This is a genomic window from Sediminimonas qiaohouensis DSM 21189 (assembly GCF_000423645.1).
GTDB classification, from domain to species: Bacteria; Pseudomonadota; Alphaproteobacteria; order Rhodobacterales; family Rhodobacteraceae; genus Sediminimonas; species Sediminimonas qiaohouensis.
Genome location: NZ_AUIJ01000002.1, coordinates 278,495 through 335,355 on the forward strand (window position 1 = coordinate 278,495; position 56,861 = coordinate 335,355).

At 65.1% G+C, this 56,861-nt stretch carries 56 protein-coding genes (2 of these 56 running past the window's edge); 26 read left to right on the forward strand and 30 right to left on the reverse strand.

Translation table 11 applies throughout. The annotated features are described in order from the left end of the window. The 6 genes from G568_RS0103785 to prfA form a co-directional block, all read right to left on the reverse strand. Positions 1–226 carry the beginning of a hypothetical protein gene (locus G568_RS0103785; protein ID WP_026756779.1) on the reverse strand. Its footprint begins 305 nt before the window's first position, so 226 of the gene's 531 nt are visible here — the first part of the coding sequence; its start codon is at positions 224–226; its stop codon lies beyond the left edge, outside the window. A gap of 684 nt (positions 227–910) precedes the next feature. Beyond that, entirely contained in the window at positions 911–2,176 is a 1,266-nt protein-coding gene (gene clpX / locus G568_RS0103790; protein WP_026756780.1) for an ATP-dependent Clp protease ATP-binding subunit ClpX, read from the reverse strand. Between the two features lie 139 nt (positions 2,177–2,315). Continuing rightward, the gene (locus tag G568_RS0103795; RefSeq protein ID WP_026756781.1) at positions 2,316–2,963 is read right to left on the reverse strand and encodes an ATP-dependent Clp protease proteolytic subunit; all 648 of its coding nucleotides are present in this window, start codon (positions 2,961–2,963) and stop codon (positions 2,316–2,318) included. A gap of 308 nt (positions 2,964–3,271) precedes the next feature. Next, positions 3,272–3,895 (reverse strand): DUF4167 domain-containing protein, encoded by a 624-nt coding sequence (locus tag G568_RS18195; RefSeq protein WP_051202701.1) that lies wholly within the window; start codon positions 3,893–3,895, stop codon positions 3,272–3,274. Positions 3,896–4,080: 185 nt separating this feature from the next. Continuing rightward, the gene (prmC, locus tag G568_RS18200) at positions 4,081–4,986 is read right to left on the reverse strand and encodes a peptide chain release factor N(5)-glutamine methyltransferase (RefSeq protein ID WP_084627331.1); all 906 of its coding nucleotides are present in this window, start codon (positions 4,984–4,986) and stop codon (positions 4,081–4,083) included. Continuing rightward, the gene (prfA, locus tag G568_RS0103810) at positions 4,979–6,031 is read right to left on the reverse strand and encodes a peptide chain release factor 1 (protein WP_026756782.1); all 1,053 of its coding nucleotides are present in this window, start codon (positions 6,029–6,031) and stop codon (positions 4,979–4,981) included. Before prfA ends, prmC begins: the two co-directional genes overlap by 8 nt. Before the next feature lie 62 nt (positions 6,032–6,093). Between prfA and G568_RS0103815 the strand changes: the two genes are divergently transcribed. Next, the gene (locus G568_RS0103815) at positions 6,094–6,411 is read left to right on the forward strand and encodes a hypothetical protein (protein ID WP_026756783.1); all 318 of its coding nucleotides are present in this window, start codon (positions 6,094–6,096) and stop codon (positions 6,409–6,411) included. Here the strand turns inward: G568_RS0103815 and G568_RS0103820 are convergent. From G568_RS0103820 to G568_RS0103830, 3 genes are read right to left on the reverse strand one after another with little or no spacing between them, the layout of a single operon-like run. Then, positions 6,346–6,765 carry a DUF1499 domain-containing protein gene (locus G568_RS0103820; RefSeq protein WP_026756784.1) on the reverse strand — a complete coding sequence of 140 codons (420 nt, stop codon included), beginning with the start codon at positions 6,763–6,765 and terminating at the stop codon, positions 6,346–6,348. The genes G568_RS0103815 and G568_RS0103820 overlap by 66 nt on opposite strands. 29 nt (positions 6,766–6,794) lie before the next feature. Beyond that, positions 6,795–7,757: an agmatinase gene (speB, locus tag G568_RS0103825; protein ID WP_026756785.1), complete on the reverse strand. Its 963-nt coding sequence runs from the start codon at positions 7,755–7,757 to the stop codon at positions 6,795–6,797. A 36-nt stretch (positions 7,758–7,793) separates the two neighbouring features. Continuing rightward, positions 7,794–8,960, reverse strand: coding sequence for a M20 aminoacylase family protein (locus tag G568_RS0103830; RefSeq protein WP_026756786.1), 1,167 nt, complete (start codon positions 8,958–8,960; stop codon positions 7,794–7,796). A gap of 62 nt (positions 8,961–9,022) precedes the next feature. On the opposite strand from G568_RS0103830, the gene mazG reads away from it, so the two are divergent. The 3 genes from mazG (at position 9,023) to G568_RS0103845 (ending at position 12,676) form a co-directional block, all read left to right on the forward strand. Continuing rightward, a complete protein-coding gene (gene mazG / locus G568_RS0103835; RefSeq protein WP_037373586.1) occupies positions 9,023–9,865 on the forward strand; it encodes a nucleoside triphosphate pyrophosphohydrolase in 843 nt (280 codons plus the stop codon). Positions 9,866–9,967: 102 nt separating this feature from the next. Further along, positions 9,968–10,969 (forward strand): Fe(3+) ABC transporter substrate-binding protein, encoded by a 1,002-nt coding sequence (locus G568_RS0103840; protein WP_026756788.1) that lies wholly within the window; start codon positions 9,968–9,970, stop codon positions 10,967–10,969. A 285-nt stretch (positions 10,970–11,254) separates the two neighbouring features. After that, a complete protein-coding gene (locus G568_RS0103845; RefSeq protein ID WP_026756789.1) occupies positions 11,255–12,676 on the forward strand; it encodes a protein adenylyltransferase SelO in 1,422 nt (473 codons plus the stop codon). Between the two features lie 388 nt (positions 12,677–13,064). Here G568_RS0103845 and der read toward each other — a convergent pair whose 3' ends face one another. The 3 genes from der to G568_RS0103860 form a co-directional block, all read right to left on the reverse strand. Then, positions 13,065–14,546 carry a ribosome biogenesis GTPase Der gene (gene der / locus G568_RS0103850; RefSeq protein ID WP_026756790.1) on the reverse strand — a complete coding sequence of 494 codons (1,482 nt, stop codon included), beginning with the start codon at positions 14,544–14,546 and terminating at the stop codon, positions 13,065–13,067. A gap of 50 nt (positions 14,547–14,596) precedes the next feature. Then, complete coding sequence (locus tag G568_RS0103855) at positions 14,597–15,913, reverse strand: PQQ-like beta-propeller repeat protein (protein ID WP_342664601.1); 1,317 nt, start codon at positions 15,911–15,913, stop codon at positions 14,597–14,599. 64 nt (positions 15,914–15,977) lie between these two features. Beyond that, on the reverse strand, positions 15,978–16,667 hold the full coding sequence (locus G568_RS0103860; RefSeq protein ID WP_026756792.1) for a hypothetical protein: 690 nt from the start codon (positions 16,665–16,667) through the stop codon (positions 15,978–15,980). Positions 16,668–16,906: 239 nt separating this feature from the next. On the opposite strand from G568_RS0103860, the gene G568_RS0103865 reads away from it, so the two are divergent. From G568_RS0103865 to G568_RS0103885, 5 genes are all read left to right on the forward strand, one after another. Beyond that, entirely contained in the window at positions 16,907–18,226 is a 1,320-nt protein-coding gene (locus tag G568_RS0103865) for an efflux RND transporter periplasmic adaptor subunit (RefSeq protein WP_026756793.1), read from the forward strand. Continuing rightward, positions 18,223–21,954 (forward strand): efflux RND transporter permease subunit, encoded by a 3,732-nt coding sequence (locus G568_RS0103870; protein WP_026756794.1) that lies wholly within the window; start codon positions 18,223–18,225, stop codon positions 21,952–21,954. Before G568_RS0103865 ends, G568_RS0103870 begins: the two co-directional genes overlap by 4 nt. Before the next feature lie 98 nt (positions 21,955–22,052). Beyond that, positions 22,053–22,943, forward strand: a complete 891-nt coding sequence (locus G568_RS0103875; RefSeq protein ID WP_026756795.1) for a DMT family transporter — start codon at positions 22,053–22,055, stop codon at positions 22,941–22,943. 92 nt (positions 22,944–23,035) lie between these two features. Further along, positions 23,036–24,316 carry a phosphopyruvate hydratase gene (gene eno / locus G568_RS0103880; RefSeq protein ID WP_026756796.1) on the forward strand — a complete coding sequence of 427 codons (1,281 nt, stop codon included), beginning with the start codon at positions 23,036–23,038 and terminating at the stop codon, positions 24,314–24,316. 1 nt (position 24,317) lies between these two features. Further along, positions 24,318–24,740 (forward strand): cupin domain-containing protein, encoded by a 423-nt coding sequence (locus tag G568_RS0103885; protein ID WP_026756797.1) that lies wholly within the window; start codon positions 24,318–24,320, stop codon positions 24,738–24,740. Between the two features lie 157 nt (positions 24,741–24,897). On the opposite strand, the gene G568_RS0103890 is transcribed toward G568_RS0103885, so the two are convergent. The 5 genes from G568_RS0103890 to G568_RS0103910 all read right to left on the reverse strand — a co-directional run bounded on the left by G568_RS0103890 (position 24,898) and on the right by G568_RS0103910 (position 28,670). Beyond that, entirely contained in the window at positions 24,898–25,152 is a 255-nt protein-coding gene (locus G568_RS0103890) for a hypothetical protein (protein WP_037373587.1), read from the reverse strand. Further along, a complete protein-coding gene (locus tag G568_RS0103895) occupies positions 25,149–26,669 on the reverse strand; it encodes a citrate lyase subunit alpha (protein ID WP_037373588.1) in 1,521 nt (506 codons plus the stop codon). Before G568_RS0103895 ends, G568_RS0103890 begins: the two co-directional genes overlap by 4 nt. Further along, positions 26,666–27,376, reverse strand: a complete 711-nt coding sequence (locus G568_RS0103900) for an alpha/beta fold hydrolase (protein ID WP_026756800.1) — start codon at positions 27,374–27,376, stop codon at positions 26,666–26,668. Before G568_RS0103900 ends, G568_RS0103895 begins: the two co-directional genes overlap by 4 nt. 84 nt (positions 27,377–27,460) lie before the next feature. Continuing rightward, entirely contained in the window at positions 27,461–27,886 is a 426-nt protein-coding gene (locus G568_RS0103905) for a VOC family protein (RefSeq protein ID WP_026756801.1), read from the reverse strand. A gap of 19 nt (positions 27,887–27,905) precedes the next feature. After that, positions 27,906–28,670 carry an alpha/beta hydrolase gene (locus tag G568_RS0103910; RefSeq protein ID WP_026756802.1) on the reverse strand — a complete coding sequence of 255 codons (765 nt, stop codon included), beginning with the start codon at positions 28,668–28,670 and terminating at the stop codon, positions 27,906–27,908. 199 nt (positions 28,671–28,869) lie between these two features. Here G568_RS0103910 and thrS point away from each other — a divergent pair, with 199 nt between their 5' ends. The 5 genes from thrS (at position 28,870) to G568_RS0103935 (ending at position 33,735) form a co-directional block, all read left to right on the forward strand. Then, positions 28,870–30,849, forward strand: coding sequence for a threonine--tRNA ligase (gene thrS / locus G568_RS0103915; protein WP_026756803.1), 1,980 nt, complete (start codon positions 28,870–28,872; stop codon positions 30,847–30,849). Positions 30,850–31,067: 218 nt separating this feature from the next. Beyond that, on the forward strand, positions 31,068–31,373 hold the full coding sequence (locus G568_RS0103920) for a BufA1 family periplasmic bufferin-type metallophore (protein ID WP_026756804.1): 306 nt from the start codon (positions 31,068–31,070) through the stop codon (positions 31,371–31,373). A gap of 88 nt (positions 31,374–31,461) precedes the next feature. Further along, positions 31,462–32,352, forward strand: coding sequence for an MNIO family bufferin maturase (gene bufB, locus G568_RS18205; protein ID WP_051202703.1), 891 nt, complete (start codon positions 31,462–31,464; stop codon positions 32,350–32,352). Further along, on the forward strand, positions 32,349–33,137 hold the full coding sequence (locus G568_RS0103930) for an HvfC/BufC N-terminal domain-containing protein (protein ID WP_037373589.1): 789 nt from the start codon (positions 32,349–32,351) through the stop codon (positions 33,135–33,137). The genes bufB and G568_RS0103930 overlap by 4 nt, the downstream gene beginning before the upstream one ends. Then, positions 33,112–33,735, forward strand: coding sequence for a DoxX family protein (locus G568_RS0103935; RefSeq protein ID WP_026756806.1), 624 nt, complete (start codon positions 33,112–33,114; stop codon positions 33,733–33,735). Before G568_RS0103930 ends, G568_RS0103935 begins: the two co-directional genes overlap by 26 nt. Here the strand turns inward: G568_RS0103935 and G568_RS0103940 are convergent. Further along, entirely contained in the window at positions 33,647–34,015 is a 369-nt protein-coding gene (locus G568_RS0103940) for a hypothetical protein (RefSeq protein WP_026756807.1), read from the reverse strand. The two genes, G568_RS0103935 and G568_RS0103940, sit on opposite strands and share 89 nt — an antisense overlap. Positions 34,016–34,056: 41 nt before the next feature. After that, positions 34,057–34,374 carry an ArsC/Spx/MgsR family protein gene (locus G568_RS0103945; RefSeq protein WP_026756808.1) on the reverse strand — a complete coding sequence of 106 codons (318 nt, stop codon included), beginning with the start codon at positions 34,372–34,374 and terminating at the stop codon, positions 34,057–34,059. Positions 34,375–34,582: 208 nt separating this feature from the next. Here G568_RS0103945 and G568_RS0103950 point away from each other — a divergent pair, with 208 nt between their 5' ends. Then, positions 34,583–34,789 carry a cold-shock protein gene (locus G568_RS0103950; RefSeq protein ID WP_026756809.1) on the forward strand — a complete coding sequence of 69 codons (207 nt, stop codon included), beginning with the start codon at positions 34,583–34,585 and terminating at the stop codon, positions 34,787–34,789. A gap of 30 nt (positions 34,790–34,819) precedes the next feature. Here the strand turns inward: G568_RS0103950 and G568_RS0103955 are convergent, their stop codons facing one another. The 3 genes from G568_RS0103955 to G568_RS0103965 all read right to left on the reverse strand — a co-directional run bounded on the left by G568_RS0103955 (position 34,820) and on the right by G568_RS0103965 (position 36,448). Then, on the reverse strand, positions 34,820–35,218 hold the full coding sequence (locus tag G568_RS0103955) for a DUF2177 family protein (RefSeq protein WP_026756810.1): 399 nt from the start codon (positions 35,216–35,218) through the stop codon (positions 34,820–34,822). Positions 35,219–35,280: 62 nt separating this feature from the next. After that, positions 35,281–35,598, reverse strand: coding sequence for a hypothetical protein (locus tag G568_RS0103960; protein ID WP_026756811.1), 318 nt, complete (start codon positions 35,596–35,598; stop codon positions 35,281–35,283). A gap of 76 nt (positions 35,599–35,674) precedes the next feature. Next, positions 35,675–36,448 carry a 3-hydroxybutyrate dehydrogenase gene (locus G568_RS0103965; RefSeq protein WP_026756812.1) on the reverse strand — a complete coding sequence of 258 codons (774 nt, stop codon included), beginning with the start codon at positions 36,446–36,448 and terminating at the stop codon, positions 35,675–35,677. Positions 36,449–36,751: 303 nt separating this feature from the next. Between G568_RS0103965 and G568_RS0103970 the strand changes: the two genes are divergently transcribed. After that, positions 36,752–38,575: an extracellular solute-binding protein gene (locus G568_RS0103970; RefSeq protein WP_026756813.1), complete on the forward strand. Its 1,824-nt coding sequence runs from the start codon at positions 36,752–36,754 to the stop codon at positions 38,573–38,575. Then, a complete protein-coding gene (locus G568_RS0103975; RefSeq protein WP_051202705.1) occupies positions 38,572–38,715 on the forward strand; it encodes an entericidin EcnA/B family protein in 144 nt (47 codons plus the stop codon). The genes G568_RS0103970 and G568_RS0103975 overlap by 4 nt, the downstream gene beginning before the upstream one ends. 40 nt (positions 38,716–38,755) lie before the next feature. Here the strand turns inward: G568_RS0103975 and G568_RS0103980 are convergent, their stop codons facing one another. After that, on the reverse strand, positions 38,756–39,379 hold the full coding sequence (locus tag G568_RS0103980; protein WP_026756815.1) for a helix-turn-helix domain-containing protein: 624 nt from the start codon (positions 39,377–39,379) through the stop codon (positions 38,756–38,758). A 64-nt stretch (positions 39,380–39,443) separates the two neighbouring features. Between G568_RS0103980 and G568_RS0103985 the strand changes: the two genes are divergently transcribed. From G568_RS0103985 to G568_RS0104015, 7 genes are all read left to right on the forward strand, one after another. Continuing rightward, positions 39,444–40,976, forward strand: a complete 1,533-nt coding sequence (locus G568_RS0103985; protein WP_026756816.1) for a class I adenylate-forming enzyme family protein — start codon at positions 39,444–39,446, stop codon at positions 40,974–40,976. Beyond that, on the forward strand, positions 40,976–41,611 hold the full coding sequence (locus G568_RS0103990; RefSeq protein ID WP_026756817.1) for a DsbA family oxidoreductase: 636 nt from the start codon (positions 40,976–40,978) through the stop codon (positions 41,609–41,611). The genes G568_RS0103985 and G568_RS0103990 overlap by 1 nt, the downstream gene beginning before the upstream one ends. A gap of 24 nt (positions 41,612–41,635) precedes the next feature. Further along, positions 41,636–42,007: a potassium channel family protein gene (locus tag G568_RS19650; protein ID WP_051202707.1), complete on the forward strand. Its 372-nt coding sequence runs from the start codon at positions 41,636–41,638 to the stop codon at positions 42,005–42,007. Continuing rightward, complete coding sequence (locus G568_RS0104000; RefSeq protein WP_051202709.1) at positions 42,004–43,230, forward strand: multidrug effflux MFS transporter; 1,227 nt, start codon at positions 42,004–42,006, stop codon at positions 43,228–43,230. Before G568_RS19650 ends, G568_RS0104000 begins: the two co-directional genes overlap by 4 nt. A 142-nt stretch (positions 43,231–43,372) precedes the next feature. After that, positions 43,373–44,587, forward strand: a complete 1,215-nt coding sequence (locus tag G568_RS0104005) for an NADP-dependent isocitrate dehydrogenase (protein WP_026756819.1) — start codon at positions 43,373–43,375, stop codon at positions 44,585–44,587. A gap of 128 nt (positions 44,588–44,715) precedes the next feature. Next, positions 44,716–45,339 carry a YitT family protein gene (locus G568_RS0104010; protein ID WP_051202711.1) on the forward strand — a complete coding sequence of 208 codons (624 nt, stop codon included), beginning with the start codon at positions 44,716–44,718 and terminating at the stop codon, positions 45,337–45,339. Between the two features lie 13 nt (positions 45,340–45,352). Continuing rightward, positions 45,353–45,682, forward strand: coding sequence for a DMT family transporter (locus G568_RS0104015; protein ID WP_026756821.1), 330 nt, complete (start codon positions 45,353–45,355; stop codon positions 45,680–45,682). Between the two features lie 73 nt (positions 45,683–45,755). Here the strand turns inward: G568_RS0104015 and G568_RS0104020 are convergent, their stop codons facing one another. Continuing rightward, entirely contained in the window at positions 45,756–46,661 is a 906-nt protein-coding gene (locus G568_RS0104020; protein WP_281168975.1) for an NAD(P)-dependent oxidoreductase, read from the reverse strand. A gap of 47 nt (positions 46,662–46,708) precedes the next feature. Here G568_RS0104020 and G568_RS0104025 point away from each other — a divergent pair, with 47 nt between their 5' ends. Both G568_RS0104025 and G568_RS0104030 read left to right on the forward strand, forming a co-directional pair. Beyond that, on the forward strand, positions 46,709–49,195 hold the full coding sequence (locus G568_RS0104025) for a penicillin acylase family protein (RefSeq protein WP_026756823.1): 2,487 nt from the start codon (positions 46,709–46,711) through the stop codon (positions 49,193–49,195). 162 nt (positions 49,196–49,357) lie between these two features. Beyond that, the gene (locus G568_RS0104030) at positions 49,358–50,614 is read left to right on the forward strand and encodes an MFS transporter (RefSeq protein ID WP_026756824.1); all 1,257 of its coding nucleotides are present in this window, start codon (positions 49,358–49,360) and stop codon (positions 50,612–50,614) included. A gap of 20 nt (positions 50,615–50,634) precedes the next feature. Here the strand turns inward: G568_RS0104030 and hflX are convergent, their stop codons facing one another. From hflX to G568_RS18215, 6 genes are all read right to left on the reverse strand, one after another. After that, positions 50,635–51,909: a GTPase HflX gene (hflX, locus tag G568_RS0104035; RefSeq protein WP_026756825.1), complete on the reverse strand. Its 1,275-nt coding sequence runs from the start codon at positions 51,907–51,909 to the stop codon at positions 50,635–50,637. Next, complete coding sequence (gene hfq, locus G568_RS0104040) at positions 51,909–52,148, reverse strand: RNA chaperone Hfq (RefSeq protein WP_026756826.1); 240 nt, start codon at positions 52,146–52,148, stop codon at positions 51,909–51,911. The genes hflX and hfq overlap by 1 nt, the downstream gene beginning before the upstream one ends. A gap of 147 nt (positions 52,149–52,295) precedes the next feature. After that, positions 52,296–53,795, reverse strand: a complete 1,500-nt coding sequence (locus tag G568_RS0104045; protein WP_342664604.1) for a TrkH family potassium uptake protein — start codon at positions 53,793–53,795, stop codon at positions 52,296–52,298. Positions 53,796–53,812: 17 nt separating this feature from the next. Next, complete coding sequence (gene trkA, locus G568_RS0104050) at positions 53,813–55,189, reverse strand: Trk system potassium transporter TrkA (protein ID WP_026756828.1); 1,377 nt, start codon at positions 55,187–55,189, stop codon at positions 53,813–53,815. Between the two features lie 79 nt (positions 55,190–55,268). Beyond that, positions 55,269–56,699 (reverse strand): nitrogen assimilation response regulator NtrX, encoded by a 1,431-nt coding sequence (ntrX, locus tag G568_RS0104055; RefSeq protein ID WP_026756829.1) that lies wholly within the window; start codon positions 56,697–56,699, stop codon positions 55,269–55,271. Then, positions 56,692–56,861 carry the 3' portion of a sensor histidine kinase NtrY-like gene (locus tag G568_RS18215; protein ID WP_084627333.1) on the reverse strand. Its footprint extends 2,056 nt past the window's final position, so only the last 170 of its 2,226 coding nucleotides appear in the window; its start codon lies beyond the right edge, outside the window — the gene reads right to left on this strand; it ends in the stop codon at positions 56,692–56,694. Before G568_RS18215 ends, ntrX begins: the two co-directional genes overlap by 8 nt.

Genomic DNA, 56,861 nt, shown 5'->3' on the forward strand with positions numbered 1-56,861 from the left:
TCGTTCCCGCCCGAACCTGGGCACGGGTCCGCACCCGTTCGGAAAGCTGCGCTTCGGTACGGTGGTCAGTCAGTTCGACATTTGCATCCGCGTTGGTTTCCGCAGCTACGTTCGCGCCAACCATCGCCCTGTGGGACGTGCCTTCGGCAACAACAGGCAACGCCGTCGCCAGCCCCGCAACCGCGGTCAATGACATGGTAAGTGTTTTGAATGTAAAGGTTTTCATGGCGAACCTCCTCCAATTCCGATCTGTGTGTGTCGCACGGCCGATCGCCGTGTATCCAATCACCTAGACGCGGATATGGGAGCCAGATACTGGACAAATGTCCGGTTGGCGCCCGCATAAGCCAAAGTCATACGCCAATGATGCCGCACACGAGGCATTTCCTCACGGCTGATCAAAGGGAATTGGCCCCCTGGGCAACCCCATGCCGCGCGCACCGGTCCCCAACCAACGCAAAAAGGCGGGCGCAACGACCGCTCCAAGCTCATTGCTCCGGTTCCGTATTGGCAGCGTATGGCCTGTTGCTGCCGTTGAGGCCTGGCCCAATGCGCGGAATAGAGACGCGCTTGCGCGCCGCCGCGCAGCGCCCGACCCTCCTCTCGGGCGGGCGCTTTGGCGGGCGTATCAAATGATTGATAACGCAGAGGCATTTGGCCGGGATAAAGCGCGATCCACAAGCGTTGCTGTGCCCACCCGGCGGTCAAGCACTGCGCGGCTTCTCAATTGATCGCCCTATGTCCGCTCAGGGCCAGCTTACCCACTTCCCGAACAGCCCCGAAAGCCTCCTTCGTCCGTTGACCCAATATCCGCGACGCACAGCCATCCCGGCCTGAATATGCGCCACGAAACGCGAAAAGGCGGGCCCGACAGCCCGCCTTTTCCAAACTCTCGCACTTTCCGGGTGGATTACCCCGCAGTGGCGCTTTCTTTCTTGTCCTCGGCATAAATCATCAACGGTGCCGCGCCGTGGGTCACTGATTCCTCGTTCACGACCACTTCCTCGACACCCTCTGCGCCGGGCAGTTCGAACATCGTGTCCAGCAGGATATCCTCCAGGATCGATCGAAGCCCCCGCGCGCCGGTCTTGCGCTCGATGGCGCGCTTGGCGATCGCCTTGAGCGCGTCATCGGTAAAAGTCAGCTCTGCCTCTTCCAGCTCGAACAAGCGTTGATACTGTTTGACCAGCGCGTTCTTGGGCTGCGTCAGGATGGTCACCAGCGCATCCTCATCCAGGTCCTCCAGCGTGGCTATAACCGGCAAGCGGCCCACGAATTCCGGAATCAGGCCGAACTTCAACAGGTCTTCGGGCTCAAGGGTCTTGAGCTTTTCACCAACGCGCCCGTCATCGGGGTCTTTCACATCGGCCCCGAATCCCATCGCGCTGCCCTTGCCGCGCTGCGCGATGATCCGCTCCAGCCCGGCAAATGCGCCGCCCACGATGAACAGGATGTTGGTCGTATCCACCTGCAGGAACTCCTGCTGCGGATGCTTGCGCCCGCCCTGCGGCGGCACGCTGGCCACGGTGCCTTCCATCATCTTCAGCAGCGCCTGCTGCACGCCCTCGCCCGACACGTCCCGCGTGATCGAGGGGTTTTCCGACTTGCGCGTGATCTTGTCGATTTCGTCGATATAGACGATGCCGCGCTGCGCCCGCTCGACGTTGTATTCGCTCGATTGCAGCAGCTTGAGGATGATGTTCTCCACATCCTCGCCAACATACCCCGCCTCGGTCAGCGTGGTGGCGTCCGCCATGGTGAACGGCACATCCAGGATCCGCGCCAGCGTCTGCGCCAACAGGGTCTTGCCGCAGCCCGTCGGCCCGATCAGCAGGATGTTGGACTTCGACAGCTCGATATCGCTGCTCTTGGCCGAATGATTAAGCCGCTTGTAGTGGTTGTGCACCGCCACCGACAGCACCCGCTTGGCCATCGCCTGGCCGATCACGTAATCGTCCAGCACCTCGCAGATATCACCGGGCGTCGGCACGCCCTCGGACGATTTCAGCCCCGCCGATTTCGTCTCCTCGCGGATGATGTCCATGCACAGCTCGACGCATTCATCACAGATGAAAACCGTCGGGCCGGCAATCAGCTTGCGCACCTCGTGCTGGCTTTTGCCACAAAAGCTGCAGTAGAGGGTATTCTTGCTGTCGCCGCTTGAATTCGTTGCCATATCGTCCCTTTCAGGCCTCGCTCATCGGCTGCTTCCGCCGCTGTGACGGTGCGCAGGGTGTCTTGTAACAGCTTAGGTCAGCACCAAGCCAGTCACAACGTCAAATTCATCACCTGATGACAGTCCGCGGCGGCTTGCCTCAGGTGTCCTTGCCGCTCTCGTCGCCGTCACCGGGCGTGATACGGCTCTCGACGATCTCGTCGATCAAGCCCCAGTCGCGCGCCTCCTCGGGTGACATGAAGTGATCGCGCTCCAGGGCCGCCTCGACCTTGCTTAGCTTCTGGCCCGTATGACGTACGTAGATCTCGTTCAAGCGCTTTTTCAGCTTCATCGTCTCTTCGGCATGGATCATGATATCCGTCGCCTGGCCCTGGTAGCCGCCCGACGGCTGGTGCACCATGATCCGGCTGTTGGGCAAGGAAAATCGCATCCCCTTTGCCCCCGCCGTCAACAGCAACGAGCCCATCGACGCCGCCTGCCCGATCACCAGCGTGCTGACCTTGGGCTTGATGTACTGCATCGTATCATAAATCGACAGCCCACTGGTAACGACACCGCCGGGGCTGTTGATATACATGCTGATTTCCTTCGACGGGTTCTCCGCCTCCAGGTGCAAAAGCTGCGCCACGATCAGGCTCGACATGCCGTCATGCACCGGCCCGTTCACGAAGATGATCCGCTCCTTCAGCAGCCGCGAAAAAATGTCGTAGGCCCGCTCGCCCCGGCTGGTCTGTTCGACCACCATGGGAACCAGCGTATTCATGTAGGTTTCAAAAGGGTCTGTCATATCTGCCTGCCTGCAAGTGTTGGATCATCATTGATGGGAAGATGCTAAAGGAGTCTTAGTGTCGCGCCCACCGGGCTGCAAGGGGCGGTGCGCCATTTCTACGCTCCGCGCAAGACCCTGCCCCACGATCGCGCCTCTCCGCCTCGGCTCGCAACGCATTGCCCCTCCAGTGCCGGCGCTCCCGCACGGTTTGGCTGTCGCAGACCGCCTGTGCATCTTCTGGCCCCAAAATATCCCGGGGGAATCGCCGCCAGGCGATGGGGGCAGCGCCCCCACACGCGCGAAATCACATGATAGACGTGTGCGGACTACTCCGCGGCAGCGGGCTCATCAGGCGATTGGCCGTTGCCCTGCACCGACTCGCTGCCACCATCTTTGCCGCCATCGGCCTTTCTCTCGGCCTTGGGTTTGCGCGGTGCGCCGGATCGACCGCGCGCGTTGCGCGGCTTGCGCGGCTTGCTTTCCGGCGTCTCCACAAGGTTGCTGTCCTCGGCCGGGGCCTCGGCATTCCCTGCACCGGCGCTCTCGGCGCCGTCGTCCTGGCGCTGCTCCTTGGCTTTGCCTTGCTGCTGATCGCCGCCTGCATTGCCCTCGCGCTCCTGGCGTTGTGCGCGTTCGCGGTCCCGCTCGGCCTGGCGCTCGCGATTCTCGCGCTCTTGCTGTTCGCGGCGCTGATCCATCTCGCGCTGCGCCTCGCTCAGCATGCGCAGATAGTGTTCCGCGTGCTGTTGGAAGTTCTCGGCCGCCACCCGGTCGTTGCCCAACTGCGCATCACGCGCCAGCTGGTTGTACTTGTCGATGATCTGCTGCGGGGTGCCCCGCACCTTGCCTTCTGGGCCCGAACTGTCGAATACCCGGTTGACGATATTCCCGACAGAGCGCCCGGAATTGCGGTTCGACTTGGACCGCGACCTTGATTTGCTTGATCTCATGTTTTCAGTGTCCAGCCTTGGCACATTCTCGTTGCTCCCCGCGGTGCGCCTCGTGCGCTGTGTAACATGTGCGGTCACAACATTTTCTGGCTTGGCGTCAGGCGGGATCGCCGCGAGGCATCCACCGCTCTGACGTCCCTGAAATGTCATGCCAACTGCTCAGTGACAAGGGGGAAGCAGACATTTTATGCACTTTTTCGCGGATTTACCGCGGTTTCCGTTGCATTTTCGCCGCGCATTCCCCGCACCACGCGGTCGCGCCCGTCCAGATCGGGCAGAACCGAGATGTCGATAAGACCCGCTTCGCGCAGCAGATTTGACACTGCGCCCCCCTGCGTCGGCCCGATCTCCAGCAAGACGCACCCGCCCGGCGCCAGATGCGCACGCAGGCCCGCCGCGATGGCGCGATACGCCCCCAACCCGTCCCCTTCATCGGTCAGCGCCATGCGCGGCTCGTGCCGCAACTCCGGCGCCAACCCCTCCATTTCCTCTGCCGCGATATAGGGCGGGTTCGACACGATCAGGTCGAACTGCCCGCCAACACCGGCGAACCAGTCGCCTTGCAAGAACGCGCACCGCTCCTCCACCCCGAGGCGGCGCGCGTTTTCCCGCGCCACGTTCAACGCCTGCGGCGACAACTCGGTGCCAACGCCCCGTGCCGCCGGCCGCTCCGCCAGCAACGTGATCAGGATCGCCCCGGACCCAACCCCTATATCCAGAACCGTGTCGAAAGGCCGCTCCAGGGCGGCCTCAATCAGCGTCTCCGTCTCGGGGCGCGGATCCAGCACATCGGGGCCAACTTTGAACCGCCGCCCATAAAACAGACGCTGGCCCGTCAAATGCGAAACCGGCTCACGCCCGGCACGGCGGCGCACAAGGCCCCGGAACCGATCGTGCTGTTTGGCAGTCATAGCGTAATGCGCCATCAGGATCAGGCGCGATGGATCAACGCCCAAAACATGCGCCATCAGGTGCCCCGCATCGCGCGCGGCCCCTTCGATCCCATGCTTGTCCAGATAGTGGATCGCCTCGCGCAGGGCGCCGCCAACCTCAAGGCTCGGATCATCGGCGGGGCGGCTGCCCTCAGACATCGTTCATCTCGGCCATCAGGGCCGCCTGGTGATCGCTGATCAGGGCGTCGATGATCTCGTCCAGATCGCCCATCATCACCTGGTCCAGCTTGTAAAGCGTCAGGTTGATCCGGTGATCGGTCACCCGTCCCTGCGGAAAGTTGTAGGTGCGGATGCGTTCGCTACGATCGCCGCTGCCGACCTGTGCCCGCCGGTCCGCGGCCCGCGCGCCCTCGACGCGCTGGCGCTCAAGATCGAACAGGCGCGCGCGCAGCACATTCATCGCTATATCGCGGTTGCGGTGCTGCGACTTTTGCGAACTGGTCACGACGATATCCGTCGGCAAATGGGTGATGCGCACCGCCGAATCGGTGGTGTTCACGTGCTGTCCACCCGCGCCGCTTGACCGCATCGTGTCGATCCGCAGATCGTTCGGGTCGATCTCGACATCCACCTCCTCGGCCTCTGGCAGCACCGCCACCGTCGCGGCCGAGGTATGGATGCGCCCGCCCGATTCGGTGCTGGGCACGCGCTGCACCCTGTGCACGCCGCTTTCGAACTTGAGGCGCGCGAACACGCCCGCGCCCTTCACATGCGCCACCACCTCGCGGATACCGCCCAGCTCGGTCTCCTGCATCTCGACGATGTCCATGCTCCAGCCGCGCGCCTCGGCATAGCGTTGGTACATCCGCAGCAGATCGGCGGCGAACAGCGCCGCCTCGTCGCCGCCGGTGCCGGGGCGGATCTCGATCATGGCGGGCCTGGCGTCAGCCGCGTCCTTGGGCAGCAGCGCCTTTTGCAACTCTGCCTCGATGGCCTCAAGCCGCTCTTCCAGCTTCGGCAATTCCTCCTGCGCGAGCGCGCGCATCTCCTCGTCGTCCATCATCGCCCGCGTCTCTTCGATCTCGGACATGAGGGCATTATGCGCGGCCACCTGCTGCGCCACCGGGCGCAACTCGGCATACTCGCGGCCAAGGGCGGCTATATCGCCGCCCCCCTCGGCCAGCCGGGCCTCGAGATATTCGAAACGTTGGGTAATCCGGTCCAGCCGGTCGCGCGAGATCATGGCCCTGCTGTCCCCCATTCGCCCCCTTTGGTCAAGAGGGCAGCCCATGCTATCATCGGCGCATGCGACATAAACCGGCCCTCCTGCTTGCGCCATTGTGCCTTGCCATACCCCTGCCGGGCACATCCGCCGCGCTCGCCGATACCACTATCGGCGGCAAGACGGTGGATTGTTATTGCACCGACAAGAGCGGCGCGCGCGTCGAGCTGGGGCAAAGCATCTGCTTGCAAGTGGACGGGCGCATGTTCACCGCACAGTGCCAAATGTCGCTCAACGTGCCGATGTGGCGCGAGGTGGCGTCGGGCTGCCTCAGCTCACGCATCGCGCCCCAACTGGTCGAGCCACCGGCTGACGCGGGCCTTGTTGACCCCCATATCTGAACGCCCGAACCGAAGTCGCGCATGAATGATCAAGGTATCACCGCGTAGCACAACGGTCGTGTAATCGGGAAACCCCCAAAAGGCCGAGCGCGTGACATAACTCAGCATGCCCTCGTCCAGCGACCCGGCCAGATGCACGGTGCGCGGCGTGGCGCGAATGATCGCATCCAGCCGCGCCAGATCCTCCGCCGTGCCCGGCACCGCGCGGATCACCCCGGCGGCATAGTCGTGGTCCTGCCGCACAAGCGGCGCAACATGCCATCGTGCCGGGTCCGTGGGCGCCAGCCGCACCCAAAGGGCGATCCCAATGCCCACCACCACTGCGGCGATAAGGACCGCGGCAAACCATTTCATGACACGTCTCCTTGCTTGGGGGCACGGCGCTATGCACGCCGCGTCCAGCCCCACAATGCGATCAACTCCATCGCAACATGCGCCCCCGCCACCGCCGTGGCGCCGGTCGTGTCGAACGGGGGCGAAACCTCCATTATATCACCGCCCACAAGGTTGATCCCCGCCAGATCGCGCAGGATCGCCGCCGCCTGCCAGCTTGCCAACCCGCCCCACACGGGCGTTCCGGTGCCGGGCGCAAACGCGGGGTCCAGCGCATCAATATCGAAACTGATATAGACCGGGTTGTCGCCCACCAATTCCTTGGCGCGGGCCACCACCGCCGCGGCGCCTTGCTCGTGCACGCTGCGCGCGTCGATATAGGACATGCCAAGATAGTCGTCGCACTCCGTCCTGATCCCGATCTGGACCGAGCGCGCCGGGTCCACCACCCCGGTTTTCACCGCCTTGTACATCATCGTGCCGTGGTCGATGCGATCCATGTCATCGTCGGCCCACAGGTCGGAATGCGCGTCGAACTGGATCACCGACATCGGCCCGTATTTCTCGGCATGCGCCTGAAGCGCGGGCAAGGTGCAATAGTGATCGCCCCCCAGCATGATCGCCCCCGCCCCGGCCGACAGGATACCGCCGATATGCCCACGCAGGGCGGCGGGAAACTCGGACACCTTGGCATAGTCGAACGCCATATCGCCATAATCGGCGATCGCGATCTGCCCCAGCGGATCATACCCCCACCCATAGGGCGGATCATATGGCTGCAGGCAGCTCGCCTCGCGGATCGCGCGCGGGCCCAGTCGTGCGCCGGGCCGGTTAGTCACCGCCTGATCGAACGGCACCCCCGTCACGGCAAGATCGACGCCCCCCAGGTCCTTGGTATAGCGCCGGCGCAGGAACGATGTCGCCCCGCCAAAGGTGTTCTCATGCGTCAGCCCGCGCAGATCGGCGCGGGTAAAGGCCTGATCGACCTGGGTCTTGGCATCTTCCAGTGCCATGAGTGCTCTCCTTCCCCGTGATATTTCCGCCGCCGCTCAGGCGGCCGGCGCGCTTTGCTCGATGATCCGCGCAAAGAACGACGCCCCGACAGGCGCCACCGCATCGTTGAAATCAAACGCCGGATGATGCAGCCCGCCAGCCGCCTCGCCCTGCCCGAGAAACAGGTAGGCCCCGGGCCTCGCCTGCAACATGTAGGAGAAATCCTCGGCGCCCATCTCGCGCGTCATCTCGGCGTTGACATGGGCCGCGCCGGACACCTCCGCCGCCACCCCGGCGGCAAAGGCCGTCTGCTCCGCATGGTTGATCGTGGCCGGATACAGCATGTCATAATCCAGCTCCGCCGAAACGCCATAGCTGGCCGCCTGCCCCGCGACAATCTCGGCCATGCGGGTGCGGACCATGTCCTGCACCCCGGACGAGAAACTGCGTACCGTGCCGCCGACATAGGCAGTGTCAGGCACAATATTGTCGGCGCTGCCGGTATGGATCTGCGTGACCGAGATCACCAGGTCATCCAGCGCATAATGATTGCGGCTGGTGATCGTCTGGAGCGCCTGCGCGATGCCCACGGCCGCCATCACCGGATCGCGCGCGTCATGCGGCATCGCGCCGTGTCCGCCCAGCCCCTTGATATCGATGTGGAAACTGTCCACCGCCGCCATGATCGGCCCCGGCGTCGTCTGGAAATTCCCCGCCTCAAGCCCCGGCAAGGTATGCAGCGCATAGATCGCGTCAATGCCGAAACGGTCCATGATCCCCTCGTCGACCATGACGCCGCCACCGCCGCCGTTTTCCTCGGCCGGTTGAAACACAAACACCGCGCGCCCCGCGAAATTCCGTGTCTCGGCAAGGTACCGCGCCGCGCCCAGCAGCATCGTCGTGTGCCCGTCATGGCCGCAGGCATGCATCGCGCCCGCCCGCTTGGACGCCCACTCCGCGCCCGTGGCCTCATTGATCGGCAGCGCGTCCATATCGGCGCGCAGCGCGGTCACCGGACCCTCGCCCTTGCCCTCGATCACCGCGACGATGCCGGTCTTGGCGATGCCCTCGTGGATCTCGTCCACCCCGAATTCGCGCAGGCGCTCGGCCACGAACTGCGCCGTATCGAACAGGTCGAACGCCAGTTCGGGATTTTGGTGCAAGTGCCGCCGCCAGGCGGTCATGTCATCGGCAAACCCGGCGATGCGGTTGATCACGGCCATGGGTGGACTCCTTGAAAGGCTCAGGTCAGGTTGCACTCAACACCAGGAACGGAGCAGTCGCAATGCCCAACACCGCCCCCACCGCCACGCCCACCGATACACCCCAAGGCGCGCTTCCCCGCCTGCTGTGGATCATGCGCAAACTGCGCGATCCCGACACCGGCTGCCCGTGGGACATCGAGCAGGATTTCACCACCATCGCCCCCTACACGATCGAAGAAGCCTACGAGGTGGCCGACGCGATCGAACACGCCGATTGGCCCGAACTGGAGGGCGAATTGGGCGATCTGCTGCTGCAGGTCGTGTTTCACGGACAAATCGCCGCCGAGGCGGGCCTGTTTGATTTCGACAGCATCGCACAGCGGATCGGCGACAAGATGATCGCGCGCCATCCACACGTGTTCGGAGACGATAGCCGCGAGAAATCCGCCACCCAGCAGACCCGCGATTGGGAGGCGATCAAGGCCACCGAGCGCGCCGGCAAGGATCAGGGCGGCGCGCTGGACGGTGTGGCGCTTGGCCTGCCGGCGCTGACCCGCGCGCTCAAACTGCAAAAACGCGCCGCGCGCGTCGGCTTCGACTGGCCTCAGACCGGCGAGGTGCTGGATAAGATCGTCGAAGAAGCGGGCGAGCTGGCAGAGGCGCGCGATGACATGACCCAGACCGAGATAAACGAGGAATTCGGCGATCTGCTCTTTGTGATGGTCAATCTCGGGCGCCACATGGGCGTCGATGCCGAGGCCGCCCTGCGCGCCGCCAACGCCAAGTTCACCCGCCGGTTCACCCATATCGAATCGCGATTGGCCGAAATGGGCAAAACGCCGCCCGACTCCGACCTGGCAGAAATGGATGCACTTTGGGACGCGGCCAAGGCCATTGAACGGGGCCAGGACGACGTGAATTAATTTCCGACTTTTTTATTCAGCTATTGACCCGAGTATTTTTGTCGGAATATAGCAAAGGGCATCGCAACAAGAGCCCAAAGAGGATATTCGATGCCAAGTCCGATGAAATCCGCATTTCTGGCCATGACCGCCGTCGCGGTCGCGGCCCCCGCCATGGCCGACGAGGTCAATCTCTATTCCTATCGTCAACCCGAGCTTCTGGCGCCGCTGACCGATGCCTTCACCGAGGAAACCGGCATCGAAGTGAATGTCGCACATCTCGACAAGGGCATGGTCGAGCGTCTCAAGGCCGAGGGCAAACGCTCCCCCGCCGACCTGGTCCTGACGGTCGACATCTCGCGCCTCGCGGCGGTGGTCGACGCAGGTCTGACCCAGGCCGCCGATAGCGACACGCTGCGCGCCAACGTGCCCGACATCTACCACGATCCCGACGGGCATTGGTGGGGCCTGACGACGCGCGCCCGTGTCGTTTATGCCAGCAAAGAGCGCGTCGCTGAAGGCGCCCTGACCAACTACGAGCAGCTTGCCGATCCCGAATGGGAGGGCCGCATTTGCACCCGTTCGGGCACGCATCCCTACAACGTCGCCCTGGTCGCGGCCATGCTGCACCACCACGGCGCGGATGAGACCCGCACCTGGCTGGAAGGCGTGAAGTCCAACCTCGCGCGCAAACCGCAAGGCAACGATCGCGCGCAGATCAAGGCGATCTGGGCCGGCGAATGCGACATCAGCCTTGGCAACACTTACTACATGGGCAAGATGCTGGAGGACGAAGAGCAAACCGAATGGGCCAACAGCGTGCGCCTGCTGTTCCCCGAGTTCGAAGGCGGCGGCACCCACGTGAACATCTCCGGCGTGGCGATGACCAAGTCCGCGCCGAACCGCGACAACGCGCTGGCCTTCATGGAATTCCTGACATCCCCCGAGGCGCAAAAAATCTATGCCGAGGCAAACTACGAATACCCCATCGCACCGGGCACCGAGGCGATCGAGCTGGTGCGTGACTGGGGCGATTTCACCGCCGATCCGGTCAACCTGATGGACCTGGCCGCGCTGCGCCCCGACGCGCTGCGCCTGATCGAGCAGGTCGATTTCGACGGCTAAGATGGACCCGGTTCGGCCGACCTGACCAAGACCAGCGCGCTCGCGGAACCCCGCGAGCGCGTTTTTGGTTTGGATGCCTGATGTGCGGGGTGAAGAAGCGGCAGCGCTATTGAACGATCAGGTTGCCCTTATCCTGTCGCGGTAGACTGAAGAGCCGCGTATCGTCGGGCCGAGGTTCGGCGATCCTCCGCATGATTGCTCAAAGCCCGATCGCAACAAACACCCCCCTTGGCCTCGCCGATCGGAGCAACTGGAAAAATCACATCAATGGCATATGTTAGCAGCATGACACTGACCATACCGTTCGATAACAGCTACGCGCGCCTGCCTGATAGCTTTTTCAGCAGGCAACCGCCCGCCCCCGTGGCCGCGCCCGAGTTGCTGGCCTTCAATGACGCGCTCGCGGCCGAGCTGGGCGTGGACCCCGGCACCGCGCAAGACCGCGCCGATGTGTTCGCCGGCAATCGCACGCCCACCGGCGCCGACCCGCTGGCGCAGGCCTATGCCGGGCATCAGTTCGGCGGCTTCAACCCACAACTGGGCGACGGGCGTGCCATTCTGTTGGGCGAGGTCGTGGATCGCCACGGGCGCCGCCGCGACATCCAGATCAAGGGCGCCGGCCGCACCCCCTATTCGCGGATGGGCGACGGGCGCGCATGGATGGGGCCGGTCCTGCGCGAATACCTGCTGAGCGAGGCGATGCACGCCATGGGTATCCCCACCACCCGCGCGCTGGCCGCCGTCGCCACCGGCGAGCCGGTCTACCGCGACGCCGCCCTGCCCGGCGCGGCGCTGACCCGCGTCGCCGCCAGCCATATCCGCGTCGGCACGTTCCAGTATTTTGCCGCGCGGCAGGATATTGAAAGCCTCAAGGCCCTGTTCGAGCACACCCGCGCCCGCCACTTCCCGCAGGCGCAATCGCCGCTGGAAGTGCTTGAACAGGCGATCGAGCGGCAGGCCGATCTGGTGGCAAGCTGGTTGTCGGTCGGGTTCATTCACGGCGTGATGAACACCGACAACACCGCGCTTTCTGGCGAGACGATCGATTACGGCCCCGCCGCCTTCATGGATAGCTACCACCCCGTCACGGTCTATAGCTCGATCGACCGGCAAGGGCGCTATTCCTACGACAACCAACCGCGCATCATCGTGTGGAACATGGCGCAACTGGCCGGTGCGCTGGTGCCGCTAATGCCCGATACCGACGACGCCATCGCCCGCTTCACAGACGCCGTCAACGCCATGCCCGCCCGGATCGAGGCCGCATGGCGCCGCCGCTTTGCCGCCAAGATCGGTATTGATGCGCCGCAAGACGGCGACGAGGCGCTGATCAACGATCTTCTTGGCCTCATGGCCGAAGCCAGCGCCGATTTCACCAACACCTTCCGCGACTTGGCTCACGGCAACGCGCGCCACCATTTCCCCGAACCTGAGCGCTATGACGACTGGCATACCCGCTGGCAGGACCGGCTGGCGTCGGAAACCGACCCGGCCGCGCGCATGTTGGCGGCGAACCCGGCGCTGATCCCGCGCAATCACCGGGTCGAGGAAATGATCCAGGCCGCCGTCGCGGGCGACATGACGCCGTTCCACCAGCTGCTGTCTGCGCTGTCCACTCCCTATGACGACCCGGCACCGGAAAACCGCGCGTTGACCGAGCCGCCACAGCCACACGAGGTCGTCAGGCAAACTTTCTGCGGCACCTGACAAAAGGTTCCCGCGAATTCCCCGGTTCTTGAAGGCCGGTGATAACATTGATGCGGTCCTTGGCGACCGATTGATGAGCCGCGTAGTCCCCGACCGTCGGATGGGCGCTGCAACGTGTGTGACTCGCACTTTGTGCCAGCCAAATACCTCTTCGTTATCAATCACTCGATACGTCGGCAAAAGCGCCCGCCCGCCACGCCAGAGGCGTGCCGACGATAAGCGGCGCACCTCTGGTGCGACGAGGGCGGTCGGGCGCTGCGCGGCGGCGCGCAAGCGCGCCTCGATTCGGCGCATTGGTGCCAAGCCTTCAACGTCCGCAATAGGACACCATGCCCCCCTGCGCGGCAGTTAAAACCACCGCTGCGAAACTTCCGTCAGGTGGAAAGCACTAACCGCGCTTGGTGCGCATCTGCCCCTTGCCAAGATGCTTGGCCAGGGCGCCGGCGTTCTTCTCGCGGCGGTTCTTGTAGGGGTTCTTGGCCCCCTGCCCCCGCATATGCAGCCGAATCGGCGTCCCCGGCATGTCGAAATCCGCGCGCAGCCCGTTCACCAGGTAGCGGGTGTAGCTGTCCGACATCTTGTCAGGCGCCGAGCACATCACCACGAACCCCGGCGGGCGTGTCTTGACCTGCGTCATGTAGCGCAGCTTGATCCGCTTGCCGCCCGGCGCGGGGGGCGGGTGCGCCTCGACCATGCCCGCCAGCCAACGATTGAGCTGCGCCGTGGGGATGCGCGTGTTCCACGTCTCGTAGGCGCCCTTGATCGCAGCCTGCAACCGGTCCAGGCCCCGCCCCGTCACCGCCGACACGGTAACCAGCGGCGCACCGCGCAACTGCGGCAACAGCCGCTCGAACGCCTCACGCAGATCGCGCAGCTTGCCCTGCCGGTCCTCTTCGATGTCCCACTTGTTCACCGCCACGACCACCGCGCGCCCCTCGCGCTCGGCCAGGTCGGCAATGCGCAGGTCCTGCTGCTCGAATGGAATAGCCGCATCCAGAAGCACCACGACCACCTCGGCGAACTTCACCGCGCGCAGCCCGTCCGAGACGCTCAGCTTCTCCAGCTTGTCCTGAACGCGCGCCTTCTTGCGCATGCCCGCGGTATCCCAGATCCGCACCGGCAGGCCATCCCAATCGATCGACAGCGAAATCGCGTCGCGGGTGATGCCCGCCTCGGGGCCGGTCAGAAGGCGCTCTTCGCCCAGTATCTTGTTGATAAGCGTTGATTTTCCCGCGTTCGGCCGCCCCACCACGGCGATTTGCATCGGCCGCTCGGGCGTGGGCCAGCGCACGGCATTCTCGCCCTCGACCTCTTCGCCGTCCTCGTCGATCGCCACGTCGGTGACCGGCGTGCTGTCCACCGCCTGCGCCGCGTGCTCATCGGCCAACGGCATCAACACGTGCAACAGATCGCTCAGCCCCTCGCCATGCTCCGCCGACAGCCGCAGCGGCTCGCCCAGACCCAGGCCCCACGCCTCCATCGCGCCGGCCTCGCCGGCGCGGCCCTCGGCCTTGTTGGCGCCCACGATCACGTGCTTGCCCCGCTTGCGCAGGATATCTGCGAACACCTCGTCGGTGGGGGTCACGCCGGTGCGCGCATCGATCAGGAACAGGCAGACATCGGCCATGTCCACTGCCCGCTCGGTCAGCTTGCGCATCCGCCCCTGAAGCGACTCGTCGGTGACCTGCTCCAACCCGGCGGTGTCGATCACGGTAAAGCGCAGATCGCCCAGCCGCGCCTCGCCCTCGCGCAGGTCGCGGGTGACTCCGGGCTGGTCGTCAACCAGCGCCAGACGCTTGCCGACAAGGCGGTTGAACAGGGTCGATTTGCCCACATTCGGGCGGCCCACGATGGCCAGTGTGAACGTCATGTATAACGGGCTCCCAACGGATCAGGCCGCCGCGATACACCATCGCGGCGTCAACGGAAAGCGTGCAATTGCCCGCGTACCCCAACCACGTAAAGCGTACCGCCCGCCACCACCGGATCGGTGGTCGCGCCGCCGGGCACCGCGGCGGCATGTGTCAGCGCGCCGCTCTTGGGGTCAAAGAACCGCAATTGCCCGTCGTTCGAGGCAACAACGATGCGCCCCCCGGCCAGGATCGGACCGTAATGCGCCACCACTTCGACCTGCTTGCGCGGGCGCGACTTGATGAAACCAGGAAGTTCCACGCCCCACACGCGGCTGCCGTTGCTTGCATTCAGGCGGATCAGCTCGTTGCGATCTGAGATCATGAACAGCGAATTGCCCGCCGGCAAGACCGGGTTCACCGCGCCCTCGCGCGCGGTCCATATCCGCTCGCCATTGGCGACGTTCAGGGCCACGACGCGGCCCGCGTGGCTGCCCACGTAGACACGGTTGCCGTCGATCACCGGATCGCCGGTGATGTCGCCGACCTTGGCCAGCGCGCTGAACCGGCGCTGACCGCGCAGCGACGCATTCCAGGCCCGCAAACCGCCCTTGCGGAAGGTCGCCTGCACTTCACCGCCGCCAAACGCAAAGATGGCATAAGTGCCGCTCAGCGCCGGCGCCGGCGCGCCCAGCACGTTGGACACGTCGGGCGTGGCATTCACTTGCCACTGTACCCGACCTGTTTCGGCATCCACGGCCCAGCCGGTATCGTCACCCGACACGAGGTAAACCAGCCCGCCATACACCGTCGGCGCGCCCGATCCCGTGGCCTGCAAACGCTGCTGCCAGATCACCGCGCCGCTGGCCGGGTCCAGCGCCGTCAACAGGCCAAAGCCCGACGACACGAACAGCTTACCGTCGCCATATGCAAGGCCCCCGCCGGTCGCCTGATCCGCCCGGTCGCCCGGCGGCGTGACGGTGCGGCTCCAGATCGTCTGCCCGCTGGTCGAGGTGGCAACCACCTGCGCCGCCGCATCCATGGTGAAAATCCGGCCCCCGGCCACCACCGGATCGGCTGTGATGCGCATCCGGCGGCTGTCGCCCTGCCCGATACCGGCGCTCCAGACCTGCTGCGGCGCGGGCCGCATCGCGGCATGGGCCACCCGCGTTCGCGGCGTGCCTATGGTGTGCGTCCACTCGGCGTTTTGAACCTGCCCCGGCAGGGAAATCGGCGCGGCGGTGTTTTGCGGCTGCTCTGCCGCTTGCTCTTCGCCGCTCAGGGCGCGCACGTCCTCGCGCTCTCCGGGCAGGTAGGTTTCCCGCTCACACCCCGACACGGCCATGATCCCGGCCAGTCCCACAATCGCCACGGTCCGTTTCAACACGTCTGCCCCCTGTCCACCCTCGCGGGTCTGCACAGCCAAATCACATGCGCCGCCGGTCGCGGCCTCAGTTGCCGCCGCCCGTGCCCGGCACCGCCGTGTCGGCCGCGGCCGCATCCTCGGCGCCAAGCGCCAGCATCAACCGCGATGCGCGCCGGCGCAAGCCCGATGTCACCATCGAATCGTCCATGATCCGCTGCAACCGTTCAATCGCATCCTCGCGCGCGCCCGCCGCGATATCCATCAGCGCCAGTTGCTCCTCGGCCTGAAGCCGTAGGGGCGATCCGGATGAGACCAGCCCCTCAAGCCGCAGGCGACGCTCCTCTTCGCCCAGGGTCTCGGCTAGCAGCGCCGACTTGAACCCGGCCATGTCGCGGTAGATCTCGGGCAACTCGCCATCGGTGGCGATGCTGTCCAGCTCCCCCGCGGCCGCCTCTGCCTGCCCGTCCGCGACCAGTTCCGCGGCCCTGAGCATGTCCACCACGGCCTGCGCGCCCGGCGTGTGCGTCTCGACCGAAGCCAGCGCGTCAACCCGCGCTTGCGGTTCGTCGGCCTGCATCGCCGCCAGGATGGCATCGCCAGTGGCCTGCGCGCGCGCCTCTGCCTGCGACTTGCGCCACTCGTTCAAGGCCGCGCCGCCCACCAGCAGCAGCACCGCCAGCACCGCGATCCAGCCATATCTGCGCATCAGCCGGAACAGACGGTCGCGGCGCACTTCTTCGGTGACTTCTTCGATAAAACTGTCGGTCTGGCTCACGCGTCACCCCCAAATGATTTCGCCCCTCTTAGCGCGAAGGCCGCGCTCTGCCAAGGGGCAGCGCCCGCGCCGGGCGGTGTTGCGCGTGATGCCTCCTGTGGCGTCTCGTGTGGCGTCTGGGCAACAAATCTGAACTGATCAGTTCAGAATGATTGCCAGCGAGCATTGCAATCGGTATGGGCGGCGTTATTTAACGTTGCATTACAATGAAAGCGTTCCCGCGGCCGAGAGGACCCCGAATGAGACTGATCCCAATCCTGACCGCTATAGTGGTATCGGCCGTTCTGTACCTCTTGGTGATGGAGCGGGACTTGCTGTTTCAGGTTGCGCAGGAAGGTGTCGCGCCCCTGCAGGAACGGGTCGAGGAATTGACCGGCGACGCACAGCCCCCCACCGGCGCCGATACCGCCGATACCGCCGCGCCTGCTGACACTCAAACCGCCCAGACCGCCGCGCAACAGCCTCCCGCGCAAGAGAATGCGCAGCAGGTCGTTTCGGTCGTCGCGCAACGCTCCACCGCGCGCACCGTTGACAGCGCCGTCATCCTGCGTGGCGAAACGCAAGCCTATCGCCAGGTCGAGGCGCGCGCCGAAACCTCCGGGCAGGTGATCTCGCAGCCCCTGCGCAAGGGCGCCGAGATCAGCAAGGACGAGATCCTGTGCAAGATCGACGCCGGAACCCGCCAAGCCGCGCTGAAAGAGGCCGAGTCGCGCCTGGCCGAGGCCCGCGCCCGCGTCCCCGAGGCGCAATCGCGCGTGGAAGAGGCCAAGGCCCGCCTGGAAGAGGCGCGTATCAACGACAACGCCGCCTCCAAGCTGTCGGTCGAAGGCTTTGCCTCGGGCACCCGCGTGGCCACCGCGCACGCCAACCTGCGCAGCGCCGAAGCCGCGGTGCAAACCGCCAAGGCAGGCCTGCAGGGTGCGCAATCGGCGATCCAGTCCGCCGAAGCCGCCGTCGCCGCCGCCCGCAAGGAGATCGAGCGCCTGACCATCTCCGCGCCCTTCGCCGGCCTGCTCGAAAGCGACACCGCCGAGGTGGGCAGCCTGCTGCAACCCGGCGGGCTGTGCGCCACGGTGATCCAGCTTGATCCGATCAAGCTGGTCGGCTTCGTGCCCGAAACCGAGGTCGGGCGCATCAATATCGGCGCCCCGGCGCGGGCGCGGCTGGCCTCGGGCGACCAAGTGCAGGGGCGCGTGACCTTCCTGTCGCGCTCGGCCGATCCCACCACCCGCACCTTCCGCGTCGAGATCGAGGTCGCCAACCCCGACGGCGCGGTGCGCGACGGGCAAACCGCCGAGATCGGCATCGCCGCCGACGGCGCAAGGGCGCACCTGTTGCCCGCCTCGGCCCTGACGCTGGACGATGACGGAACGCTTGGCGTGCGCATCGTCGGCGACGGGGACGTCGCCGCGTTCCGCCCCGTGACCCTGCTGCGCGATACCGCGGAGGGCGTCCTGGTCACCGGCCTGTCCGATCAGGTGGATGTCATCGTCGTCGGTCAGGAATTCGTCACCGCCGGCGTGCCGCTCGATCCCACGTTCAACGAGGCAAAACCATGATCGGCATGGTCGATTGGGCCGCCGCGCGGGCGCGCATGGTCATGGCCTTTATCCTGCTGTCGCTGGCGGCGGGGGGCTATGCCTATTGGAGCCTGCCCAAGGAGGGCGAGCCGGATATCGAGATCCCCGCGCTCTTTGTTTCGGTTCCCTTCCCCGGCATCTCGGCCGAAGACAGCGAAAAGCTGCTGGTCAAGCCGATGGAGACGGAGCTGGCCGATCTCGACGGGCTTGAGACGATGACCGCCACGGCCGCCGAAGGCTATGGCGGTATCGCGCTGGAGTTCGAGTTTGGCTGGGACAAGACCAAGATCATGGCCGACGTGCGCGAAGCCATGAACACCGCCGAAAGCAATTTCCCCGACGGGTTCGAGAAGTATTCGATCAACGAGATCAACTTTTCCGAGTTTCCGATCATCATCGTCAATCTGACCGGCGACGTGCCCGAACGCACCATGGCCCGCATCGCCAAGGATCTCCAGGAAGAGATCGAGGCGCTCGATGCCGTGATGGAGGCCGGTATCGCCGGCAACCGCGACGAGATGGTCGAGGTGGTGATCGAACCGCTGCGCCTCGAATCCTACAACGTCACGGCGGGCGAACTGATCAACGTCGTGCAGAACAACAACCTGCTGATCGCCGCCGGCGAGGTCGAGACCGATCAGGGCGCGTTCAGCGTCAAGATCCCCTCGTCCTTCGACGAGGCGCGCGATATCTACGATCTGCCGGTGAAAACCAACGGTACCCGCGTCGTGACGCTGGGCGATCTGGCGCGCATCAACCTCACCTTCGAGGACCGCCTCGGCACCGCCCGGTTCAACGGCGACGCGACGGTCGCGCTGCAGGTGGTCAAGCGCAAGGGCTTCAACCTGATCGACACCGCCGCCCGCGTGCGCGAGATCGTCAAGACCGAACAGGCCAACTGGCCCGCCGAGATGCGCGCCGCCGTCACCGCAGGCACCTCCAACGACCAAAGCCGCGTCGTCGGCTCCATGGTCAGTCAGCTCGAAGGCTCGGTCCTCACCGCGATCGCGCTGGTGATGATCGTGGTGCTGGCCGCGCTTGGCACGCGCGCGGCGCTGCTGGTCGGCTTCGCCATTCCCACCTCGTTCCTGCTGTGCTTCGTGCTGCTGGCCGTGATGGACGTGACCGTGTCGAACATCGTGATGTTCGGCCTGATCCTGGCCGTGGGGATGCTGGTGGACGGGGCCATCGTGGTGGTCGAATACGCCGACAAGCGCATCGCGCAGGGCGTCGGCCCGATGCACGCCTACGTGGACGCGGCCAAGCGCATGTTCTGGCCCATCGTCAGCTCCACCGCGACAACGCTCTGCGCCTTCCTGCCGATGCTGTTCTGGCCGGGCGTGTCGGGCGAATTCATGGGCATGCTGCCCGTCACGCTGATCTTCGTGCTGATGGCGTCGCTGATCGTGGCTCTGATCTACCTGCCGGTGATGGGCGGCGTCACCGGCCGCGTCAGCCGCCTGTTCGGTCGCAGCAGCGACGCGCTGCGCCGCACCCTGCCCTGGGTCTTGCGCGCCGCTCTGGTGCCCGTGGCGCTCTACGCGGTGTTCGTGGGCGCGATGCAGGTGCTCAACCCCGCCTACCTGCTGTCTGAGGCCGCGCCCCCCGCCGCCGCGCTGGCCGCGGGCATCGCGCTGTTTCTCGGCGGGTCGGTCGCGGCCTCGATCACCCTTGGTTCGGCCCGGATCGAATGGCGCGCGCGTCGTATCTATGCCGGCCACCGCCGCAGCCCCTTCGGCTGGTTCATCAAGGCGATCGTCAGCAACCCGATCATGCCCCTCGTCGCCATCGGCGGGGTCGCGGCCTTTGTCGCGGCGGTTTTCCTGAGCTACCAGGAAAACAACCGAGGCGTCCAATTCTTCGTCGACTCCGAGCCGGAGCAAGCCATCGTCTACGTACGCGCCCGTGGCAACCTGTCGCTCGCCGAGAAGGACCGCATCGTGCAGCAGGCCGAATCCATCGTCCTGCGTCACCCCGGCGTTGACAACGCCTTTGCCTTCGCGGGCGATGGTGGGCTTGATCAGAACACCGGCGGCGCGCAGCCGCCGCTCGACACCATCGGCCAGATACAGCTTGAGCTGGTCCCGTGGGAAGATCGCCGCTTCCAGCCCGAGCTTGACGGCAATGTCGTGATCGACGAGCTAACCGCCGCGCTGTCCGACATACCCGGCGTCCGCGTCGAGATCCTCGAGCAATCGCGCGGCCCTGCCAGCGCCAAGCCGGTGCACCTGCGCCTCATGGGCGACAACTGGACCGAGCTGAAGCAAACCACCGAACAGGTGCGCGCGAAGTTCGAGGAAACCACCGGCCTGACCCAGACCGAAGACACCCTGCCCCTGCCCGGCATCGACTGGCAGATCGACGTCGATGTCGAAAAGGCCGGCCGCTTTGGCGCCGATGTCGCCACCGTCGGCGCGATGGTGCAACTGGTCACGCGCGGCATCCTTCTGGACACGATGCGCGTCGAAAGCAGCGACGAGGAAATCGAGATCCGCGTGCGCCTGCCCGAGCAGGATCGCGTGCTGTCCACCCTCGACGCGCTCAAGGTCCGCACCCGCGACGGGCTGGTGCCACTGGCCAATTTCATCACCCGCCAACCGGTCCCGAAACTGGCCCAGATCAAGCGCGTCGATCAAAAGCGGTATTTCGACGTCAAGGCCGGCGTCGCGCCCAACCTGGTCAAGCTGTCCGGCCCGGATGGCACCCCGCTGGGAACCGCCCGCCGTCTTGATCCGGGTGCCAGCGCGCCGAACGGCACACCACTGATCGAATCCGGGCAGGACCGCCTGGCCCTGATCGCCCCCGAAAGCGGCGCCACCCCCGCCGATGTCGCGCAGGCCGCGCAAGACGGCACGCTCACCCTGACGCCCGTCAACGCCAACGAGCGGATCGCCACCCTGACCGAGTGGCTGGAAACCGACCCGCTGCCGTCGGGCATCGATTGGGAATGGACCGGCGACCAGGAGGAACAAGCCGAATCCGGCGCCTTCCTGCAAAAGGCGTTCGCCGGCGCGCTCGGGTTGATGTTCATCATCCTGCTGGCACAATTCAACAGCTTCTATAACTCGGTTCTGGTGCTGCTGGCGGTGGTTCTGTCCACGACCGGCGTGCTGATCGGTATGATGGTGATGGAGCAGAGCTTTTCCATCATCATGACCGGCACAGGCATCGTCGCGCTGGCCGGGATCGTGGTGAACAACAACATCGTGCTGATCGACACCTACCAGGAATACAGCAAATACATGCCCCGGCTCGAGGCGATCATCCGCACCGCCGAGGCGCGTATCCGCCCCGTGCTGCTGACCACGATCACCACCATGGCCGGCCTAACCCCGATGATGCTGGGCCTCAGCCTCGATTTCTTCCAAGGGGGCTATTCGCTCGACAGCCCCACCGCCCTGTGGTGGAAACAACTGGCCACCGCGGTGGTGTTCGGCCTTGGGATCGCAACGGTGCTGACGCTGGTATTCACCCCCTCGCTGCTGGCGCTTCGGGTCTGGGCCGGCACCTACATGCGCGGCATCGGGCGGCTCCTGGCGATCCTCACCGGCGGCCGCTCCAGCCGCGTCGCCCGCGATTGGTCCCTGCGCCGCGCCGCCCGCCGCCTCAAGGCGCCCGAGCTGATCTGGGACGAGGAAACACCGCCCGAGGACGCACCGACGCAACTGCCTTCCGGCTCCGGCCGCTCCCTGCGCGCGGCCGAATAGGCGCCGCCGCAACGCAACGCTTGTGACCGCCCGCGCGCCCCGCTAAGCCTGTCGCCGGCGGCGCATTCCGCGCCCCCGGCTAACCCGGATGGCCAGACATGGAAAACATACGCGGCGCGGTGCTCATGGTGGCCGCGATGGCGGGCTTCGCGCTCGAGGATACGTTCATCAAGACGCTGGCACAGGATCTGCCCGTGGGCCAGATCCTGATCCTGCTGGGCATCGGCGGCGCGCTGGTGTTCGCGGTGCTGGCGCTGCTGCGCCACGATCGCCTGCTGTCGCGCGACCTGCTGGATCGTTGGGTGATCCTGCGCAACACGGGCGAGCTGATCGGCACCGTCGGCTTTGTCACCGCCATCTCGTTGACGCCGCTGTCGTCGGCCTCGGCCATCCTGCAGGCGCTGCCGCTGGCGGTGACCCTCGGTGCGGCCCTGTTCATGCACGAACAGGTCGGCTGGCGCCGCTGGAGCGCGATCCTCGTCGGCTTCTCCGGCGTCCTGCTGATCATCCGCCCCGGCCTTGAGGGCTTCGACGCCGCCTCCCTCTTCGCGGTGCAGGGGGTGGTCGGCCTCGCGATCCGCGACCTGGCCACGCGCGCGGTACCGCGCGCGATCTCCTCGATGCAGCTGTCGACCTACGCCTTCGCAACGGTGGTCCCCGCCGGCGCGATCCTGCTGGCCATCGATCCCGCCCCCGCCTCCATGCCCCGCGCCGAACACTGGGCCGCCCTGGCGGCAGCGATGGCGTTCGGGGTGGCGGCCTACTACGCCATCGTGGCCGCGATGCGCATGGGCGACATATCGGTCATCGCGCCGTTCCGCTATTCGCGGCTGATCTTCGCGATGCTGATCGGCGTCATCCACTTCGGCGAGCGCCCCGACGCGCTGACGCTCACGGGCGCGGCGCTGATCGTCGGCTCGGGGCTTTACACTATTGAGCGCGAGGCCCGCCTGCGCCGTCAAACCCGCCGCGCCGCCCGCGCGCGCTGAGCTGCGCAGCAGGGTCTTTCACTTCGCCCCCTGCCCATGTAAAAGCGGCGCGAACCTGATCGATCCGTGACTTTTCCAGACAAGGACCATCCATGAGCACCATCATCGACATCCACGCCCGCGAAATCCTCGACAGCCGCGGCAACCCCACCGTCGAGGTGGACGTGATCCTCGAAGACGGCACCATGGGCCGCGCCGCCGTGCCCTCGGGCGCCTCCACCGGCGTGCACGAAGCGGTCGAGCGCCGCGATGGCGACAAGTCCCGCTACCTCGGCAAGGGCGTGCTCGAGGCCGTCGCAGCCGTCAACGGCGAGATCGCCGAAGAGCTTCTGGGCATGGACGCCACCGAACAGGTCACCATCGACACCGCTTTGAACGAGCTGGACGGCACCGACAACAAGGGCCGCCTTGGTGCCAATGCCATCCTCGGCGTCTCGCTGGCCTGCGCCAAGGCCGCCGCCGATTTCACCACGCAGCCGCTTTATCGCTATGTCGGCGGCACCTCGGCGCGCACCCTGCCGGTGCCGATGATGAACATCATCAACGGCGGCGAACATGCCGACAACCCGATCGACATCCAGGAATTCATGATCATGCCGGTCGCCGCCACCTCCATCCGCGAGGCGGTGCGCATCGGCGCCGAGATCTTCCACACCCTCAAGAAAGAGCTGTCCACCGCCGGCATGTCCACCGGCCTTGGCGACGAAGGCGGCTTCGCGCCCGCGCTTGGCTCGACCCGCGAGGCGCTCGATTTCATTTTGAAATCCATCCAGAAGGCCGGCTACACCCCGGGCAAGGACGTGTTCCTCGCGCTCGACGCCGCCTCGACCGAGTATTTCAAGGATGGCAAATACGAGATGAAAGGCGAAGGCCTGTCGCTGACCCCCGCCGAAAACGTCGAATACCTCACCAAGCTTTGCGACGACTACCCGATCATCTCGATCGAGGACGGCTGCGCCGAGGATGACTGGGATGGCTGGCGCGCCCTGACCGAGGCGCTCGGGCAACGCGTGCAACTGGTGGGGGACGATCTGTTCGTGACCAACCCCGCGCGCCTGTCGATGGGGATCGAGCGCGGTTGCGCCAACTCGATGCTGGTCAAGGTCAACCAGATCGGCACCCTGACCGAAACCCTGCAAGCGGTCGACATGGCGCACCGCGCCGGCATGACCAACGTCATGAGTCACCGCTCCGGCGAAACCGAGGACGCCACCATCGCCGATCTCGCCGTGGCCACCAATTGCGGCCAGATAAAAACCGGCAGCCTCGCTCGCTCGGACCGGCTGGCCAAGTACAACCAACTGATCCGCATCGAGGAATCGCTTGGCGAAACCGCGCTCTACGCGGGCGAAAGCATCCTCAAGCGCAAATAAGATGACCGCAGATCAGATCATCGAAAAGCTGGGCCTCGCCCCCCACCCCGAGGGCGGCCATTACCGCGAGACATGGCGCGCGGACAACACTGGCCGCCCCACGGGCACCTGCATCTACTTCCTGCTCCGCGCGGGCGAGTCCAGCCACTGGCACCGCGTCGACGCGACCGAGATATGGCACTTCTACGCCGGCGATCCGCTGACCCTGTCGATGGCCGACAATGACGGCGGCCCAGCGCGCGATCACGCGCTCGGCCCCGATCTCGGCGCCGGGCAGGCCCCGCAACTGATCGTGCCCCACGGCCATTGGCAGGCCGCGCGCCCCACTGGCGACTGGACGCTGGTCGGCTGCACCGTCTCGCCCGGGTTCGAGTTTTCCGGCTTCACCCTTGCCCCGCCCGGCTTCGACATCCCCCGCGCCTGAGCGCGAAGGGCCCCAGCTTCATCTTGCCCCAAATACTCCGGGGGAATCGCCGCCAGGCGATGGGGGGCAGCGCCCCCCGGCCCCGAGAGCGGGCACTGCGCGGCTCCTCAATGCCTCGCCCAATCACTATAACATGCCATGCCCTGCCAACCCCGCCTCAGCGGTGCCGCGCCAGCCACGCGCGTATCCATCGCCAGATCGGCACGATGTCCAGCGCGGCAATCGCTACGCCCAGCGGGAACATCCAGAACCCGATCACCGGCAGGAACCCAAGCATGCCCCCCACCATCAACAACAGCCCCACCAACAGGCGCAGCCCCGGCGGAATACGCCGCCGCGCCCAGACCTGCGTGCGCTTGTAGCCGCGCCGCAGCCTGGCCCACAGGCCCGGTTTGCGCGGCGGGCGCGTCATGGCCGCCCCTCACCGGCGCGGACAACGTCGATCACCCGCCCGTCCCGGTATTCGCACACCGCCACAACAGGGCCGGCATCATCGCTATCCACTCGCGCAGCACCGCTAGGCCCCTGCGCGCGCATCTGCTCCAACGTGACAACCGGCAAGCCCGCCGCCTTCGCCCGCGCGCACAGGTCGGCGCGGGCCGGGTTGATGGCTATGCCCGCTTCGCTCACCACCGCATCCACGCAGCACCCCGGCGTTGTGCGCGTGCGCACCCGCTCAACAATCCGCGCCCGCCCGCCGCGCGCGGACATACGCGTGACGATCACGCACAGGCCCGCCCCCGCCGCGCAATCGGCATGCCCGCCCGATCCGCCCAGGATCACACCATCGCCACCCGTGGTGACATTCACGTTGAACCCCAGGTCAACCTCGGCCGCCCCCAGGATCACCGCGTCCAGCTGGTTCACCACCGCATCGCCTCGCTGTGGGTTGGCATAGTCGCTGGCCGACATGCCGACATGCCCCGCGTCGCGGCGATAGCTTTTCACCGCCTGCAGATCGAACGCCTGCACATCGCGCAATTCCCGCAGTAGCCCGGCCCGGTGCAACGCCACCAGCGGCGCCGTGATGCCACCGCTGGCAAAGCCGCCAACCACGCCGCGCGCCGCCATCCGGCGCCCCAGCCGCCGCGCCACGGCCAGCGATATGCCCCCCGCCCCGGTCTGAAAGCTCATACCGCCACGTAGTACGCCCGACGCCTCGATCAGCGACGCCGCCATGTCGGCGATCCGCCCGCCGCCCTCGTCCCCGGCGATGCGCGTGGTGCCGCTGGCAATACCCCTCGCATCCCCGATCCGCGCGACCGGCACGATGAAATCCACCTGCTCGGCGGGGATGTCGGGCGCGCAGGGCAGGCGATCGACCAGGCAATCGGTCACCGCCACCACCACCCGCGCGCGCGCCGCGTCCACACGGCCATACCCGATCGGGCCAAACGCCGCCGGCCCCTCCGCCCCGGTCAGGTTGCCGGCCCTGTCGGCCATCGCGGCGGCGATGAACGCCACGTCGATGGAGGCGCGCCCGGTCTCGATGTCGCGCGCACGCCCCCCATGCGTGCCCAGAACCGCCGGCCGCGCCAACGCGCCTTGCGCCAGCGCCGCCGCCACCGGCCCCGAGACATAGCCCGTGCGCAGCCCGACCGCCACGCCGCGCGCCATGTGATCGGCCAGCGGCGCATGCACCGGAAACACCGAGCTGGGCGCCAGCACCATATCGCCCAGCCCCGCCTGTGCCACCGCCGCCATCACCGCGTTCAGCACCGCATCGCCGTTGCGCAAATGGTGATGAAACGACAGGCACATGCCGTCGCGCACCCCCGCCGCGCTGAGGGCCGCGTCGAGATCCGGCAGCACCTGCGCACGCCCCACGGCCCGGCGCGCGGGGATCACGGCCCGCGCCGGCGCCTCAGCCTCCGCGCACCACGGATGCACCGTGCCGTAGCCCTCGACAAACCCCGGCAGCCCCATCATCTCGCCCCGTCTGCAACCGCCAGCCACTCGCGCAGCGCCCGGCATACCTCACCCGGCGCCTCCAGCGTCGGCAAATGCCCCGCACCCTCCAAGATGCACAGGCTCGCTTGCGGGATCAGTTCGGCCATGAAGCGGTGCCGCTTGACCGGCGTCAGCCCATCATGCGCCCCGCACAACACCAGCGCCGGCACCTTGCAGCGGCGCAGCGCCGCCTGGTTGTCGCGGCGGCGCTGCAACGCGCGTACCTGCCGCACGAAAACCTCAGGCCCCAGGTCCGCCGCCATCTGCCGCACCAGCGCCAGAACCTCCGCGCGCCCCGGCCCGGGGGCCAGGAAATCGGGCCGGATCATCTGCGTGATCATCTCGTCCAGCCGCCCCGCCTTGGCCCCGATAATCAGCGGCTCGTACTGCGCCGCGCTCTGCGGTGTCTCGGCCAGCGGATTGGTATCCATCAGCGCCAGCCGCGTCACTCGACCCGGCGCGCGCCGCAGCACCTCCATCGCCACGATCCCGCCCATCGACAGCCCCGCCAGCGCGAAGCGCTCCGGCAACACGTCCAACAGCCCCGAGGCGATCTCCTCGATCCGCTCGCCCTGCGTGATCGGCGCCACCATTACCGCGCGCTCGCGGCTCAGATCGGCCAGCTGCGGCGCAAAAAGGCGCGCATCGCACATCATCCCGGGCAACAGCACAACGGGCTCAGCCATTGATCACAACCCTCTCAGCCCCCATGCCGCCATACTGGCCGCAACGCCGCGCGGCCACAAGCGGCGACAAGCGGCGCAGCCGGCTCAATACCCCTCCCACCGGAACGCGCCCTCGGGCGACAGCGGCGAATGCGGGTTCCACGCCACCTCCCAGACATGGCCGTCGGGATCGGCGAAATAGCCCACATGCCCGCCCCAGAACACATCTTCCGCAGGGCGCAGGATACGCGCGCCCGCCGCCTCGGCACGCGCCATGAGCGGCGCAACCGCCTCGCGCGCAGGGACATTATGCGCCAGCGTCATCGCGCCGCTGCCCAGCTCGGCCTCGTCCACGCCCATATCACGCGCCAGCGCCGCGCGCGGGTAAAGGCCCAGCGCCTGACCGATCAGGTCAAACACCACGATCCCATCGGGCGTCTCGACCCGGCGCCAGCCAAGCGCCTCGTAGAACGCCGCCGCGCGCTCCATGTCCCGCACCCCGAGAGTGATCAGGCTCACACGCTGTTCCATTCCGACCTCCTCATGCCGATCAGGCCCCGCTGCCCGCGCGCATCGTCACCGCCTCGATCGCGCACTCGACCTCCTCCAGGCACTCGGGCGTGGAAAACCGGTGATCGGCGCCCTTGACCAGCGTCAGGTGAATATCGGGGCTCTCGGCATGGTCCAGCAGGCGCAGCGCCACCTCGCGCGATACGTCCTCGTCCTCGGTCCCCTGCAACAGGCGCACGGGAAACCGCAGATCCAGCGGCGCGCGCAGCACCAATTGCTTGCGCCCGTCCTCGATCAGGCGCCGGGTGATGACATAGGGCTCATCCGAGTACTCTGATGGCAGCTCCAGCCGCCCCTTGGCGGTGATCTCCTCGCGCTGCGCGGCCTCAAAGCTGGCCCACATGCCATCCTCGGTGAAATCGGGGGCGGCGGCGATGCCCACCATGCCCGCCACGCGCCCCGGCATGGCCCGCGCCAACAGCAACGCGATCCACCCGCCCATGGACGAGCCCACCAACACCTGCGGCCCGTTTGTCAGCGCGCCGATCGCGGCCATCGCATCGGCGGCCCAATCGCCTATGCATCCCTCCTCGAACGCGCCCGAGGATTGCCCGTGCCCCGAGTAATCCATACGCAGGAACGCGCGACCGCGCCTGCGCGCCCATTCCTCAAGGTAGATCGCCTTGGTGCCCTCCATGTCGGACTTGAACCCGCCCAAAAACACCACGCCCGGCCCGCTACCGTCGCTGTGGTGATAGGCGATGCGCCGGCCCTGAGGCGTTTCCAGATACTGCGGCTCGTCCATGTCTCGCGGCCTCCCTGCCCGGTGTCGTGTGTTGATGCCATGCGTTGCCGCGATCCTGCCCGCCCCGTACGCAAGGGGCAAGGGCAAGCGCCAAGGACATGCGCAAGTCTTGACACCCCGCTCTGCCGGGGCCAAAAGGGCGCGAACCATACCCGCAACCGGGCGTTCCGTGGGCGCCAAACCGACGAGGAGCCAAGCAATGGCACAAGTCTCCCTTACTTTCCCCGATGGCAATCAACGCGCGTACCCCGCCGGTGTGACGCCGGGCGAGGTGGCCGCCGACATCTCCAAATCCCTTGGCAAAAAGGCGATCAGCGCGCAGGTCGACGGCCAACACTGGGATCTGCAATGGCCCATTGAGCACGACGCCGCCATCGCCATCAACACCATGTCCGACCGCGCCCCCGCGCTGGAACTGGTCCGCCACGACCTCGCCCACATCATGGCACGCGCCGTGCAAGAGCTGTGGCCGGACGTGCGCGTCACCATCGGCCCGGTCATCGAACACGGCTGGTACTACGATTTTGACCGCCAAGAGCCGTTCACCCCCGAAGACCTCGGCGCTATTGAGAAGAAGATGCGCGAGATCATCGCCGCCCGCGATCCCGTCACCACCGAGGTGTGGGAGCGCGACCGCGCCATCGCGCATTACACCGCCAACAACGAGCCCTACAAGGTCGAACTGGTCGAGGCGATCCCCGGCGACGAGCCGCTGCGCATGTACTGGCACGGCCACTGGCAGGACCTGTGCCGCGGCCCGCACCTGCAACATACCGGCCAAGTGCCCGCCGACGCCTTCAAACTAATGAGCGTCGCCGGCGCCTACTGGCGCGGCGATTCGAGCCGCGCCATGCTGCAACGCATCTACGGCGTCGCCTTCCTCAACCGGGCCGAGTTGAAGGCCCACCTGCACATGCTGGAGGAAGCCGCCAAACGCGACCACCGCAAGCTGGGCCGCGAGATGGAGCTGTTCCACATGCAGGAAGAGGCGCCGGGACAGGTGTTCTGGCACCCCAACGGTTGGACCATCTACACCGCGCTGCAGGACTACATGCGCCGCAAACAGCGCGCCGGCGGCTATAACGAGATCAACACGCCCCAAGTCGTCGACCGCAAGCTGTGGGAGGCGTCGGGCCACTGGGACAAATACCAGCACCACATGTTCATCGTCGAGGTCGACGAGAGCCGCGACGGCGAAACCGACGACGCGGCGGTGCGCGACAAGACCCGCACCCGGATCAACGCACTCAAGCCGATGAACTGCCCCTGCCACGTGCAGGTGTTCAACCAGGGGCTCAAGTCGTACCGCGACCTGCCGCTGCGGCTGGCCGAATTCGGCTCCTGCGCGCGGTTTGAACCGTCCGGCGCGCTGCACGGCATCATGCGCGTGCGCGGCTTCACCCAGGACGACGCGCATATCTTCTGCTCCGAGGACCAGATCCAGTCGGAATGCGCCCGCTTCATCGACTTCCTGGCGGATGTCTACCGCGAACTGGGCTTTCCCGATTTCGAGATCCGCTTTGCCACCCGCCCCGAACAGCGCGTCGGCAGCGACGAAAGCTGGGATTACGTCGAGGGCGCGCTTGAAAACGCGATCAAGGCCGTCGGCCGCGACTATACGCTCGAACCCGGCGATGGCGCGTTCTACGGGCCCAAGCTCGATTTCTACCTGACCGACGCGATCGGCCGGGTCTGGCAATGCGGCACCTTCCAGGTCGACCCGAACCTGCCCGAACGCCTTGACGCCAGCTATATCGGGCAGGACGGCGACAAACACCGCCCCTACATGCTGCACCGCGCGGTCCTGGGCAGTTTCGAGCGGTTCATCGGCATCCTGATCGAGAACTGGGAAGGCAAGCTGCCGTTCTGGATGGCGCCGCGGCAGGTGGTCGTCGCCTCGATCGTGTCTGACGCGGACGACTATTGCCGCGAGGTCGCCGCCGCCCTCCAAGCGCGCGGCATCCGCGCCGAAACCGATCTGCGCAACGAAAAGATCAACTACAAGGTGCGCGAACACTCGGTCGGCAAGGTCCCGGTGATCCTCGCCTGCGGCGCGCGCGAGGTCGAAGACCGCACCGTCACCGTGCGCCGCCTTGGCGAAAAACAGACGCAAAACCGGGCACTTGACGATCTCGCCAACGATCTCGCGCGCGAGGCGACACCGCCCGACCTGGCCTGAGACAAGCCAAATACATGCTGGCGGGCTGGACATCGCGTTCGGCCCGCCTACCTGTTTGCCAACGCCCACCGCCACGCACCGCCCCCATCACGCGGCCTTCACGGCAACTTAATCTTTCGTGATGCCACGGCGACGTGATTGGCTTGTGAAGAGTTTCCTTCGCTACCACTCCCCCATCGCATGACGCGATCCGAGTAATAGCAAACGGGAGAACTCGAATGTCCAAACATATGACAAGCCTCGCCATCGCAGGTGCCTTCGCCACCGCGCTGGCCGCACAGGGCACCACGGCACAGGCCGATGAAGCCAAGGAAAAGTGCTTTGGCGTCGCGCTGGCCGGCGAAAACGATTGCGCCGCCGGTCCCGGCACCACCTGCGCAGGCACCTCCAAGGTCGATTACCAGGGCAACTCGTGGAAAATGGTCGACGAAGGCACCTGCACCGAGATCGACCTGCCCGACATGGCCGACGGCACCCCGCGCCAAGGCTCGCTCGAGGCGCTGGAGCGCGACATCCCCTCCTGACGCCCTCGCGTACCCTTCAAGCATCCCGCGCAGGGCGGGCATCCTCGGCCCGCCCTGCCGCCCCTTCCCACGATCCGGAGTTCCGCACATGCCCGCCCCCGGTCAAAACACCCTGCCCCACGCCCCCGGCGTCGGCTACAAGCCGCAGCATTACAATGATCTGATCACCGATGCCGCCCCCGTTGAATGGCTGGAAATCCACGCCGAGAATTACATGGGCGACGGTGGCCGCCCCATTGCGCAGCTACAGCACCTCGCCAAACGCTTCCCGATCTCGGTGCATGGCGTCGGCCTGAGCATCGGCGGCGAAGCCCCGCTTGATCCCGACCACCTGGCCCGGCTCAAGCACCTGTGCGATTGGCTCAACCCCGCCAGTTTTTCCGAGCACCTGGCATGGTCCACGCATGAGGGCGCCTTTCTCAACGATCTTCTGCCTCTGCCCTATACCGATGCCACGCTGGCCCGAGTCACCGCCCATATCGACGAGGTGCAGCAGGTACTGGGCCGGCAAATGTTGCTGGAAAACCCCTCCAGCTACCTCGCCTTCGACGCGTCCACCTGGTCCGAGCCCGATTTCATGCACGAATTGGCCCGCCGAACCGGCTGCGGCCTGCTGCTTGATGTGAACAACGTGTTCGTGTCGGCCACCAACCTTGGCTACCACCCGCACGACTACATCGACGCCTACCCGCTCGACCTGGTGGGCGAGATCCACCTCGGTGGCCATGACGAGGATACCGACGATCACGGCGCGCCGCTCCTGATCGATAGCCACGGCCGCGAGGTGGTCGAACCTGTCTGGGCGCTGCTCGACTATACGCTTGCCCGCTCCGGCCCGCGCGCCACCCTCATCGAATGGGACACCGACGTGCCCGACTGGCCCACCCTCGCCGCTGAGGCAAGCCGCGCCGGAGACGCGCTTGCAACCGTACGCTCAGCGCCGCCAAACGTACGCTTTGTACGTTCGGAGCCGGCATGACCTCGCCCGATCAAAGCACCCTGCGCCGCGCAATTGTCACCCCCGACGCGGCCCCGCCAACCGGCCTGTCCGATGGCCACGGCCGGCCCGCCGGACGGCGGTTTTCGGTCTATCGCAACAACGTCGCGGCCTCGCTGATCGACGCGTTGCGTAGCGGCTTTCCGGCGGTCGAGAAATTGATCGGAGAGGCAAATTTCACCAATGTTGCAAGGCTTTACGCCCGGGACAATCCGCCAGATACACCGCTTTTGATGCACTACGGCGCCAGCTTTCCCACGTATCTCGACGGGTTCGGCCCGCTGTCGCATATCGGGTATCTGGCCGATGTTGCGCGCCTTGAGCAAGCCCTGCGCCGCGCCTATCACGCCGCCGACAGCACCTCGATTTCCGCTTCAACTTTGCATGATATGTCGCTGGATTCTCTCATGAATTCCAAAGTCGCACTTACACCTGCGACAATCCTGTTGCGCTCTGACTGGCCGGTGCACGCGATCTGGGCTTACACGCTGGACCCGGGCAACAGCCCCAAGCCCCAGGCGACACCGCAGAACGTCTTGATAACACGCCCGGAATTCGATCCCACCCCGGCCCCGCTCCCTCCCGGCGGCGCGGAATTTATCGCGGCGCTCATGCGCGGCGAGACCTTCGGTCAGGCCCACACCCACGCCGCCGCCACGACCGCGACATTCGATCTTACACGCACCTTGAGCCTGTTGCTAAGTGGTGGCGCCATTTCCGAAATCAACATGAAGAACGATCATGAACAAACTGTTTTCAAAGTATAAAGCGCTTGAAGCCGACCCAAGAACATCGGCCTCTCTCCTGCCGCTGGTCGCGCGCGCGGTGTTCGCCGCCGTGTTGCTGGTCTATTTCTGGAACTCCGCGCAGACCAAGCTGGGCGACGGCGCTCTGGGTCTGCTGTTCCCATCCAGCGGCGCCTACGCACAGATTTTCCCCCGCGCGATGGAGGCGGCCTCTTACGACATCTCGCAGCTCACCGCGTTCCATCAAATCGTCGTCATAATGGGAACATGGGCCGAGTTTATCCTGCCATTTCTGATAGTTAGCGGCGCCTTTTCACGCGTGGCAGCGCTTGGCATGATCGGCTTCATCGCGGTCCAGAGCCTCACCGATCTCTACGGCCACGGTGGCATCGCCCACGCAGCCACCCTTGGCGCCTGGTTCGATCGCGCCCCCGATGGCCTCATCCTTGATCAGCGCGCCCTGTGGGTCTTCCTGCTGCTGACCCTTGTCTTAAAGGGCGGTGGCGCGCTCTCCGTGGATCGGCTGATCTTCAGAAATGCGACTTCGGCTCGTCCGGCTTGCCCGCAGCCACCGCCAGCACCCCGGCCAGCCCGCAAAACCCGATCGGGAACATCGTGAACACGTTGAACCCGAACGCGTAATACATGCCCGCGGTCGATGCCAGCAACAGCACCCCGCCCAAGAGCGCGCGCACCTTCGCCATCGCCCCGCCCGCAATCGCCAGCAGCGGCGACAGGAAGCTTGAGACACGGATCAACTCGACATTCGCGACCTGCTCGGCGAGGCCCTCGATCTCGCCAAATCGCTCGACCGCCGAGGTGTAGCCGTAGCTGAAGAACCCCACCAGCATCCCGACGATCCCGCCGATGATCCCCAATACCAGAGCCGCATTTCTCATGTCATATCCTCCATGCGTCACAAATAGGCGTCAACGCGTTGCTAGCCAAGCAGTTTTGCACGCACGTCCGGGCCCCATCCAAGGTAAAGCGTGCCGTCATCCTCGACGATCAAGGGCCGTTTCATAAGGCTTGGATGCGCGGCCAGCAACGCCGCGGGCGCCTTGGCGCGCGCCTCTTCCGCAAGGCCCCGCCAGGTCGTCGAGCGGCGGTTCACCAACGCCGCGCCGAACGTGTCCAATGCCCGCTCCATCACGCCCTGCGGCAACCCCGCCTCGCGAACATCGACAAAATCGCACCCCCCCAGCGCCTTGCGCGCCTTTCTGCAGGTATCGCACGTCTTCAAGCCATAAAGTATCACGCGGCCGCTCCTCCTGTTCGTGCCTGAAATTTCGGCACAGATACCCCATCCGATTGCGTTTTGCTTGATTTTTACAAAACCCGTGTAATCATTCCAGTCGTGACGTCGGGTTCCGGGCGGTTAGGCAGCGCCCTGCCCCCGTACCCGGCGTGACCGCTCCCGGCCATCAACCGCGAGTGAACATGCAAGATCAAGGAGACGCGGGACAATGCCCACTGGCACCGTGAAATGGTTCAACACCACCAAAGGCTACGGCTTTATCGCCCCCGAGGATGGGGGCAAGGATGTTTTCGTTCACATCTCGGCCGTTGAACGGTCGGGCCTCACAGGCCTGGCAGACAACCAAAAAGTTGGCTACGAGCTGCAAGAGGGGCGTGATGGCCGCCAGATGGCGGGCGATCTTTCCCTTCTGTAAGGCGCATGAGGGCGCGCCCTCGCCGGCGCCTTAGCCGACCAGCCGCGCCACCATGACCCCGGCCCAGGCCGACACCGCCGTCAACGCGGCGCCCCAGGCAAGGTCCACCGCGACCATGTGCCAGTGCCAGTTGCGTAATGTGGCGTAGTTGGTGAACTCGTATGTGCCGTAGGCCATCGCGCCCAGGATCGCGCCCCCGATCAGCGCCTTGAGCGGCGCGCCCTGCGCAAGGGCGGGCATGGATACGAAGTGGACCAAACCGGCGATGTAGAACAGGTAGAACATCGCCGCAGGGACGATGCGCAGCTCATCCAATAGCTGCCCTGACAGGTTTCGCTCGAACAGCGGCCGCAGAACCTGCTTGAGCATGACGGCATCAAGCGCGAGAAAAACCACCGCTGTGGCAAAATAAGCGACAACAATCTGCATCGATCAGAGCCTTTCGGTCGGGGCGGGTTGCGCAATAGATACGCGCCCGCCCCGCCGCCGGATCAATGCCGATCTGCCAGTTTTCCAAACTCGTGATCCAGATGGGACCGCATCTTCTTGGCCGCACCCTTGATCGCCGCAGCCACATCGGCGCCGTCATGGTGCACGGTATGCGGCTTTAGCCCCTCGGGGCGCGCCTCGAGCGTGCAGCGGATGTCGTCGGGGCCGCCCTTGCCCGCGTTGGTATCCTTCAAATGCAGCTCTGTGCGCGACAAACGCTTGACCAACGGCCCGAGGGTTTCGGTCACGATCTGCTCGGCCACCTCGGCCATTCGGTCGTCACCGCCGATATGGTGGTCTGTATTGAGTTGGAACTGCATCTGCATTCTCCGTTCTAATGTGTGTTTTCGCTTGCTCGATCTAGGCAGGCATTGCTGGGCGCACAAGCCCAATATATCATAGCGCGGTCCAGCCCCCATCGACACTGATCGTGGTTCCGGTGATCTGCGTGGCCGCGTCCGAGCACAAGAATACCGCCGTGCCGCCGATCTGTTCGACCGTGGCGAATTCGCGCGAGGGCTGACGCTCAAGCATGACCTGCCGGATCACCTCTTCGCGGCCCATCTGGTATTTCTCCATCGTGTCCGGGATCTGTGCCTCGACCAGCGGCGTCAGGACATAACCGGGACAAATCGCGTTGGCGGTGATCGGCTCTTGCGCGGTTTCCAGGGCCGTCGTCTTGGTCAGGCCGACAACGCCGTGCTTTGCGGCCACGTAGGCCGATTTGTAGGGCGACGCGGTCAATCCGTGCGCACTTGCGACATTCACGACACGGCCCCACCCGGCCTTGCGCATCATCGGCAGCGCGGCGGCGGTGGTGTGAAAGGCCGAGCTCATGTTGATCGCGATAATCGCGTCCCATTTGTCGGCCGGAAACTCTTCGATCGGGGCGACGTGTTGAATGCCGGCGTTGTTGACCAGGATATCGCAGGCGCCCGCGGTCTCGATCAGGGCGCGACAATCGGATGCCTTCGACATGTCGGCGGGCAGGTAACGGGCCACAACGCCGAATTCCTGCGCGATACCGGCCGCCAGGGCGTGGTCCTCATCGCGGTCCGTGAAAGAGTTGAGCACGACATCCGCACCCGCGCGGGCCAATTCGCGCACAACGCCCAGTCCGATGCCGGAATTCGATCCGGTCACGACCGCGGTCTTTCCCTTGAGTGACATCCAGTTCCCTCCATCTTGTTGCCGCGCCGACAGTAGCGGCTGTTTGGCGGGAAGGAAACGCACCTCGATTCGGGGGGGTGAAACCGGCCTGTGCTCGCCGTGCCGATGGTCATAAAAAAAACGCCCGCACAAGGCGGGCGTCCAGTTATTGAGGCAGGTTTCATACAGGCAAGAAACCTATCGAGCAGTGCCCTCTTTATAAGCAATTCAACGCCTTCTTCCAAGCTAAAAGTTTGAAAACCCTTCAATCTGTGGCTAGTGTGGGGCACATAAAAACAAGGGCAGAGCAGGATTGTTGCCAAAATGAGAGCGGATTTTTTCCATGGTTGGCGCCGGGCCGCGATCGGATTCGCGCTTCTTGTTGCGGCCGGATCGGCAAGTGCCGAGGGCGGACACGCCCTAGCCATGTATGGCGAGCCCGCTTTGCCACCAGATTTTGTATCCCTACCCTACGCAAATCCCGACGCCCCCAAGGGCGGGCGCATCGTCATGGGCAACACTGGCGGGTTCAATTCGCTCAATCCGTTCGTCCTGAAAGGCACCGCGCCGTGGCAACTCAGGTTTCTTGCCTATGAATCCCTGATGGGTCGAAATTGGGACGAACCCTTCTCGCTTTACGGGTTGCTGGCCGAATCGGTCGCGGTCGGACCGAATCGGGAATGGGTCGAATTTACCCTCCGCCCGGAGGCCCGGTTTTCCGATGGCAGCCCCGTCACGGTCGAGGATGTGATCTGGTCCTACGACATATTGGGGCGGCGCGGGCATCCCCGGTACCTCGGCTTCGCCCAGAAGATCGAGACCATCGCCCAAACTGGCCCGCGTAGCCTGCGCATCACCTTCAACACCAAAGATCGGGAGCTGGCATTGATCGCCGGATTGCGCCCGATCCTCAAAAAGGCGCAATGGGAGGGCCGCGATTTCGGCGATGCGACCCTGAACGAAATCCCGATTGGAACCGCCCCCTACGTCGTCACCGACTATGAGCAGGGCCGGGATGTCACCCTTAGCCGCGATCCCGATTACTGGGGCCGCGACCTGCCCCTGCGCCGCGGCACCAACAACCTCGACGAGATCCGGATCGAGTTTTTCGCCGACGAATCCGTTCTGTTCGAAGCGTTCAAATCCGGCGTGCTGACCGCGTACCGGGAAACCAACGCCGAGAAATGGGCCGAACAGTATGATTTCCCTGCCGTGCAGCGCGGCGATATCGTCAAGTCCGAGATCGAGCATCAGCGCCCCTCGGGCATGACAGGCTATGCCATGAACACCCGCAATCCCCTGTTCAAGGATTGGCGCGTGCGCGAGGCGATGCTGCTGGCGTTCAACTTCGATTATATCAACGGGACGGTGACGGGCGGGCGGCAGGCGCGGATCACGTCGTATTTTTCCAATTCCGAACTGGCGATGCGGCCCGGCCCGGCCAAGGGCGACGTGCGCGCCCTTCTGGACCCGTTTGCCGGTGACATGCCCCCCGGCGCAATGGATGGCTACACCCTGCCCAAGGGGGACGGCACGGCGCGCAACCGCGACAACTTGCGCCGCGCGGCGCGCCTTCTGCGCAAGGCCGGCTGGCACATCGAGGAGGGGCGCCTTGTCAACGACGCAGGACAGCCCTTTGCGTTCGAAGTGCTGCTTCGGCAGGGCGACACCACCGCGCAATCGGTGTTCGAGATCTACCGCGCGGCGCTCGCGCGGCTGGGCATCGACGTGACCATCTCGACCGTGGACAACGCGCAGTTCAGCCAACGCGAGGCGCAGCTTGATTTCGACATGATCCCGATACGCCGGAGCCTGTCGCTCTCACCCGGGAACGAGCAGCGCCTTTACTGGGGTTCGGACGGGGCACAGCGCCCCGGCACCCGCAACCTCATGGGGGTAGAGTCGGACGCGGTGGATACGATGATCGACAAGCTGGTCAATTCCCGCGCGCGGGGCGATTTCGTCGCCGCGGCGCGCGCGCTTGACCGCGCGTTGATGGCCGGGCGCTACGTGATCCCGATCTGGACCTCGACGGTGGATCGCATTGCCCACGCCAAGGCCCTGAAATATCCCGAAATCCTACCAATATACGGCGATCGGATCGGGTGGATGCCCGATGTTTGGTGGCATGAGGAGCAGAGCAAATGAAATCAGGCAAGGCATTCGCGCGCCCCTTCACGCGGGTTATCGCGCTTATCGGGCTGGGGCTATTGGCGGGCTGCGCCACGGTCGACGGCGTGGGCCAGGACATATCGGGCGGGTCCCGCTGGGTCCAAAGCTGGTTCTGAGGCGGGCCGCCCGCGCCCGGGCCAAGACCGGCAAACGCCCTCAGGTAAGCGACGTGACCCACAGGATAGTCGCGTCATCCTGGCTGACCGAGATCACGTTGTGCCCCATTCCAGCATCGTAATAGGCGCTGTCACCGCGCCGCATCTCGATCGGTGCATGGTACTCGGTGAAGAAGTGGATCACCCCGGTGAGCACATAGAGAAACTCCTCGCCATCGTGACGCACCCAGCCGTCGAACTCCTCCATGCTGCGGGCCCGCACGCGCGCGCGGTAGGGCAACATTTTCTTGGCGTCCAATCCCTCGGCCAGCAGCTCGTGCTCATAGGTGGCGGTGACATGCGGTTTTCCCTCGCCCGAGCGGGTCGCGATCAGGCGCGCCGCGTCATGTGCGCGCTCCGGCGGGGTAAAAAGCTGCGGCACCGAGATATCAAGCCCGACCGCCAGCTTCTTTAGCGCCTCGTAAGTCGGTGACATCTGGCCATTTTCAATCTTTGACACCGTCGAGCGCGCCAGTCCCGCCTGCCCCGATGCTTGCTCCAGGGTCATGCCGCGCGCCTTTCGCAACTCGCGCACGCGCACGCCCAGGTTGATGGGATCAGCGCGCGATGCGGCCCCGGACGCACGTGCGATCCGGATCAGGGCCCTGGGGTCGGATTGGGTCATACACTGTCTATAGGCAGGCGCGGGGCCGCTTGCAACTGCGCCGCGCCAAGCATAGCAAGACGCCATGAAAGCGATCTTCGACCACGGCCACGACGCCCCCTGCCCGCACCCGTTCAACCTTGCGGCCCATGTTCTGGGCCGCGCGGACGCGCTGGCGGACAAAACCGCCCTTGCCGTCGTATCCCCCGAGCAGTCCAGCGAATGGAGCTACCGCGACTTGCAATCGGCGGTTCTGGGAACCGCAACTGGGCTGCTGCGAGCCGGTTTCGAACCCGGTGACGTGCTGCTCATGCGGCTGGGCAACACGGTTGATTTCCCGCTGGCCTACCTTGGCGCGATCGCGGCCGGGTTGGTGCCGGTCCCCACCGCCGCGCAACTGACGGCGCATGAGGTAGGCAAGATGGTGCGGGGATTGTCGCCTGCCGGCATCCTGCGCGATCCGCGCGTGCCCTGCCCCGACGATACCGGCCTGACCGTGCTGGATACCCAGCAGCTTGCCGCGATGCGCATGCTGCCGCCGGCCAGCTACGCAATGGGCGATCCCGAGCGGCTGGCGTATATCATCTATACATCCGGCACATCGGGCGTGCCCCGCGCGGTACAGCACGCGCACCGCGCGATTTGGGCACGGCGGATGATGCATCAGGGATGGTACGGCCTGGGGGCCCAGGACAAGCTGATGCACGCGGGCGCCTTCAACTGGACCTATACGCTGGGCACCGGGCTGATGGATCCGTGGACCGTCGGCGCCACCGCCCTGATCCCGGCAGAAGGCGTCGATCCCGGCGCGCTGCCCGAGCTGATGCGCGCCCACGACGCGACGATGTTCGCTGCCGCGCCCGGTGTCTACCGCAAGGTACTCTCAAAACATAGCCGCATGGACCTTCCCGCACTGCGCCACGGCCTCGCCGCGGGCGAAAAACTGTCCGACACGATACGCACCGATTGGACCGCGGCCACCGGCACCGCGATATTCGAGGCATACGGCATGTCGGAATGCTCGACCTTCATATCCGGTAGCCCGTCCGAACCCGCCCGCCCCGGCACCTTGGGCCGACCGCAGATGGGCCGCCGCGTCGCCATCGTCACGCCCGAAGGGGCGCCCGTGAACATCGGCGAGGAGGGCACGATCGCGGTGTCGCGCAATGATCCGGGGCTGATGCTGGGCTATCTCGGGGCGCCCGAGGACACCGCCGCCCGGATGCGCGGCGACTGGTTCCTGACCGGCGATCAGGGCGCCATGGACGTGGACGGGCACATCACCTACATGGGCCGCGCCGACGACATGATGAACGCGGGCGGCTTTCGCGTCTCCCCGCTTGAGGTCGAGGCGGCGCTGTCGGTGCATCCTGGCATCGATCAGGTCGGCGTGACCGATGTCGAGGTCAAGCGCGACACCCGCATCATCGCCGCCTTCTACACCGGTCCCGCGGAACTGAACGAGGCGCAATTGCGCGACTTTGCGTCCGAGCGGCTGGCGCGCTACAAGCAGCCGCGCGCGTATGTTCACCTCGACTCCCTGCCCACGGGCGCAAACGGAAAACTGCTGCGCCGCGCGCTTCGCGATCACTTCACCAATTCAACCGGAGGCCGATAATGGTCAAACTCGACATCATGTCAGACCCGATCTGCCCCTGGTGCCATATCGGCAAGGCGCAGCTCGACCACGCCCTGTCCGAGCGCCCCAACCATCCGTTTGAGATCGAATGGCACCCGTTCCAACTCAACCCGGAAATGCCCGCCGAGGGCATGGACCGGCGCGCATATCTAGAGGCGAAGTTCGGCGGCAAGGAACAGGCCGCCGAGGTCTACTCAAGAATCGACGCCGCCGCGCGGGCCGCCGGGCTCGAGATCGACTTTGCCGCGATCGGTCGCACGCCCAACACGATCAACGCGCACCGCCTGATCCATTGGGCCGGGATCGAGGGGCGCCAGACCGCGATGGTCTCCGCCTTGTTCGCCGCCTATTTCCACCAGGGCCGGGACATAGGGCGCACCGACGTACTGGCCGATATTGCCGACAGCGTCGAGATGGACGCCTCCGTGGTGATGCGCCTGCTTGAAACCGACGCGGACCGCGACACCATCGTTGAGCGCGACAAGGCCGCGCGCGACATGGGCATCTCGGCGGTGCCCACCTTCATCGTGGCCGGACAGCACGCAGTGCCCGGCGCACAGCCCCCCGAGACGTGGCTAAACGTGATCGACGAGATCAGTTCCCGAGGCGCCTGAGCGTAACAACAAAGGAGCTGCATCATGGCCAAGGAAGGCATCCTGATCGTCTTTGCCGTGCTCGCCCTTGTCCTTGGGGTCGGCACCGTGTTCTTTCACCTCGTCGAGGGCTGGAGCTGGCTTGACGCCTACTTCTTTACCGTCATCACGGTCTCGACCGTGGGCTACGGTAGCCTCGTCCCCGTCACCGCGCTTGGCAAGATCGGCACGACGATCCTGATTTTTGTCGGCCTCGGCGTTTTCGGGGCCGCGATTCAGCAATTCAGCCGCCTGACCTACGAGGCGCGCCTCAAGCGGCGCCGGAAACTGCGCGACGCGATCGCGGCAAATGTCGCGGAAGAGGCCGCATCGGACGCCGCATCGGGCGCCGGCACCACGTCGGAGCGATCTGAATGACCACCAGGGCCACCACGGCCGCGCGGGCGCCGCTGGCCCTGCCGGAGTTCATCGCCCTGATGGCGATGCTGTTTGCCACCATCGCCTTTTCCATCGATTCGATGCTGCCGGCCCTGCCGGGCATCGGCGACGAGCTAAGCCCCGGCGCGCCCAACCGGGCGCAGCTGATCCTCACCGCGTTCATTTTGGGCATGGGCGCAAGCACCTTCTTCATCGGCCCGTTGTCGGATGCCTATGGGCGCAAGCCCGTGCTGCTGGCAGGCTCGGCCCTTTATATCGTGGGGGCGTCGCTAGCCTATATCGCGCCCAGTCTCGAGTTGATGCTGCTGGCCCGTGTCATCCAGGGCATAGGCGCTGCCGGACCGCGCGTCGTCGGCATGGCGATCATCCGCGATCTCTATGCCGGGCGGCATATGGCGCGCATCATGTCGCTGGTGATGATGGTGTTCACCATCGTTCCCGCCCTTGCGCCCCTTGGCGGCGCCGCGGTGATCGCGCTGGCGGGGTGGCGGGCGATCTTCGGCTCTTTCATCCTCTTCGCGCTGATCACCGGGCTGTGGCTGGCGCTCAGGCAACCCGAATCATTGCCGCCCGAGCGCCGGCGCGCCTTGAAGCTGCACGCGATGAAGGCCGCCATGATCGAGATGCTGACCCACCCGACGGTTAAACTGTCGGTGCTGGCGCAGGTGTTCTGCTATGCCACGCTCTTTGTCACCATCAGCCTTGTGCAGCCCGTCTTCGACGTGGTGTTTGAGCGCGCCGAGACCTTTCCGCTGTGGTTCGGGGGGCTCGCCGTGATGGCCGCGTCCGCCAGTTTCCTCAATGCGGCGCTGGTCATGCGGCTGGGCATGCGCCGCCTTGCGACGGTGGCCCTTGCGGTTCAGGCGACGCTTTCGACGGCGATGTCGCTTGCCTGGCTGATGGGCCTGTCTGGGGATGCGCTTTTTTACGCCTTCCTGATCTGGCTCACGACGGTGTTTTTCCAGATCGGCCTGACACTGGGCAACCTCAACGCCATCGCGATGGAGCCGATGGGCCACATCGCGGGCATGGCCGCCAGCGTCATCGGCGCCCTGGGCACAGTCGGCGGCGCCGCGATCGCGATTCCCATCGGGCTGTTGTTCAACGGCACGCCCTTGCCGCTAACGCTCGGCGCTGGTGGATGCTCGGCCATCGCGCTTGTGGTCATGCTCTGGATGCGTCGGGCCGAACAACGGCTGTAGCCGCCGCCTGCGCGCACATGCCGACAGACCCGAGGGGATTTTTCGCGGTATACAACCGCATACCATCTTTGCAGTCCCCTCCGATTGCGGTAAGAGGCGTGCAACCGTACGATTCATAAAATGCAAAAGAAGGAGCCGACACATGGCCAAGATCAAGGTGGACAACCCCGTCGTCGAGCTCGACGGCGACGAAATGACCCGGATCATCTGGGATTTCATCAAAAAAAAGCTGATCCTGCCCTACCTGGATATCGACCTGCTGTATTACGATCTGGGCATCGAAGAGCGCGACCGCACCGACGATCAGATCACCGTGGACGCCGCCAACAAGATCAAGGAAGTCGGCGTTGGCGTGAAATGCGCCACCATCACCCCCGATGAACAGCGCGTCGAGGAGTTCGGCCTCAAGAAGATGTGGCGCAGCCCCAACGGCACGATCCGCAACATCCTGGGCGGCGTGGTGTTCCGCGCGCCGATCATCTGCCAGAACGTGCCGCGCCTTGTGCCCGGCTGGACAAAGCCCATCGTCATTGGCCGCCACGCCTTCGGCGATCAATACCGCGCCACCGACATGAAATTCCCCGGACCCGGCAAACTGTCGATGAAGTTCGTAGGCGAAGACGGCAAAGTGATCGAGCACGAGGTCTATGACGCCCCCTCCGCAGGGGTCTACATGGGCATGTATAACCTCGATCAGTCGATCTATGACTTTGCCCGCGCGTCGATGAACTACGGCCTGAAAATGGGCTGGCCGGTCTACCTGTCGACCAAGAACACGATCATGAAAGTGTATGACGGCCGCTTCAAGGACATTTTTGAGGAGGTCTACCAGACCGAATTCAAGGAAGAGTTCGAAAAGCTGGGCATCACCTATGAGCACCGCCTGATCGACGACATGGTCGCCAGCGCGATGAAATGGTCGGGCGGCTATGTCTGGGCTTGCAAGAACTACGACGGCGACGTGCAATCCGACACCGTCGCGCAGGGTTTTGGCTCGCTTGGCCTGATGACCAGCCAGCTGATGACCCCCGATGGCCAGATCATGGAGGCCGAGGCCGCCCACGGCACCGTCACCCGCCACTACCGCCAGCACCAGAAGGGCGAGGAAACCTCGACCAACTCCATCGCCTCGATCTACGCATGGACCGGCGGGCTCAAGCACCGTGCCAAGCTTGACGGCAACGAAAAGCTCAAGATCTTCGCCGAAACGCTTGAGCGCGTCGTGGTGGAAACCGTCGAATCCGGCTTCATGACCAAGGATCTGGCGCTTCTGGTCGGTCCCGATCAGAAATGGCTCACCACCATGGGCTTTCTTGAAAAGGTTGACGAGAACCTCAACAAGTCGCTCACCGTTTGATCCAACCCCGCCAAAGGGATGCACCGCATCTCCGGCTCGGACATCAAGACAAGGGGGCCATCCGTGGCCCCCTTGTGACTTGAAACGGCCGCCTCAGCAGGCCCGCAACACCAAGGGAGAGCAGCACCATGGCCAAAACCGGCACCCCCGCACCCGATGCGCAGCGCCATGGCATCATCGCCGATATCCAGGGCCTTGTGTTCGGCACCGCGATGGCGGCCACCGCGGTGACGATCCTGACGCATCTTGGCCTTGTCACGGGGCAGACCGCGGGGCTGGCGGTGCTTCTGTCCTATGTGACGGGATATTCGTTCGGACCGATATTCTTCCTGGTGAACCTGCCGTTCTACTGGCTGGGGCTGCGGCGCATGGGGCTGGCGTTCACGCTCAAGACATTTGCCGCGGTGGGGCTCTTGTCGATCTTCAGCATGCTGATCCCCGACTGGTTCTCGATCGCGCACCTTGCGCCGGTGCCCGGCGCGATCCTGTTCGGGATGATGACCGGCGCCGGGCTCCTGGCCCTGTTTCGACACGGCGCCAGCCTCGGCGGGGTGGGTATCCTGGCGCTTTACCTGCAAGACGCCACCGGGTTTCGCGCCGGATATACGCAACTGCTGTTCGACGCGGCCCTGTTCACCGTGGCGTTTTTCGTGATAGACACGCCCGCCCTGGCGCTTTCGGTGCTAGGGGCTGTCGTCGTCAACCTGACCATCGCGATCAATCACCGCCGCGACTGGTACGTCGCGACCTGACGGAGGCGTATCCATGACCTACCTGATCCTGTTCCTCGCCGTCGCCGCCGAGACCATCGGCACCTCCGCGCTACAGGCCAGCCAGCAATTCACGCGCCCCTTGCCATCGGTCGTCGTGGTGGTGTCTTACGGGCTGAGCTTCTGGCTCTTGTCCCTGACCCTCAAGGTGATGCCGGTGGGTGTTGTCTATGCGCTCTGGGCCGGGCTTGGCATCGTCCTGATCGCGCTGATCGGGTTCACCGTTTTCGGTCAACGCCTCGATTGGCCGGCGGTTCTGGGCATGGCGCTGATTCTTGGCGGTATCCTGATCATCCATCTGTATTCAAATACCGCGCCGCACTGAGGCATTCGCCCGGACCCGCGGCCGCGGGAAAGGGCGGCGCACACCCCGCGCGCCGCGCTCCTCCCGCTGCGCCTCAGGCCAAGGCCCGCAGGCGTTTGATCAGGCTGGAAGTATCCCAACGGCCGCCGCCCATGGCCTGCACGTCCTTGTAGAACTGATCGATCAACGCGGTGACAGGCATGCTCGCGCCCATCTCATCCCCGGCCGACAGGCAAATCCCCAGATCCTTGCGCATCCAGTCGACGGCAAAGCCATGATCGAACTCATCGTCGATCATGGTGGCGTGCCGATTGTCCATCTGCCAACTTCCCGCCGCGCCCTGGCTGATCACCTCGACAACGGCATGCCCATCCAGACCGGCCTTCTCGGCGAAGTGCAGCGATTCCGACAACCCCTGCAACAGGCCGGCAATCGCGATCTGGTTGCACATCTTGGTCATCTGCCCGGCGCCCGATGCACCGATCCGGCGGCACATCTTGGCATAGGCGGCAATCACCGGCTCGGCGGTGTCGTAGGCCGACGCGTCGCCGCCGCACATGACCGACAGCGCACCGTTTTCCGCGCCCGCCTGACCGCCCGAGATGGGCGCATCCACGAACGAGACGCCCCGCTCTTGCGCCGCCTCGTACAACTCGCGTGTGACCTTGGCCGATACCGTCGTGTGATCCACGAAAATCGCCCCCTCGGACATCCCCGCGAACGCGCCCTCCTCGCCAAGGCAGACGCTGCGAAGGTCGTCGTCATTGCCGACGCAGGCCATCACGATCTCCGCGCCTTTTGCTGCCTCACGCGGGGTATCGGCCCTCTCGCCGCCATGCTCGGCCACCCATTTTTCGGCCTTCGCAGCGGTCCGGTTATACACCGTCATCTGGTGGCCCTTTGCCTGAAGATGCCCGGCCATCGGGTACCCCATCACGCCAAGCCCGAGAAATGCCAATTTCGCCATTTTTCCATCCCCTTGCATTTGTGTCTCAGCCAATTTGTGGCTAGCAAGAGAGGCAATGGCAAGGCCCACGGGGGATTTTCATGCTGCGTCTCATAAAGTGGCTTTTGCGGATCGCGGCGGCAATGGTCGTTCTGATCGTTGTCGTGATCGCCGGCGTCTACTACCTGGCGTCCCGGTCCCTGCCCGAATACGACAAGACGCTGCACGTGGATGGGCTGTCGGCCCCGGTGCAGATCGTGCGCGATCACTCCAACGTGCCGCACATCTTCGGCGACGAGGACGCAGGCGACGCAAGCGTGTTCTTCGGGCTTGGCTACGCACATGCACAGGACCGCCTGTGGCAGATGACAACCATGCGGCGCACGGCGCAGGGCCGCCTGTCCGAGGTATTCGGCACGCGCACCCTCAAGATAGACAAGCTGTTGCGGCGGCTTGATCTTTATAAGCTCGCGCAAAGATCCGTCAGCGCACTGGACGATGACACCCTGACCGCGCTCAACGCCTATGCAAAGGGCGTGAACGCCCGGCTTGAGGAAATCAACAGCGGCGCCAAGGGCCGGGGGGCGCCCGAGATGTTCCTGTTCGACGCCCCCGTCGCCCCGTGGCAGCCCGCCGATACCGTCGCGATGCTCAAGCTGATGGCGCTACAACTATCGGGCCACCTATCTGAGGAGGTCATTCGCGCGCGTACAAGCCTTGCCCTGCAAGACCCCGATCGCCTGTCCGATATCCTGCCCGACGCGCCCGGCAGCGGCATCGCCGCCCTTCCCGACTATGCCGCGCTGTTCAACAGCAGCGATTTGCCACGCAACACCGCCCGCGTGACCCCGCCCCTTGATCCGCTGTCGCCGGTCAGGGCGCGGCCCTTCGCCGGCGCCTCGAACGCGTGGGCCGCCGCACCCGATCGCTCTGCCGCGGGCGGCACCTTGCTGGCCAGCGATCCGCACCTTGGGCTAAGCGCCCCGTCGATATGGTATCTCGCGCGGCTGGAGCTGAGCAGCGGCGGCGTGATCGGCGGCACCATCCCGGGCATCCCCGTGGTCCTGTCCGGCCGGTCCGAGGACCTGGGCTGGGGCATCACCTCATCTTACCTCGACGATCAGGACGTCCTGATCGAAAAGCTGAACCCCGACAATCCCGAGCAATACAAGACGCCGGACGGGTTCAAGCCGTTCCGCACCGCCAAATCCATCATCCAGATCAAGGATGCGGCCCCCGTCACCCTGACCCTACGTTGGAGCGATAACGGCCCAATCCTGCCGGGAAGCCACTACAATCTGGAAAGCGTGACGCCCAAGGGGCATGTCGCGGCCCTGTCTTGGACGGCGCTTAGCGACCAGGACACCACCATTCAGGCTGCGCTGCGCATGATGCGCACCCGCACCGTGCAGGATGCGCTGGCGAGCGCCGAGCAGTACATAGCGCCGTCGCAGAACCTCGTCGTTGCCGATGGCGTCCAGATCGCCATGAAAACCATTGGCGCCAACCCGCGCCGCGCCGCCGCACACCAAAGCAAGGGCCGCATTCCCAGCCCCGGGTGGGTGGAAAGCAATCGCTGGCAGGGCACCCTGCCCTACGCATCCAACCCCGAGTTCCTCAACCCCGGCGGCGGTATCGTCGGGAACACCAACAACAAGACCGTCGATCGGCCATTTCCCATGCATGTCAGCTTTCACTGGGGCGACAGCCAGCGCATCCAACGCTGGCGCCGCCTGATGCAGGCACGGCAGGTGCATACCCGCGACAGCTTCATCGAGGCGCAGCTCGACACCGTCAGCTTTACCGCGCGCGCGCTTCTTCCGCTGGTCGGCGCCGATCTGTGGTTCACCGGCGAAGCCGCCCCCGACGGCACGCCAGAGCGCCGCCGTCAGCGCGCGCTGACGCTTCTTGCCGACTGGAACGGCGAGATGAACGAGCATCTGCCAGAACCGCTGATCTACGCGGCATGGATGCGTGCGTTGCAAGATCGCCTGATCCGCGACGAGCTGGGCCCGCTGGCGCGCGATTTCACCCATGTCGAGCCCCTGTTCATCGAACGCGTCTACCGCGACGTGGATGGCGCGGCGGTCTGGTGCGACGTGATCCAAAGCGCGCCCGAGGAAACATGCACCGACATGGCGCGCCTTGCCTTGGACGATGCCCTTACATGGCTTGAGGAAACTTATGGCACCACGCTGGAATCGCTTCGCTGGGGCAACGCCCACCAGGCCACGCACGACCACCCCACCTTGGGCGAGGTACCGGTGCTGCGCTACTTCGTGAACATCCGCCAATCAACCTCCGGCGGTGACAATACCCTGCTCAGGGGCCGAACACGCGGCGGCGATGGCAGCGATGCGTTCCAAAACGTGCATGGCGCGGGGTATCGCGGCGTTTATGATTTCACCGATCCCGACAGTTCGGTCTTTATCACCTCGACGGGCCAATCGGGCCATTTCCTGTCGCGGTTCTACGACAACCTGGGCACGCTGTGGCGCCGGGGGGAGTATATCCCGATGTCGCTTGACGCGGACCTGGCCCGCGCCGCCACCGTCGGCATCACCCACCTGCGCCCCAAATCCCCTTGACGGTCTGCGCCTGACACAAAAGGATGCGAAAACCCTGTCGCGGATTGACCAACCTGTCGCGTTCAGGACGGACCGGCAGGCACGCCGATTGCTAGCCGGCGAATAACGCCCGCCGCCGCCTGGGTTTTTTCCCAAGCGAGCAACGATAAGGAGGTCAGTCCCATGTTTCAGGTGCTCGCAGCCGTCTGGGCGTTGTTGCTGGGCATGGCGCTCATCATGATCGGCAACGGCATGCAGGCAACCCTGATCGGTGTGCGCGGCGATATCGAGGGGTTCTCGACATTCGAGCTATCGGTAATCACCTCGGGGTATTTCGTTGGCTTCCTGGCGGGATCGCGCCTTACGCCCGAACTGATCCGCCGTGTCGGGCATGTGCGCGTGTTCGCCGCTCTGGCCTCGTTCCTGTCCGCAGGCCTCATCGCCCTGCCGGTCCTGGCTGAGCCGTGGGCGTGGACGCTTTTGCGCGTAGCGCTGGGGTTTTGCCTGTCGGGCGTTTACGTGACCGCCGAAAGCTGGCTCAACAACGCCGCCACAAACGAGACCCGCGGCCAGACGCTGTCGGCCTACATGATCGCGCAGATGCTTGGCATGGTGGCGGCGCAAGGGCTTATGAACGTGGGCGATGCGGGGGGCTTCGTGCTGTTCATCCTGCCCTCGATCCTTGTTTCGCTGGCGGTGGCGCCGATCCTTTTGTCGATCTCGCCCACGCCCGCGTTCGATACCGCCAAGCCGATGCGCCTGACGACGCTGTTCATCAACTCCCCGCTGGCGGCGGTCGGGATGATGATTCTCGGCGGTGTCTTTGCCGCGCAATTCGGCATGGCGTCGGTCTACGGTGCCGCGGCGGGGCTGAGCGTCGGACAGATATCCACCTTCATCGCGATGATCTTCACCGGATCGCTGGTACTGCAATACCCGATCGGCTGGCTGTCCGACCGCATGGATCGCCGCGTGCTGATCTGCGGCGTGTCGGTGGTCGGCGCAGGCGTGGGACTTGCCGGGTTCCTGTCGGGCTCGGCCTACCCGGTATTGCTGATCATAGCGTTCGTCTTTGGCGGCATGACAAATCCGCTTTATTCGCTGTTCATCGCCTATGCCAACGACTTCCTGGAAATCGAGGATATGCCCGCCGCCTCTGGCGGGCTGGTATTCATTTACGGGCTGGGCGCGATCACCGGGCCGATCGTAACCGGGCAATTGATGTCATGGGTCGGCCCCAAGGGGTTCTGGCTGTTCGTGATGCTTTTGTTCTTCGCCATCGCCGCCTACGCGCTTTGGCGCATGACGCGCCGCGCCTCGGTGCCTGTCGATGAAACGGGGGCCTATGTCGGCGTCAGCCCCACGGCCTCGCCCGTGGCGGTCAGCGCGGCGCAGGACTGGTATATCGAACAGGCCGAAGAGCAGGACGCGCAGGACTGACCCCCCGCGCACGCTCGCACTCACATCTCGCGGAAATCTTTCTCCTGCCGCGCAGTCCAGCGCACCGAAAGATCAAACCCCTCGTCGGTCTGCGTCTCGCTCTCGATCACACCCTGCTGGTGCAGCCAGGCGCGCTTGCGGCTGTCCTCGTATGGCAGATGCAAATGGGTCACGTGCCGTTCGGCCTCCAAGGCGCGGGCGGCCATCTGCAGGAATGCCTCCATCCCCTCGCCGGTGATCGCCGACATCGCGCAGGTGTCGGGCCTGCGGGCGGCGCGCACCATCTCCGCCTCTTTCTCGGCGGGGGGCAATTGGTCGATCTTGTTCCACACCTCGATCAGCGGCGTCGCCCCCTTCACCCCCAAGGATGCAAGGATGTCGCGCACATCACCCGCTTGCGCATCGCTTTCGGGGTGGCTGATGTCGCGCACATGCACGATCAGGTCCGCTTCCAGAACCTCCTCAAGCGTAGCGCGGAACGACGCGACCAGCTCCGTCGGCAGATCGCTGATGAACCCCACCGTGTCCGACAAGATCACCTCGGGGCCGCCCCCCTGCAGGCGCACGGCCCGCATCGTCGGGTCGAGCGTCGCAAACAGCATGTCCTTGGCCATCACTTCGGCGCCGGTCAAGCGGTTGAAAAGGGTCGATTTTCCCGCATTGGTGTAGCCCACCAACGCAACCACCGGATAGGGCACCTTGGCCCGCGCCGCACGGTGCAGCTTGCGCGTCTTCACGACCTTCTCAAGCTGACGGCGAATGCGGACGATCTGCTCGTCGATGGCGCGGCGGTCCGCCTCGATCTGCGTCTCGCCCGGCCCCCCCACGAATCCCAGCCCGCCGCGCTGCCGTTCAAGGTGGGTCCAGGCCCGCACAAGCCGCGTGCGCTGATACTTCAGGGCGGCCATCTCGACCTGCAAAACACCCTCGCGCGTGCGCGCCCGGTGCGAGAATATCTCAAGGATCAGCCCCGTACGATCCAACAGCTTGACGTTCCACGCCTTTTCCAGGTTGCGTTGCTGCACTGGCGTCACCGGCCCGTCAACCAGAACCAGGTGCACCTCCTCGGCCGCAAGTTGCGCCTTGATCTCGTCGATCTTGCCGGTGCCGAACAGGTGCCCCGGATGCGCCCGCGACAGCGGCACAACCTGCGCCCCGACCACCTCCAGCCCCGGAAGGGCATGCGCCAGCGACACCGCCTCGTCCAGCGCGTAACTCGGCTCGCGGCGCTCTTTGTCGGTTTTCAGGTCGGGATGCAGCACCCATGTCCGCGTTGCGACGCGGTCTTCGTCAATCAATTGGACTCGTCACCGTCATACAGGTTGATGGGTTGGGCGGGCATGATCGTGGAAATCGCGTGTTTGTAGACCAGTTGCGATTGCCCATCCCGGCGCAGCAGGACACAGAAATTGTCAAACCAGGTGATAACCCCTTGCAGCTTTACCCCGTTGATCAGGAAAATCGTAACCGGGATTTTCGTTTTTCTTGTGTGATTAAGAAATGCGTCCTGAAGATTCTGTCTATCGGAAGCCATTGGAAACCCTTTATTCTTGCCTGCCAGAACCGGCCAGGTACCAACGCCCGAACCGGTCTGCTTTTAACCGAGTATGTCGCGCCATGACGCGAGTTTCCAGCCCCAAATTAACGTGGATATTCCGACACTAATCAATGCACGGGGCCGCTACTCGCGCCACACGCTGCTGCTGATCAGCGCAATGATGGCCAGCATTTCCAACCGCCCGAGCACCATCGCCGCGCACAATGTCATTTTCGCCGCCGCGCCGATGTCGGCCAGGACAATGGGACTATCGGGGGCAAACCCGATCAAGGGCCCCGTCGTGGACAGCCCCGCAATCGCCAGCACCGTCGCATGATCAAAGCTTTGGCCCAAGGCCGTCAGGACAAGCACAAAAACCGCCAACGTCAGCGCAAACAACATCAGGAACAGCCACGCAATATAGGCCCCCTGCCGCCGCATGCGGCGATCATTGGCGCGCGCGCGGCCGACGGAACTGGGATGAACCAGCCGCTCCATCTCGCGCAGCGCATTGAGATAGAGCGCCCACACGCGCAGCAGCTTGATCCCGCCCGCCGTCGTCGCCACGCCGCCGCCGATCATCGCCAGCCCCATGAAGATCAGGCCCGTGGTATTGAGGCCGGACCAATCCTGCGCCGCCGCCCATTCGGCGCTCTCGAACCCGGTTGTCGTCAGGAACGACAAAACGGTGAACACCCCGCCCCACAAGGCGCGTACCGCCGTTAGCGTGCTGTTGCCGCCGTCGATCTCGATCGCGCCGGCCCAGTGGCGCGCGAACATCACCAGCGGCACAACAAGCACCAGAACCAGCCCCAGGCGGAACTCGCGGTCGGCATAGACTCCCGGGCTGGCCCGCGCGCGGGTGTCGCGCGAAAACGTCACGCGCGACAGCGCAAACAGCATGAACATCGCCATCAGCGCCTCGCCCCACACCCCCGCGCCGGACACCTGCGCAGACGGCAAGGGGGTGATGCCGCTGGTCGCCATGACCGCCGCCGCGTGGCTGAACGCCGTCAGGCCGCTATCGCCCGCGATCACAAGGCAGACCCACAGGACAGCCGTCAGCCCCGCATAGACCGGCGCCAGCACCAGCGCCGCGCGCATGACCCGGTGCTGCGGATCGGCGCGCTCGGTTTGGCGCCAGTTGCGATCATACTGCACCGGCTGCCCGGTCGCGGTCACCTCGAACCCGCCAAGGTTGAGCGGCCCCAGAATCGCGGCGGCGGACACCCACATCAACAGCCCGCCAAGCCACCCCACTAACGCGCGCCACAGATGGAGCGTCGGGCTCAGGCGCTCGGCATCGAAAAGCACCGCGCCGGTTGTCGTCAGGCTCGACACCATTTCGAAATACGCATTGAGAAAGCTGGTCGTCTGCAACGCCTCGTGGAACGGCACCGCCAACAGCAGCGGCAGCACCGTGAACGCGGCCAGCAGCGCCACCAGGTTCTGCATCGTGCTGTGCGCCCGCGTGCGCCCCGACAGGGCCACGACCACCATCGTCAGGACCAAAAGGCCAAGCGTGCCCGAGTAGAAAAACGCGCGCGCCTCGGCGTGGCTGGACAGCGACAGCGCATGCATCGCGGGCACATACATCGCACCCATGCCGATCCCGGCAAGGATCACGAATAGCGGCAGTTTCACCAGCGCGTCCGCCATGACTAGAAATAATCGATCGAGACCTGAAGCAGCCTTTCGACCTCAGGCACATCCGACGCCTTGGAAAACAGGGCGATCACGTCCCCCTCGTCGATACGCGTGCCGCCGGTGGGGCGGATCACCTTGCTTCCTTTCAGGATACCGCCGACAAGGACGCCCTCGGGGAACTCGATATCGCGCACGCGCCGCCCCGCGATCGGCGAGGTGGACAGCACCTCGGCCTCGATCACCTCGGCCTCGGCATCGCCGATGGAATAGACCCCGCGCACCCGCCCGTGGCGGATATGGCGCAGGATCGAGCTGACGGTGGTCGCGCGCGGGTTGATATACGCGTCGATCCCCAGCGGCCCCATCAGCGGCGTCAGCGTCGGATCGTTGATCAGTGCCACCGACATCGGGCACCCGATGGATTTCGCGCGCACCGCCGCCAGCAGGTTCGTCTTGTCATCGTCGGTCACGCACAACACGGCGTCGGCCCGCTCGATCCCCGCTTCGGACAACAGGCCCACATCAAGGCCATCGCCATGCAGCACGATGGTCCGCTCCAACGCGTCCGCCGCATGCTCGGCCTGGGCGCGGGACATCTCGATCACCTTGGCACGGATCTTGGAGCCCCGCGTCTCCAATCCGCGCGCCACCGTCAGGCCGACATTGCCGCCGCCGATGATCACCACCCGCTCTTGCTTGCGCGGGGTCTTGCCGAAAATCTCCAGCGTGCGGGTGATGTCCTCGTTCACCGCGAAAACGTAGCAGGCATCGCCCACGAACAACTGATCGCCCGGCTCGGGCGCGAAAAGGCGGCCTTCGCGGCGCACCCCCACCACCACCGCGCGCAGCGTCGAAAACAGGTCCGTCAACTGCCGCAGCGGCGTGTTCACCACCGGGCAATCCTCCTCAATAGTGATGCCCAGCAACTCGGCCCGCCCGCCGAGAAAGCTTTCGGTGTCGAACGTGGCAGGCGAGGACAACCGCCGCATCGCGGCCTCGGCCACCTCGCGCTCGGGGCTGATCACCACGTCGATGGGCAGGTGATCGCGCCGATACAGGTCCGAATAGATCGCATCCAGGTAGGATTGGCTGCGCAGCCGCGCGATCTTGCGCGGAATGGCAAAGACCGAATGCGCCACCTGGCAGGTCACCATGTTGACCTCGTCCGAGTGGGTGGCGGCAATGATCATGTCAGCGTCGCGCGCGCCCGCGCTATCAAGAATGTCTGGGTAGCTGGCGAACCCGGCGATGCCTTGCACATCCAACGTATCGGACGCGCGCCGAACAAGGTCGGGGTTGTTGTCCACGACGGTCACGTCGTTCTTTTCCCCGGAAAGATGGCGGGCGATCTGCCAGCCAACCTGCCCGGCACCGCAGATGATCACTTTCATGGCTGCGAGTCCTCGCTATCAGGCCCTAGTGGATGGCAGAACCCCCTGCCCCGGTCAATCGTTTGTAACACCGCAGCGCTTAGCTCTCGGCCTCGTTCTCGGCTTCGTTCCCGGCCTCGTCCACATGCGCGAACCGATGGCCGGACTTGGCCGTTGTCACAACCCCAAGCGATTTGAGCTTGCGGTGCAGCGCGCTGCGCTCCATGCCCACGAAATTGGCGGTGCGGCTGATATTGCCGCCGAACCTGTTGATCTGGGTCAGCAGGTATTCCCGCTCAAACGCCTCGCGCGCCTCGCGCAACGGTAGCGTCGCCAGTGCCCCTGACAGAACCACGCGTTCATCATCACTGGTCGCGCCCTCCTCGGGGGCCGGCAATTCGCGCGCCTCGATGGCGCCGTTACCCTCGCCAAGGATGAGCACCCGCTCGATCAGGTTGCGCAACTGCCGGACATTCCCCGGCCAGATCATCGTCTGCATCAGGGCCACCGCCTCTTCCGATATCTCGCGCATTGGCAAGCCCTGCGTGCGGTTGAAAAGACTCACGAAATGCTCGGCCAACAAGGGGATATCCTCGCGCCGGTCCTCAAGCGACGGCACCGCGATCGGCACCACGTTCAAGCGGTGATACAGCTCTTGGCGGAACTGCCCGGCGGCGATTTCGGCCTGCAGATCGCGATTGGTGGACGAGATTACCCGCAGATCCACGCGCACCTTGTCGGCGCCGCCGACGCGCTGAAACTGCTGATCGACCAGCACGCGCAGGATCTTGGATTGCGTGCCAACCGGCATATCGGCGACCTCGTCGAAATAGATCACCCCGCCATGCGCCTGCTCCAGAAGGCCCGGCTCGATCCCGCGCTCGGCGCCCTCGCGCCCGAACAGGACCTCTTCCATCCGCTCCGATTCGATCGACGCGCAGCCGACGGTCACGAACGGCCCGCTGGCGCGGTTCGAATTGGCGTGGATATAGCGCGCCGCCACTTCCTTGCCCGCCCCCGCCGGCCCGGTCAGCATCACCCGACCGTTGGATTTGGTCACCTTGTCCAACTGCCCCATCAACGCCCGGTACGCGGCCGAGGCGCCGATCATCTGCGCCTCGCTGGTGTCGCGGCGGCGCAATTTCTGGTTCTCCCGCCGCAAACGCGATGTCTCCATCGCGCGCCGAATCACCACCAGCAACTGGTCGATGTTGAAGGGCTTCTCGATGAAATCATACGCACCCTGCTTGATCGCGGCGACCGCGATCTCGATATTGCCATGCCCGGAAATGATCACCACCGGCACATCGGGGTTGTCGCGTTTGACGGTCTTGAGAATATCAATCCCGTCCATCCGGCTATCTTTGAGCCAGATATCCAGCACGATCAGCGCCGGCTGCTCGGCGTTGATCGCGGCCATGGCATCGTCGGAATTGCCCGCCAGCCGCGTCGCATAGCCCTCGTCCTCAAGGATATCCGAAATCAGCTCCCGGATATCGCGCTCGTCGTCAACGATCAGAATATCACTCATCCGTCCCTGTCCCTTGCAACCTGCTCTGCTCATTATCGCCTTGCTGCGCGCCGCTCTTGAGTGGCAGCCGCACAACCGCCATGGCGCCGGCGTGATCACCCTGCCCAAAGGGCTCCGCGTCCTCCAGCGTCAGCGTTCCGCCGTGTTCTTCGATGATCTTGC

Coding starts and splice junctions, on each gene's coding strand:
- G568_RS0103905 (WP_026756801.1), bottom strand. CDS start 27,886: ATGGAACAGCGTGTGAGCCTGATCACTCTCGGGGTGCGGGACATGGAG.
- G568_RS0103970 (WP_026756813.1), top strand. CDS start 36,752: ATGAGAGCGGATTTTTTCCATGGTTGGCGCCGGGCCGCGATCGGATTC.
- prmC (WP_084627331.1), bottom strand. CDS start 4,986: ATGTCTGAGGGCAGCCGCCCCGCCGATGATCCGAGCCTTGAGGTTGGC.
- G568_RS0104005 (WP_026756819.1), top strand. CDS start 43,373: ATGGCCAAGATCAAGGTGGACAACCCCGTCGTCGAGCTCGACGGCGAC.
- mazG (WP_037373586.1), top strand. CDS start 9,023: ATGCCCAACACCGCCCCCACCGCCACGCCCACCGATACACCCCAAGGC.
- G568_RS0103920 (WP_026756804.1), top strand. CDS start 31,068: ATGTCCAAACATATGACAAGCCTCGCCATCGCAGGTGCCTTCGCCACC.
- thrS (WP_026756803.1), top strand. CDS start 28,870: ATGGCACAAGTCTCCCTTACTTTCCCCGATGGCAATCAACGCGCGTAC.
- G568_RS0103965 (WP_026756812.1), bottom strand. CDS start 36,448: ATGTCACTCAAGGGAAAGACCGCGGTCGTGACCGGATCGAATTCCGGC.
- G568_RS19650 (WP_051202707.1), top strand. CDS start 41,636: ATGGCCAAGGAAGGCATCCTGATCGTCTTTGCCGTGCTCGCCCTTGTC.
- G568_RS0103845 (WP_026756789.1), top strand. CDS start 11,255: ATGACACTGACCATACCGTTCGATAACAGCTACGCGCGCCTGCCTGAT.
- G568_RS0104015 (WP_026756821.1), top strand. CDS start 45,353: ATGACCTACCTGATCCTGTTCCTCGCCGTCGCCGCCGAGACCATCGGC.
- G568_RS18195 (WP_051202701.1), bottom strand. CDS start 3,895: ATGAGATCAAGCAAATCAAGGTCGCGGTCCAAGTCGAACCGCAATTCC.
- G568_RS0103955 (WP_026756810.1), bottom strand. CDS start 35,218: ATGCAGATTGTTGTCGCTTATTTTGCCACAGCGGTGGTTTTTCTCGCG.
- G568_RS0103875 (WP_026756795.1), top strand. CDS start 22,053: ATGGAAAACATACGCGGCGCGGTGCTCATGGTGGCCGCGATGGCGGGC.
- G568_RS0103890 (WP_037373587.1), bottom strand. CDS start 25,152: ATGACGCGCCCGCCGCGCAAACCGGGCCTGTGGGCCAGGCTGCGGCGC.
- G568_RS0103815 (WP_026756783.1), top strand. CDS start 6,094: ATGCGACATAAACCGGCCCTCCTGCTTGCGCCATTGTGCCTTGCCATA.
- ntrX (WP_026756829.1), bottom strand. CDS start 56,699: ATGAGTGATATTCTGATCGTTGACGACGAGCGCGATATCCGGGAGCTG.
- G568_RS0103935 (WP_026756806.1), top strand. CDS start 33,112: ATGAACAAACTGTTTTCAAAGTATAAAGCGCTTGAAGCCGACCCAAGA.
- G568_RS0104030 (WP_026756824.1), top strand. CDS start 49,358: ATGTTTCAGGTGCTCGCAGCCGTCTGGGCGTTGTTGCTGGGCATGGCG.
- G568_RS0103950 (WP_026756809.1), top strand. CDS start 34,583: ATGCCCACTGGCACCGTGAAATGGTTCAACACCACCAAAGGCTACGGC.
- bufB (WP_051202703.1), top strand. CDS start 31,462: ATGCCCGCCCCCGGTCAAAACACCCTGCCCCACGCCCCCGGCGTCGGC.
- G568_RS0103910 (WP_026756802.1), bottom strand. CDS start 28,670: ATGGACGAGCCGCAGTATCTGGAAACGCCTCAGGGCCGGCGCATCGCC.
- G568_RS0104025 (WP_026756823.1), top strand. CDS start 46,709: ATGCTGCGTCTCATAAAGTGGCTTTTGCGGATCGCGGCGGCAATGGTC.
- G568_RS0103820 (WP_026756784.1), bottom strand. CDS start 6,765: ATGAAATGGTTTGCCGCGGTCCTTATCGCCGCAGTGGTGGTGGGCATT.
- hfq (WP_026756826.1), bottom strand. CDS start 52,148: ATGGCTTCCGATAGACAGAATCTTCAGGACGCATTTCTTAATCACACA.
- G568_RS0103885 (WP_026756797.1), top strand. CDS start 24,318: ATGACCGCAGATCAGATCATCGAAAAGCTGGGCCTCGCCCCCCACCCC.
- eno (WP_026756796.1), top strand. CDS start 23,036: ATGAGCACCATCATCGACATCCACGCCCGCGAAATCCTCGACAGCCGC.
- G568_RS0103940 (WP_026756807.1), bottom strand. CDS start 34,015: ATGAGAAATGCGGCTCTGGTATTGGGGATCATCGGCGGGATCGTCGGG.
- der (WP_026756790.1), bottom strand. CDS start 14,546: ATGACGTTCACACTGGCCATCGTGGGCCGCCCGAATGTGGGCAAATCG.
- G568_RS0103840 (WP_026756788.1), top strand. CDS start 9,968: ATGAAATCCGCATTTCTGGCCATGACCGCCGTCGCGGTCGCGGCCCCC.
- G568_RS0104010 (WP_051202711.1), top strand. CDS start 44,716: ATGGCCAAAACCGGCACCCCCGCACCCGATGCGCAGCGCCATGGCATC.
- G568_RS0103795 (WP_026756781.1), bottom strand. CDS start 2,963: ATGACAGACCCTTTTGAAACCTACATGAATACGCTGGTTCCCATGGTG.
- G568_RS0103865 (WP_026756793.1), top strand. CDS start 16,907: ATGAGACTGATCCCAATCCTGACCGCTATAGTGGTATCGGCCGTTCTG.
- trkA (WP_026756828.1), bottom strand. CDS start 55,189: ATGAAAGTGATCATCTGCGGTGCCGGGCAGGTTGGCTGGCAGATCGCC.
- clpX (WP_026756780.1), bottom strand. CDS start 2,176: ATGGCAACGAATTCAAGCGGCGACAGCAAGAATACCCTCTACTGCAGC.
- G568_RS0103895 (WP_037373588.1), bottom strand. CDS start 26,669: ATGATGGGGCTGCCGGGGTTTGTCGAGGGCTACGGCACGGTGCATCCG.
- G568_RS0103930 (WP_037373589.1), top strand. CDS start 32,349: ATGACCTCGCCCGATCAAAGCACCCTGCGCCGCGCAATTGTCACCCCC.
- prfA (WP_026756782.1), bottom strand. CDS start 6,031: ATGATCTCGCGCGACCGGCTGGACCGGATTACCCAACGTTTCGAATAT.
- speB (WP_026756785.1), bottom strand. CDS start 7,757: ATGGCACTGGAAGATGCCAAGACCCAGGTCGATCAGGCCTTTACCCGC.
- G568_RS0103980 (WP_026756815.1), bottom strand. CDS start 39,379: ATGACCCAATCCGACCCCAGGGCCCTGATCCGGATCGCACGTGCGTCC.
- G568_RS0104000 (WP_051202709.1), top strand. CDS start 42,004: ATGACCACCAGGGCCACCACGGCCGCGCGGGCGCCGCTGGCCCTGCCG.
- G568_RS0103900 (WP_026756800.1), bottom strand. CDS start 27,376: ATGGCTGAGCCCGTTGTGCTGTTGCCCGGGATGATGTGCGATGCGCGC.
- G568_RS0103960 (WP_026756811.1), bottom strand. CDS start 35,598: ATGCAGTTCCAACTCAATACAGACCACCATATCGGCGGTGACGACCGA.
- G568_RS0103985 (WP_026756816.1), top strand. CDS start 39,444: ATGAAAGCGATCTTCGACCACGGCCACGACGCCCCCTGCCCGCACCCG.
- G568_RS0103830 (WP_026756786.1), bottom strand. CDS start 8,960: ATGGCCGTGATCAACCGCATCGCCGGGTTTGCCGATGACATGACCGCC.
- G568_RS0103990 (WP_026756817.1), top strand. CDS start 40,976: ATGGTCAAACTCGACATCATGTCAGACCCGATCTGCCCCTGGTGCCAT.
- G568_RS0103975 (WP_051202705.1), top strand. CDS start 38,572: ATGAAATCAGGCAAGGCATTCGCGCGCCCCTTCACGCGGGTTATCGCG.
- G568_RS0103870 (WP_026756794.1), top strand. CDS start 18,223: ATGATCGGCATGGTCGATTGGGCCGCCGCGCGGGCGCGCATGGTCATG.